The organism is Algoriphagus aquaeductus (assembly GCF_003253485.1).
GTDB lineage: Bacteria > Bacteroidota > Bacteroidia > Cytophagales > Cyclobacteriaceae > Algoriphagus > Algoriphagus aquaeductus.
On record NZ_QKTX01000003.1, the window covers coordinates 1 to 57,671 of the forward strand.

Annotated in this window: 47 protein-coding genes and 1 tRNA gene (1 of these 48 running past the window's edge); 26 read left to right on the top strand and 22 right to left on the bottom strand. The window is 46.3% G+C overall.

Annotation, left to right across the window (positions count from 1 at the left end):
* Positions 1-90 precede the first annotated feature (90 nt).
* The 5 genes from CLV31_RS04410 to CLV31_RS04430 form a co-directional block, all read right to left on the bottom strand.
* Complete coding sequence (locus CLV31_RS04410; protein ID WP_181452571.1) at positions 91-510, bottom strand: RNA polymerase sigma factor; 420 nt, start codon at positions 508-510, stop codon at positions 91-93.
* A 506-nt stretch (positions 511-1,016) separates the two neighbouring features.
* A complete protein-coding gene (locus CLV31_RS04415) occupies positions 1,017-3,221 on the bottom strand; it encodes a hypothetical protein (protein WP_181452572.1) in 2,205 nt (734 codons plus the stop codon).
* A 2-nt stretch (positions 3,222-3,223) separates the two neighbouring features.
* On the bottom strand, positions 3,224-4,423 hold the full coding sequence (locus tag CLV31_RS04420) for a sialidase family protein (protein WP_245943320.1): 1,200 nt from the start codon (positions 4,421-4,423) through the stop codon (positions 3,224-3,226).
* Positions 4,420-5,481, bottom strand: a complete 1,062-nt coding sequence (locus CLV31_RS04425) for a polysaccharide deacetylase family protein (RefSeq protein ID WP_111391688.1) — start codon at positions 5,479-5,481, stop codon at positions 4,420-4,422. Before CLV31_RS04425 ends, CLV31_RS04420 begins: the two co-directional genes overlap by 4 nt.
* A 12-nt stretch (positions 5,482-5,493) precedes the next feature.
* The gene (locus CLV31_RS04430; protein ID WP_111391689.1) at positions 5,494-6,588 is read right to left on the bottom strand and encodes a sialidase family protein; all 1,095 of its coding nucleotides are present in this window, start codon (positions 6,586-6,588) and stop codon (positions 5,494-5,496) included.
* Between the two features lie 176 nt (positions 6,589-6,764).
* On the opposite strand from CLV31_RS04430, the gene CLV31_RS04435 reads away from it, so the two are divergent.
* The 3 genes from CLV31_RS04435 to CLV31_RS04445 are packed head-to-tail and all read left to right on the top strand — an operon-like array spanning position 6,765 to position 10,514.
* Positions 6,765-8,021, top strand: coding sequence for an MFS transporter (locus tag CLV31_RS04435; RefSeq protein WP_111391690.1), 1,257 nt, complete (start codon positions 6,765-6,767; stop codon positions 8,019-8,021).
* 3 nt (positions 8,022-8,024) lie between these two features.
* Positions 8,025-9,206: an AraC family transcriptional regulator gene (locus CLV31_RS04440; RefSeq protein WP_111391691.1), complete on the top strand. Its 1,182-nt coding sequence runs from the start codon at positions 8,025-8,027 to the stop codon at positions 9,204-9,206.
* A 39-nt stretch (positions 9,207-9,245) separates the two neighbouring features.
* Entirely contained in the window at positions 9,246-10,514 is a 1,269-nt protein-coding gene (locus CLV31_RS04445) for a DUF3464 family protein (RefSeq protein ID WP_111391692.1), read from the top strand.
* 166 nt (positions 10,515-10,680) lie between these two features.
* Here the strand turns inward: CLV31_RS04445 and CLV31_RS04450 are convergent, their stop codons facing one another.
* Positions 10,681-12,459 (bottom strand): purple acid phosphatase family protein, encoded by a 1,779-nt coding sequence (locus CLV31_RS04450; protein ID WP_111391693.1) that lies wholly within the window; start codon positions 12,457-12,459, stop codon positions 10,681-10,683.
* 75 nt (positions 12,460-12,534) lie between these two features.
* Here CLV31_RS04450 and CLV31_RS04455 point away from each other — a divergent pair, with 75 nt between their 5' ends.
* The 4 genes from CLV31_RS04455 (at position 12,535) to CLV31_RS04470 (ending at position 19,528) form a co-directional block, all read left to right on the top strand.
* Complete coding sequence (locus tag CLV31_RS04455) at positions 12,535-12,801, top strand: hypothetical protein (protein WP_146250860.1); 267 nt, start codon at positions 12,535-12,537, stop codon at positions 12,799-12,801.
* A gap of 21 nt (positions 12,802-12,822) precedes the next feature.
* Positions 12,823-16,206, top strand: coding sequence for a SusC/RagA family TonB-linked outer membrane protein (locus CLV31_RS04460; RefSeq protein WP_245943321.1), 3,384 nt, complete (start codon positions 12,823-12,825; stop codon positions 16,204-16,206).
* Between the two features lie 22 nt (positions 16,207-16,228).
* A complete protein-coding gene (locus tag CLV31_RS04465) occupies positions 16,229-17,920 on the top strand; it encodes a SusD/RagB family nutrient-binding outer membrane lipoprotein (RefSeq protein ID WP_111391695.1) in 1,692 nt (563 codons plus the stop codon).
* Positions 17,921-18,055: 135 nt separating this feature from the next.
* Positions 18,056-19,528: a CotH kinase family protein gene (locus CLV31_RS04470; protein ID WP_111391696.1), complete on the top strand. Its 1,473-nt coding sequence runs from the start codon at positions 18,056-18,058 to the stop codon at positions 19,526-19,528.
* A 66-nt stretch (positions 19,529-19,594) separates the two neighbouring features.
* Here the strand turns inward: CLV31_RS04470 and CLV31_RS04475 are convergent, their stop codons facing one another.
* Complete coding sequence (locus tag CLV31_RS04475; protein ID WP_111391697.1) at positions 19,595-20,470, bottom strand: PIG-L deacetylase family protein; 876 nt, start codon at positions 20,468-20,470, stop codon at positions 19,595-19,597.
* 180 nt (positions 20,471-20,650) lie between these two features.
* Between CLV31_RS04475 and CLV31_RS04485 the strand changes: the two genes are divergently transcribed.
* Positions 20,651-22,219 carry an L-serine ammonia-lyase, iron-sulfur-dependent, subunit alpha gene (locus CLV31_RS04485; RefSeq protein ID WP_111391699.1) on the top strand — a complete coding sequence of 523 codons (1,569 nt, stop codon included), beginning with the start codon at positions 20,651-20,653 and terminating at the stop codon, positions 22,217-22,219.
* Positions 22,220-22,229: 10 nt separating this feature from the next.
* Here the strand turns inward: CLV31_RS04485 and CLV31_RS22235 are convergent, their stop codons facing one another.
* The 5 genes from CLV31_RS22235 to CLV31_RS04510 all read right to left on the bottom strand — a co-directional run bounded on the left by CLV31_RS22235 (position 22,230) and on the right by CLV31_RS04510 (position 27,593).
* On the bottom strand, positions 22,230-22,466 hold the full coding sequence (locus CLV31_RS22235) for a PIN domain-containing protein (RefSeq protein ID WP_394335948.1): 237 nt from the start codon (positions 22,464-22,466) through the stop codon (positions 22,230-22,232).
* Between the two features lie 32 nt (positions 22,467-22,498).
* Complete coding sequence (locus CLV31_RS21795) at positions 22,499-22,660, bottom strand: PIN domain-containing protein (RefSeq protein WP_181452573.1); 162 nt, start codon at positions 22,658-22,660, stop codon at positions 22,499-22,501.
* 5 nt (positions 22,661-22,665) lie between these two features.
* The gene (locus CLV31_RS04495) at positions 22,666-22,878 is read right to left on the bottom strand and encodes a hypothetical protein (protein ID WP_111391701.1); all 213 of its coding nucleotides are present in this window, start codon (positions 22,876-22,878) and stop codon (positions 22,666-22,668) included.
* Between the two features lie 173 nt (positions 22,879-23,051).
* The gene (locus tag CLV31_RS04500; RefSeq protein ID WP_111391702.1) at positions 23,052-25,784 is read right to left on the bottom strand and encodes a DUF6797 domain-containing protein; all 2,733 of its coding nucleotides are present in this window, start codon (positions 25,782-25,784) and stop codon (positions 23,052-23,054) included.
* 711 nt (positions 25,785-26,495) lie between these two features.
* Positions 26,496-27,593, bottom strand: a complete 1,098-nt coding sequence (locus CLV31_RS04510; protein ID WP_111391704.1) for a serine hydrolase domain-containing protein — start codon at positions 27,591-27,593, stop codon at positions 26,496-26,498.
* Positions 27,594-27,902: 309 nt separating this feature from the next.
* Here CLV31_RS04510 and CLV31_RS04520 point away from each other — a divergent pair, with 309 nt between their 5' ends.
* The 5 genes from CLV31_RS04520 to CLV31_RS04540 all read left to right on the top strand — a co-directional run bounded on the left by CLV31_RS04520 (position 27,903) and on the right by CLV31_RS04540 (position 31,581).
* Positions 27,903-28,190, top strand: coding sequence for a hypothetical protein (locus CLV31_RS04520; RefSeq protein WP_146250861.1), 288 nt, complete (start codon positions 27,903-27,905; stop codon positions 28,188-28,190).
* A 63-nt stretch (positions 28,191-28,253) separates the two neighbouring features.
* The gene (locus CLV31_RS04525; protein ID WP_111391707.1) at positions 28,254-29,849 is read left to right on the top strand and encodes a SulP family inorganic anion transporter; all 1,596 of its coding nucleotides are present in this window, start codon (positions 28,254-28,256) and stop codon (positions 29,847-29,849) included.
* A gap of 18 nt (positions 29,850-29,867) precedes the next feature.
* Positions 29,868-30,509 (top strand): carbonate dehydratase, encoded by a 642-nt coding sequence (gene can / locus CLV31_RS04530; protein ID WP_111391708.1) that lies wholly within the window; start codon positions 29,868-29,870, stop codon positions 30,507-30,509.
* 308 nt (positions 30,510-30,817) lie between these two features.
* A tRNA-Asn gene (locus CLV31_RS04535) sits at positions 30,818-30,891 on the top strand.
* A gap of 144 nt (positions 30,892-31,035) precedes the next feature.
* Positions 31,036-31,581, top strand: a complete 546-nt coding sequence (locus CLV31_RS04540; protein WP_111391709.1) for a DUF6933 domain-containing protein — start codon at positions 31,036-31,038, stop codon at positions 31,579-31,581.
* Positions 31,582-31,590: 9 nt separating this feature from the next.
* Here CLV31_RS04540 and CLV31_RS04545 read toward each other — a convergent pair whose 3' ends face one another.
* Complete coding sequence (locus CLV31_RS04545; protein WP_111391710.1) at positions 31,591-35,331, bottom strand: DEAD/DEAH box helicase; 3,741 nt, start codon at positions 35,329-35,331, stop codon at positions 31,591-31,593.
* A gap of 150 nt (positions 35,332-35,481) precedes the next feature.
* Positions 35,482-35,649 carry a hypothetical protein gene (locus CLV31_RS04550; protein ID WP_181452574.1) on the bottom strand — a complete coding sequence of 56 codons (168 nt, stop codon included), beginning with the start codon at positions 35,647-35,649 and terminating at the stop codon, positions 35,482-35,484.
* Positions 35,650-35,821: 172 nt separating this feature from the next.
* Here CLV31_RS04550 and CLV31_RS04555 point away from each other — a divergent pair, with 172 nt between their 5' ends.
* The 8 genes from CLV31_RS04555 to CLV31_RS04590 all read left to right on the top strand — a co-directional run bounded on the left by CLV31_RS04555 (position 35,822) and on the right by CLV31_RS04590 (position 45,070).
* A complete protein-coding gene (locus tag CLV31_RS04555) occupies positions 35,822-36,310 on the top strand; it encodes a DoxX family protein (protein WP_111391712.1) in 489 nt (162 codons plus the stop codon).
* A gap of 12 nt (positions 36,311-36,322) precedes the next feature.
* On the top strand, positions 36,323-37,942 hold the full coding sequence (locus CLV31_RS04560) for a Gfo/Idh/MocA family protein (protein WP_111391713.1): 1,620 nt from the start codon (positions 36,323-36,325) through the stop codon (positions 37,940-37,942).
* 196 nt (positions 37,943-38,138) lie between these two features.
* Positions 38,139-38,978, top strand: a complete 840-nt coding sequence (locus tag CLV31_RS04565; RefSeq protein ID WP_111391714.1) for an N-acetylmuramoyl-L-alanine amidase-like domain-containing protein — start codon at positions 38,139-38,141, stop codon at positions 38,976-38,978.
* Between the two features lie 111 nt (positions 38,979-39,089).
* Positions 39,090-39,545 (top strand): (2Fe-2S)-binding protein, encoded by a 456-nt coding sequence (locus tag CLV31_RS04570; RefSeq protein WP_111391715.1) that lies wholly within the window; start codon positions 39,090-39,092, stop codon positions 39,543-39,545.
* Between the two features lie 18 nt (positions 39,546-39,563).
* Positions 39,564-41,852, top strand: a complete 2,289-nt coding sequence (locus tag CLV31_RS04575; RefSeq protein ID WP_111391716.1) for a xanthine dehydrogenase family protein molybdopterin-binding subunit — start codon at positions 39,564-39,566, stop codon at positions 41,850-41,852.
* Between the two features lie 451 nt (positions 41,853-42,303).
* Complete coding sequence (locus tag CLV31_RS04580; RefSeq protein ID WP_111392021.1) at positions 42,304-43,224, top strand: hypothetical protein; 921 nt, start codon at positions 42,304-42,306, stop codon at positions 43,222-43,224.
* A complete protein-coding gene (gene ctlX, locus CLV31_RS04585) occupies positions 43,221-44,153 on the top strand; it encodes a citrulline utilization hydrolase CtlX (protein ID WP_245943322.1) in 933 nt (310 codons plus the stop codon). The genes CLV31_RS04580 and ctlX overlap by 4 nt, the downstream gene beginning before the upstream one ends.
* Before the next feature lie 395 nt (positions 44,154-44,548).
* The gene (locus CLV31_RS04590; protein WP_111391717.1) at positions 44,549-45,070 is read left to right on the top strand and encodes a transposase; all 522 of its coding nucleotides are present in this window, start codon (positions 44,549-44,551) and stop codon (positions 45,068-45,070) included.
* Between the two features lie 154 nt (positions 45,071-45,224).
* On the opposite strand, the gene purB is transcribed toward CLV31_RS04590, so the two are convergent.
* The gene (purB, locus tag CLV31_RS04595; protein WP_111391718.1) at positions 45,225-46,568 is read right to left on the bottom strand and encodes an adenylosuccinate lyase; all 1,344 of its coding nucleotides are present in this window, start codon (positions 46,566-46,568) and stop codon (positions 45,225-45,227) included.
* A 217-nt stretch (positions 46,569-46,785) separates the two neighbouring features.
* Here purB and CLV31_RS04600 point away from each other — a divergent pair, with 217 nt between their 5' ends.
* Positions 46,786-47,889 carry a ferredoxin--NADP reductase gene (locus CLV31_RS04600; RefSeq protein ID WP_111391719.1) on the top strand — a complete coding sequence of 368 codons (1,104 nt, stop codon included), beginning with the start codon at positions 46,786-46,788 and terminating at the stop codon, positions 47,887-47,889.
* A gap of 11 nt (positions 47,890-47,900) precedes the next feature.
* The gene (locus tag CLV31_RS04605) at positions 47,901-48,389 is read left to right on the top strand and encodes a hypothetical protein (RefSeq protein WP_146250862.1); all 489 of its coding nucleotides are present in this window, start codon (positions 47,901-47,903) and stop codon (positions 48,387-48,389) included.
* A gap of 221 nt (positions 48,390-48,610) precedes the next feature.
* Here CLV31_RS04605 and CLV31_RS04610 read toward each other — a convergent pair whose 3' ends face one another.
* The 7 genes from CLV31_RS04610 to polX form a co-directional block, all read right to left on the bottom strand.
* On the bottom strand, positions 48,611-49,537 hold the full coding sequence (locus tag CLV31_RS04610; RefSeq protein ID WP_111391721.1) for a DUF4097 family beta strand repeat-containing protein: 927 nt from the start codon (positions 49,535-49,537) through the stop codon (positions 48,611-48,613).
* Between the two features lie 15 nt (positions 49,538-49,552).
* Positions 49,553-50,353 (bottom strand): hypothetical protein, encoded by an 801-nt coding sequence (locus CLV31_RS04615; RefSeq protein ID WP_111391722.1) that lies wholly within the window; start codon positions 50,351-50,353, stop codon positions 49,553-49,555.
* 53 nt (positions 50,354-50,406) lie between these two features.
* Entirely contained in the window at positions 50,407-51,453 is a 1,047-nt protein-coding gene (locus CLV31_RS04620) for a hypothetical protein (RefSeq protein WP_111391723.1), read from the bottom strand.
* 41 nt (positions 51,454-51,494) lie between these two features.
* Positions 51,495-52,289, bottom strand: coding sequence for a hypothetical protein (locus tag CLV31_RS04625; RefSeq protein WP_111391724.1), 795 nt, complete (start codon positions 52,287-52,289; stop codon positions 51,495-51,497).
* On the bottom strand, positions 52,282-52,851 hold the full coding sequence (locus tag CLV31_RS04630; protein WP_111391725.1) for an RNA polymerase sigma factor: 570 nt from the start codon (positions 52,849-52,851) through the stop codon (positions 52,282-52,284). Before CLV31_RS04630 ends, CLV31_RS04625 begins: the two co-directional genes overlap by 8 nt.
* A gap of 140 nt (positions 52,852-52,991) precedes the next feature.
* A complete protein-coding gene (locus tag CLV31_RS04635) occupies positions 52,992-53,279 on the bottom strand; it encodes a hypothetical protein (RefSeq protein ID WP_111391726.1) in 288 nt (95 codons plus the stop codon).
* An 85-nt stretch (positions 53,280-53,364) separates the two neighbouring features.
* Positions 53,365-55,068 carry a DNA polymerase/3'-5' exonuclease PolX gene (polX, locus tag CLV31_RS04640; RefSeq protein WP_111391727.1) on the bottom strand — a complete coding sequence of 568 codons (1,704 nt, stop codon included), beginning with the start codon at positions 55,066-55,068 and terminating at the stop codon, positions 53,365-53,367.
* A 181-nt stretch (positions 55,069-55,249) separates the two neighbouring features.
* On the opposite strand from polX, the gene CLV31_RS04645 reads away from it, so the two are divergent.
* The 3 genes from CLV31_RS04645 to pyrR all read left to right on the top strand — a co-directional run.
* A complete protein-coding gene (locus CLV31_RS04645) occupies positions 55,250-55,648 on the top strand; it encodes an EVE domain-containing protein (RefSeq protein ID WP_111392023.1) in 399 nt (132 codons plus the stop codon).
* Positions 55,649-55,951: 303 nt separating this feature from the next.
* A complete protein-coding gene (locus CLV31_RS04650) occupies positions 55,952-57,568 on the top strand; it encodes a hypothetical protein (protein ID WP_111391728.1) in 1,617 nt (538 codons plus the stop codon).
* A 34-nt stretch (positions 57,569-57,602) separates the two neighbouring features.
* Positions 57,603-57,671 carry the 5' portion of a bifunctional pyr operon transcriptional regulator/uracil phosphoribosyltransferase PyrR gene (pyrR, locus tag CLV31_RS04655; RefSeq protein WP_111391729.1) on the top strand. It continues 480 nt past the right edge of the window, so the window shows 69 of its 549 coding nt (coding positions 1-69); the start codon lies at positions 57,603-57,605; the stop codon falls past the right edge of the window.

Genomic DNA, 57,671 nt, shown 5'->3' on the forward strand with positions numbered 1-57,671 from the left:
AAGTCTTAAGAAAAACCATGATCCTGACCGAAGAGCAGAAAATGATTCAGGACCTTTTCGGATTTTAATCCGGGTGTCCCAGCGCGGAAGTCAGGAGAGTTCCAGTACTTTTTTTCGCTGGTAGGGGAGTGTGTCCACCGCCGATTCCAGTCGTTGGAAAATCATCTCTTCGGCGGCCATTTCCTCACCGGTGCTGTCCTCAATCCTGTTTTTATAAAAACTTTCCAAGCGTTCCCGATCCCGCTTCAGTCGCTTGAAGTAATCAATGACCTCATTTTTGGTGATAGTAAAAATGTAAGACTGCACGCGGTCGCTGGATTCGAGTTCACAGCGTTTTCGGAAGATTTTCAAAAATACTTCATGGAAAATCCCTTCGGATTCGAAGGGGTCTTTGACCATCGAAAGGATAAAACGCAATACGGGCTTCTTATAAAGGGAGTAAAACGCATCAACCGCGTGTTTTTCTCCATTTTTGAAGTCCTGGAGGAGGATAGGATCTGACAAATTCATAGTGCTGGGCTGGATTGGCAGTAGAAATTTTGAAAAAATCAGCCCAAGTTTTAACGCTAATTGCGAATAAAAATCCTCGATTTGCGAAAATCTTTTAAGTGGCATGGCAATTCTAGATGGTTCAAAATGAATAGATTACGCCAATATCAATTCTCCATAAAATTTGGGTGAAAATTGACTAAGAACCGTTTACTTTTCTTTAAAAAATTCAACAAATGAGGCTGAAGATTACCAAATTGTAAATAGGAGAGTTTAACTGGGAATCCCCGCTTAAAAACATAGAGGTTTCTGCTATCCTGCTTCTCCAGAAGCAGGATCCTCAACTAGGACTAATTTCTAAAGTGAAATGCACTGCTTCTCCAGAAGCAGGATTGTCGAGTTGGATAGTGTCTACGCGGTAATTTCTTAGCTCACCAAAACCAGAATCAGCCCAAAATCGGGGAAACTTCATCTAATGGCAGAATAGGGTTTAATCAGAATTCCAATTCCTAGATCATGTCCTCCCTCTATTCAATCACTCCCAAATACCTGCCCATCCAGTATGGCAGCAGCCAAATGTCGCCGGCACTGTACACGCTAAGTCCCTGACTTCCTCCGTCTAGGGTAAATCGGTTGGCATTGTGCTTCATGATCCGGGTTTCGGAAGGAGGCAAAACGGTTTCCGTAGACTGTCTGCGGAAATTAGCCGGAAGGGTCTTGATGTCTTTGCGGTGGCTGTTTTGGGTATTCCAGCTGATCAAATCGATGGGGTGACGCTCCAAGAACCAAATGGAGGGCTCCAAGTCAAAGTTTTCTGGTTGTACCAGAGCCGTGAAAATATTCCAAAGGGCTTCTTTTTCCGGTCTTTCTGCCTCCCAGTGGTCTAAAATGGACTTTTTGAACTGCGCTTTCAATTCCGGAGTAAACGCATATCGATACAGTCCCCAATACCCCAAGAAGTACATCTCGTCATCGGAATGATTCCAGGATTCGGAGAGCATTTTGCTCCAGTCATCGCTTCCGTCTCCGGCCTGTCCGATGACTGACATGGGGCGCATCAGGTTTTCCAAGTAGCCGTGCTTTTCCATCAGCTCGAAGGCCTTGTCTTTGTACACTTGCTTACCGGTGAAGTGAAAGGCCGACTGAAGCATGGCAATGATATTGGAGGAATTCAGCTTACGATCCCCCACTTGCTTGGGAAATCCATTGACATAGTCTGGATGCCACTTGCCCCAAAGCGTAGGTTTCCCATCGTAGTCTATCAGATACAGGTCATTTTTGACGATGTGGTTCATGAGTGCGTCGAGAAGCTCAACGGACTTGGCCTTGATCCAGGGATCATCGACGATCTCTGCCAGGACTCCAAATACAAACACATGTCCGATGGCTTCATCGCTGCTGGTAGTGGCTTTCCAGTCCCATTCCGGATCCGAGGCATGTTGCCAGCGATCGGGATCGGATAGTTGGGTGATATAGCCACTTCTCTCGAAAGATCGGGAAGGAAAACCCTCGACCGGATTGATGGTATAGAGCCGCTCCATGGCCAAAAGCGATTCTTTGCAATTGGCCAAAGCTTCAGGATCTTGGGTTACTGCATATCGGAATGCCTGTCCACCCAAATACATGGCTGTCCAAAGTCCGTCGTTGTCGGAATCTTTGAGCCGGCCCGTGCTGATATTTCCCTTTTCAGCGAGTTGGAGGGAGGCGTTGAACCCGTTTCGGATATGCATTTTCCGGACTTGGGCTTCGAGTATTTCTGCTTTTTGTGCCAAAGTCATCTCCTCAAACACCAGGGTGGAAAGCCCTTTTTCAGTCAGGACATGGACCCGATTTTTGTTCAAAGCCAAATCCCGTACTTCCTCTCCCGGCATCCAACGGTCTCCGAAATAGTAGGAAACCGTGCCTTTTTCATCCAATCGGAATACTCCCTTTTTGCTCCCAAACCAATAATCTGACCCATTGACCTCCACTGCTGTGATTTCGGTCCAAGGGAGTTTGGTCTGAAGTCCAGAGGCTTGATTGGTAGATAGATTCAGGGTGAAAAATCCGTTTTCAGTCCCGATTACGGCCAGGTCTTTTTGAGTGTCCAAGGCAAAAGCTTTGAGTTTTTCTCCTTTGGCAATTGGTGAAATTTGGGTTCCTCCTGGTGAATAGGATGAAATTCCCGAAGCTTGCAAGAGCAAAAACCGATTTCTTTTGGAATCAAACCGGAGGTCCAAAATCGGCTCAGAAATGGAGATGGCTGAGGTCTTTTGTCCTTTTTTGAGGTATTGAAGTTGATTTGGACTGACGACTACAAAATCCATCTCTTTTCCTCCAGTCAGTGCATAAGGATTTTTCAGATCGTGCATCAAATACAGATCACCTGCCCAGGCATTGCTGAGGACGGCCTTATCGTCCAAGTAGACCAGTTGATCTTCATGCTGGATGATGGCAAGGATGTTTTTGTCTTTCATCGGGAGGTAGCTTTGATCAGCGACCAAAATGCCATCTTGCTGAAATGCTCCAAATGCAGGACGGAGCAACTTCCCTTTTTCCAAAACCTGAATCGTCCCATTGCGATCAACCGCCAGGCTAAACCGCTCTTTTGCCTCATTGTCGCCCACATATTTCACAGCATAATCCTGTTGAAATACCCGGTCACGATGTACTTGCTTGGCTGTTTGGCCGTGAACAAAAAGCGGTAAAAAGAAGCATCCTAGGAGTAGTCTGACGCAGGTGTTGAATAGCATGATTATCGGATTTTTTGAGGATCGAGTTGAAGGTATTGGATGGTCTTAGCGGAAGGAAAATGCCTGGAATAACTCAGGTGCACTTTGCCCGAACTGTCTTGAATCAGGCTAGGATAGGAGAAGCCCCCCTTTTTCTCCGGATCATCTTCCAAATACCGGGGATTGGACCAGGTTTGTCCTTCGTCTGAAGAAATCCAAAGTGCCAAGCGATAACGCCCATCATGCAGGTCATTGCCGACCATCCACCAGCGACCATCCTGCAATACTGCTAGTTCCACACTGGCAGTGTTGGGAAAAGAAGTCTTTTGAGCAGCGGACCAGGAGATGCCCCTGTCTTTGGAAATGCTTTGCTGAATCCTCGTAGGAGAATCCCCAGAATCCCGCATCATGGCGACGATGTCCCCGTTTTTCCGTTGGGCCAAAGCCGGTTGGATAGGGCCTTTCCCTACCACAGGCTTGCTGGGTTTCCAGGTATTTCCTTCATCTTCGGAGATGGCCATCAGGGAAAAGTTGAACCCGTCGGAGTACAGGGGAAGGATGATTTTTTCTTCAGAAATCAATGGCTTGATCCGGGTCATCCAGCCGATGCTCCTCTTTTTGGAATCGGTGATGGCTTCGAGAATCAGGTTTTCGTAGGAGGGGGCATATTCTGACCAGCCTTGATGGGAGTCGGGAAGTTCTTTCATCCGGATTTTTACTTCTTCGACAAACTCCTCTCCAGGTTGGAGTAAAATATTGTCCTGCCAATGCCAGCGAGGCGCCCCGGGATTTTGGAAGTCGGTACTTCTCCGAACCCGCAATACCGATTGCTCCCATCGGTTGCCCAGGACAGCGATCCAGACGAGGAACAATTCATTTTTTTGATTGAGAAAAAGCACCGGGTTGCAGTCGGGGACATCAGGAGTGTCTGCCATAAGAAAAGGCGCTGACCAAGTGTCGGCATTTTTGCTTTTCCGGGCCCCCATGAGCTTGACGTCATTGGCGGTGCGCTCACCCGATCCTTGAAACCAAACCGCGAGTAAATCTCCGTTTGGCAAGGCCGCCAAACTGCTGCCATGCACATGCTGCGTTTGAGGAGGGAAAATCTCCTGTCGAACCTCAGCGGGAAGGATAGTGGTCTGGGCGAGCACAGGGCCAGCCCAGCACCACATCACCAATCTACCTATCCAGCTACGAATCGGTGTCTTGAATCTATTTTTCATGGTTGAATGAGTCTTTTTCTTCGCTCCATCACTTCCCTCCAAGTGGTCAGGATGATTCCTTCTTTTTCGATATAGGATTTCAACTCCGGATCGGTCATCGCAAGCAGGTCCCCGTATCGGGAGTCTCCGGATCCGGAAAACCTTTTGAAAAAGTCTGAGTACTCGATGCTGTGAATGATGATCATCGCCAAACCGGGCTCCATTTTTTCCAAAATCCGCTTAAACTGGTCGACCTTGTATTGCCCCAGTTCCTCATGGGAGTGGGCGTGGTCCGGCTTCCAATCTCCGCTGATGGTATGAAGGTCATCCAATACGGGTAGGCCCATTTCCCAGATTTGCTTTCCCAGCGCTTGGCTTTTGAGGAGGATTTCCGGTTTGGGGATGGGCATACCGTCGTGGTATTTTCCTTCTGCTTTGAGTTTTCTGATGATAGGGGCTGTCATACTTTCCTCCAAAAGGACATTGTTGCCTCCGGGAAACATCACCGGGATGTCGTACTCCACACCGACTTGGATGTATTTCTCCAAAAATTTATCATGGGCAAAGAGTGTCCCCATGTGCGAATCGAGATGTGTGGGCTTCAGTCCAAGGCGTAATGCCCTTTCGATTTGAGCTTTGAGTTCGATGTAAACTTCCTCTGGGCTTGCATGCTGGACGACTTGCTCTACGGTGTGCCAAAACGCACCGTCCGGGTCATGGAGTCCGGGAACCAATTGCTTTCCAGCCAAAGGCTCCCAACGATAAGTTTTCCATTCGGAAGTCAGGACGAGGTGAAGGCCTAAGTCCCATTCCGGATGCGCTTTGGCCTGATGGATAAAATTTGCAGCCCAAGGACAAGGCATCATGATGCTGCAGGAAGTGGCAATTCCAAAATCCAGTGATTGCATGGTCCCTTGGTTGGACTCATAGGACATGCCTGCATCATCCACATGAAAGATGACCACTTTTTTGCCCTTGGGATACCCTAGCTTTTCGGCATAGGTTTGCCCACGAGCTGGGCTGGAACTTGCCCAGAAAAAAACAATTAAACTTAGACTTAGAAAAATAGACTTTTTCATTCTCGGCTTTGGTTATTTCAGTCCTTCGATTTTCACTTTGCCAAATGCCACCTTTTTACGGTTCCAGGTATAGGTGTACACCAAGTGGTCTCCGTCCAAAATCAGGGAGGGATAGGAAAATTCTCCGTCAGGATCGGGAGTCTCTTCCACCGTGTGACGGACAGGCCAGGTTTTTCCGTTGTCCAAGGAAACGGCCAGTTCAATGATGTTTCGGTCGCCCCAATTGCCTTCGACCGGATTGTAGAGGAGCGCGATTTTTTCTCCGCCGAGATGAGCGACTTCGATCGCACTGTTATTATTAGGTAGGTCAGTGAGGTACACCGGTGCCCAGGTTTTTCCTCCGTCATTGGAGTCGGTACGGGCGATTTTTCCGGCAGAGCTTCGTAGGAGAAGGTGGATTTTTCCCGGAGTAGATTCCCAAGCCGTAGGTTGGATGATTCCTTCCTCAGGAATCAGATTGCGGTCGATATCGAAGTAGGGAGTTCGCTCCCAGGTTTTTCCCTGGTCCTTGCTGAGGTCCACAAAGGCATTCCAAACTTTATTTAACTCATGGGAAGCGGGAGCCAGCCACGTGCCATCCGAAAGAATCGTCAGGTGATTACGCACGGGACCTCGTCCTCCTTTGTCACCGGGAACAAGTTCGGTGGCAGTGGACCAGGTTTCACCTCCATCTTCCGAATATTGAATCCAAGTTTCCCAGTGGTCGATTTCTTTCCCGACTTTGAAGAAAAGCACGATTTTGCCATTCTCATCCCGGTGAAGGACAGGATTCCAATGCGGATCATTTCGGACTTTGGCAACCACCCGAGGTTCGGACCAGGTAGTGCCGTCGCCTTTGGACAACCAGATTCCCACGTCGTCGTGCTTTTCATAAGATCCTCCAAACCACGCGACGAGATAAGTGCCATTTCCCAGGGATTCAACAGTGGAGGCATGTGCCTGGGCAAAGCCCGGATGGGAATCGAAGACCATGCTTCGGCTTACCTCTTGAAGGGTGACAGTAGATGCGTTAGCGTTGGATTCGGATTCTGTCTTGGGGGAGGAGCAAGCGATCAGCAAGCCGGTGAGAATGATCGAAACTGAGGTCAAGTACCTGTTTGTACGCATGTCTAATGGGGAAATAAATGTGGTTTGTCTGGAATATTACCTGATTGTTTCCAAATCAGGCTATTCTTTTGTCGAAATTTTATTTTGTTGCTAAAAATCGAATCTCAAGCCCGAACAGGATTTTTTTCCTTTCGGGCTTTTGTATATTGACGGGGTACACCCTCAATCTCAGCACGATGAAGCAACGAACCCTGATCCTCCTATTGATTTTCCTGATATTTTTCGTCATTTCCCTGATGTCAAATATCCTGGGGCCAATCATTCCGGATCTGATATCGAGTTTCTCGCTGAGTATGGGATTAGCGGGTTTTTTGCCGTTCTCTTTTTTTGTGGCGTATGGCGTCATGTCTTTGCCCTCCGGTCTATTGGTGGAGAAGTATCGGGAAAAGCGGATCCTCCTGCTGGCGTTTTTTCTGGGCGTTTTGGGCGCTTTGGTTTTTGCACTGAATCCTGAATTCCAGTTTGCTTTGATTTCGCTTTTTATCATCGGTGTCGGGATGGCGATGCTGCAGGTGGTGATCAATCCCCTGCTTCGGGTTGCGGGAGGAGAGGAGCATTTTGCGTTCAATTCCGTGTTGGGGCAGTTGGCTTTTGGGGCTGCGTCTTTCATGAGCCCTTGGTTGTATAGCTATCTGGTGCAGAATCTTTTTTCAGGGAATGACTTCTTTATGATCCGAATCCTGGAAAAATGGGTGCCCGAATCTATGCCTTGGGTATCGGTCTATTTCCTTTTTGCGGTGATTGCCCTGTTGATGTTTTTGGTGATTACGCGGGTGAAATTTCCCGAGGTGGAGTTGAAATCCGATGAAAAAGTCAACTTAGGCCGAGACTTGGGCCGATTACTGAGCCAAGGGAAGGTCTGGCTGTTTTTCTTGGGAGTCTTTTGCTATGTGGGGACAGAACAGGGGATCGCCAATTGGGTCAGTCAGTATTTGCAGGACTATCATGGCGTGGATCCTGCTACCACCGGAGCTCAGGTGATTTCCTATTTCTGGGGATTGCTGACGGTGGGATGCCTGTTGGGATTGGTTCTGCTTAAATTGATGGACAGCAAGCGGGTTTTGATGATTTTCACACTAGGAGCCATGGTGTGTTTGGGCATGGGCTTGCTCGGTTCGGGAGCGATGGTTTTAGTGGCATTTGCCTTGAGTGGCTTTTTTCTTTCGGTGATGTGGTCGATTTTGATTTCCCTTGCCCTCAATTCGGTTGATTTTGCACATGGGACTTTGGCCGGGATTCTGTGTTCAGGGATCATGGGAGGTGCGGTCATGCCCTTGATCGTGGGAGGTCTGGCTGATTGGATAGGCTTGCAGTCAGCGATGTTCTTTTTGTTTTTGCCATTGGCTTACATTTTCTCGGTAGGCATCTGGGCCAAACCCTTGGTCAGCAATGCCCGGGTCAGCTCTTTGAAGGATCTCTTTTCTGCCAAGTAAGTCATGTACAAGATCATTTTGCTTCTGGATTTTGCCGAAGAATACAGCAAGTGCCTGCTGAAGGGGATCAGTAAATATTCCGCTGAACACGGACATTGGAGTTTTTGTCGGATGCCTTTGTACTATCGGGAGACACTGGGGGCCAAAGGAATTTTGAACTGGGCCAAGGACTGGAAGGCGCATGGGATCATCGGGCAGCTGTACAATGAGATGGAGAATGATCTGTATCAATCTCCCATTCCGGTGATCGCACAGGATTTCAAGGAGCGGTTCAGATTTATTCCCAATATCACCGGGCAATATCGGGAGACGGGCAAGCTCGGTGCGGAGTATTTTTTGAACAAAGGGTACACCCAATTTGCCTTTTATGGATTCAACAACATCGTTTGGTCCCGTGAACGAGCCGAAGGATTTGAATCCGCAGTGAATCAGGCGGGATTTCATGTGCACTATTTTGAGCATAAAAAAGCCCGCTCCACGGATATCTGGTACTACAAAAGCAACTCACTAAGCAAATGGCTGAAAAGTCTGCCCAAGCCCATCGCGCTGATGGCCTGTGATGATAATCAGGGGGTTCATATCACGGAAGCCTGCAAGCAAAACAATATCCGTGTGCCTCAGGAGGTTGCTGTCTTGGGAGTGGATAATGATGTCATGCTCTGTGAACTTTCCGATCCACCCCTGTCGAGCATCGAATTGGATATCGAGCGGGCGGGCTACGATACGGCTCGGGCGATGGACTTGATGATCACCGGAAGGGCCAAATTTTACCGGGATATTTTGGTGCCTCCCCTGAAGGTAGTCACACGAAACTCCACCGATATCTATGCCTCACAGGATGACTATGTAGCCACCGTGTTGGATTTTATCCATAAAAATATCGACCAAAATCTCCTCGTAGATCATATCGTAAAAGAGGTTCCGATGTCGAGGAGATCCCTGGAAAAACGATTTGTGGAGGTGACGGGGCTGCCCATCTACAAGTACATTTTTAAGCTGCGGATCGAAAAGCTGGCCCAGAGACTGGTCAGCAGTGAGATGTCTGTATTCGAAATTGCCTTGGAAATGGGCCTTTCTGACAGTAAAAATATTGCCCGTCAGTTTAGACAGGTGATGGGATGCACACCGTTGGAGTATCGAAGGAGATTTGTGGAGAAAGCCAAGGCAGATAAAATGTTTAAGTAGTCTCTTTTTGGGCCGGGGAGGTAACTACCAATAAACGCCATGCCTAAGAAAAATTTACTTCCTATTCTTCTTACCGCCATGACTTTGGGTACCACCTGGGCCATTCGCGGGCAATTTGGCCATGAGCAAGGGGCCGCCTGGGCCGGAGCGATAGCCTGTTTGATGCTGGTGATGGTGACCAAAAGGAGTGAATGGGCGGAATCTGGACTGAAAGCCTCTTTTTTTGGAGCGGTAGGTTGGGGATTGGGAGGAATGATGAGTTATGGCGTGCTGGTCGGGTATGGAAAATCATCAGATTTTCTGAATGCTTCCTATGGACTATTGAGCCTCTTGGTGGTGGGGGGATTGTACGGATTTTTAGGCGGGGGATTGTTTGGACTGGGATTGACCGATTCGAAAGAGAGGAAAGTGCCGTGGCATCAGGTCACGGTAGAATTGACTGTCGGCGGATTGATTTTTTACTATTTCATCATCGAGCAACTGGGTTGGCTGATGACTCCGCCACGGTCTGAGGCCTGGGGAGTATGTGCCGGTGCCGCCTTGGCTTTGGCTTATTTTCTTTACCGGAGCGGCTATCGAAATGCCCTCCGTGTAGCTCTGTTTTCCGGGTTGGGGGCCGGTTTTGGTTTTGGCTTTGGTAATTTTCTTCAAACGATGGGTCAATTGTCCGGTTTGACATTCAATTTTTGGAATGTGATGGAGTATTCCTTGGGATTTTTTGGCGGAATCGGGATGGCCTATGGGGCTTTGACCTCCTCTTGGCAGCCTGCTAAAAAAGCAGCTGAGAAGTCCGTTTGGCCGATTTATGGATTAGCTGTACTGATTCCGTTTTTCGTGTGGGAGCAGAGTTTTTGGGAAAAAGAGATCACCCCAATGCTGGAAAAGGTAGCCCCCGGACAATTGGATTTTTGGGCTAAAGCCATACCCGCCATGGCATTTTTGATCTGGTTGGGATTGCTGGGATTAGCCTGGAAAAAAGCAAAAACGCTGAAAAATGATCTGGCAGTCAATACGGTTTCGGTTCTTCAATCGGTCTGTTGGTCCTTGTTTTTGGCTTATTTGGCCTACACGTTTTTGATCACGGGCTCATTCATGAGCGGATATCGACCTGAGCAATTTTTGTATTTGGTCAACTTTGGGCTGATTTGGTTTTTGGTTCCCAAAAGTTCTGCTCAATTCTCATTGGAGGGAATCCAAGGGGCTGGAATCTGGAAATTGTTTTTTCTGATTTTGGGCCTTTTGATCCTGTTGGCGGCGATTTCCTCTTCCCTTCATGAAGGATTGCCTGGGATGCAGACGCGGTTTTGAATGATGGGCTGAAGTTATGGGGATGGTTGATATATAGAAATTGAGGTCATTGAGTGCAGAACCAAATCCAAAGAGATTGCTATCGTTTTGACATGCATTTACCTGCGATCTGAAGGCGTCAGACCGTCTGAAAGATAAACGAGGGAATTTTCTTGGGACAACCTCTTTACTTTTTGATGGTGAATTGATCCAGGAGTTTGCCGTCGGCGAGATAGGAACTCAGTGTAAGGGTATTTCCATGGATGTCGATTTTTTGGTAGAGGTAATCATCGGGGTAGGAAAGAACGGTGAAGGACTGGTCCTGCTTATCGCTTTCGAAACCCTTCCCATGTGCCGAAGCCGAGTGGACAAAAATCAGGTTGGAGTTTGATCCGGGCTTGAATTCCCTCAAAGGTTTGGATCGCATGTAGTAATGAAAATGCCCACTGAAGTACAGGTCCACCTCGTGCTTTTCCAAAATGGGAACCCAGAAGTCCTGGATTTCGGGATAAGGTTCTACAGAATTGTAAGCAGGGAAATGGACGGTCAAGAACTTCCAACGGGCAGGATTTTCGGCGAGTACTTTTTCCAACCAAGGCGCTTGGTCAGGGATAGAAAGCGTGCCATCCATCATCAAGAAAAGAGCCTCACCATATCTGAAAAAATAGGTTCTCTCGGAATATTCTCCTCCGGGCCCATTGACAGGAAGGTCAAATTGCGCCTGAAACATGCCTGCGCCCAACCCATCCTGTGAGTCGTGGTTGCCGGGTACGGGCATAAAGGGGCGATGCGCAAAGCTTTCTCCGGTGAAGGCAAACAGCTTGTCCCAATCATCCCGATGAAGTCCGGTATTGACCAAGTCGCCTGAGGAAATGTAGAATTTGGTTTCAGGAAAACGCGTAGTAGCATCTTTTGCCAGTTGGCCTGTTTTGGGATCGTTGTGCATATCACCAAACCAAATGAAAGAAAAATTGGGTGTGCGGTCAGCTGCTGTCTCAAAGGAATAAACCGGACTGAGCTCGTCATCGGACTGGATTTGGTAGTGGTAAGCAGTTCCCGGATTGAGACCGGAGATTCGCGCGGTATGGCGAAGGGTAAAGCGGTCGTTCTGAAGTAGGCGGTCTTCTATTTCCTGAGGGGAAGATGCCAAGCTGAGCGTGTCTTTTCCTCCTTTTTTCCAATAGAGGACCTTACTTGTCGTAGATTTTGGAGAAGTGCGCCAATTGATGGAAATGGAGGTTTTGGGATCAGCATGCCAGTGCAACACCGGTAGATCCGGAAGTTCCGAAGATGGAAAATCGGTACTTCGGAAGGCTTGGACCAAATGAGCTTCTCTCGCCCGTCCACGGATGGTGGTAAAGAGTATTTCTCCACGGATTTCATCGGGGACTTCGGTGATTTTCAGCCCATCCCAGTCGTGATAGGTAAATGCTCCGGGTTCCAAAGTTTCGAAATGCTGTTGCGCGGGAAAAATCGGTGTGATTTCCAGTTTTTTTCCTTTTTCCAAAGGTTTGAGACTGATAAAATACACCGGTCGGTGTTTGTCAAGTCCATTGATGCCCAAGTTGACTTTTCCCGAGTGCTCTTCTTTTTGCCAGACCTCATATGAAGAGAGTTCGTTTTTGACCAGCAGGTTGGTTTTGACAAAACCCGATTTTTCAAGCCAAAAGGGAACCGTCTTTTGGTCTACATGGCGCATGAGTGATATTCTCACAGGCTGGTTGACTTCAAAAATCCAGTACTGCGTACTCATCACCGCCTTTTCCTCCTCGGTCAAATAGGAGTCGAAAAAAGCTTCATCCAGCAAATTGAGGCTGTCGGAGGGAATTTCTTCATAGAGCCGGGTGACGATCTGATCTACGGTAGTCTTGAGGTCGGGAAGATTTTTGGGAGGTGCTGTGCAAAAGGAAAAGGAAAATAAGGCACTGAAAAGCAGATTTTTTAATGCTGAAGTGGGATGATACATGAAGGTTGGGCCATTAGGTCAATTCTGAAATCAATACCTAGATAAGTCAAAAAGAGACTAATCCACAAAAAATGTATGGAGATAGTCCTTTTTTTCTTGGTCAGGGTATCCCCAATGAATAAGATCCAAATGAAGCGTCCTGATGCATCGGTACTGATCAAAAAGCTGGAATCCGGAGAGATTTCCCGGGAAGAATTTGGGCTTTTTTTGGAAGGACTCGAAGATGCTGGTCAGGCAAAAGAGTACGATCAAGGCTTTCGGGAGCTTTTTGATCGGTTAATCGAAAAAGGTGAGCGAACCAATCAATTTGGGGCTACACCGGAGAATAATCAAACTACTTAAACTAACCTATACCCATTTACTATGAACCAATTGCTTTACTTGCTCAAATCCAAAATAGACCGGGGCTTCAGCCTGGGTTTAGCGATGGGTTTCCTGATCTTGCTGCCCTCCTGGGCAGAAGGGATGTCAGTCGGTGCCTCCATTTTTGAGGAGGAGTTTTTTCAGACCCAAAGTCAAATCCGTGGAAAAGTGACTTCCAAGGTGGATGGAATGCCTTTGCCTGGCGTGACCGTCCTCGAAAAGGGAACTTCAAATGGGACCATCACCGACATCGAAGGCAACTATACGCTAGTCCTCCGAAGTGAGCGCCCGGTGTTGGTCTTTTCCTACATCGGATTTACTTCGGTAGAAGTGCCTGTAGGAGGACAAACTAGTGTGGATTTGGCTATGGAGGAAAACGTGCAGGCGATGAGTGAAGTGGTCGTGACAGCCTTGGGTATCGAGCGGGAAAAACGCTCCTTGGGGTATTCAGTCGGTGAGGTAAAAGGGGAAGATTTGCGGACTGTCGCACAAGAAAACCCCATCAACGCTCTTGCCGGTCGGGTAGCCGGGGTTTCCATCAACCAAATGAGTGGGGTAGGTTCGTCCACAAGTGTGATCATCCGCGGGGCCACGTCCTTAAGCAGTGACAATCAGCCCTTGTTTGTGATCGATGGAGTGCCCGTTTCCAACACTTTAAATAATGTGAGAAATATGGGTGACCGGAATGAGGTGGATTATGGTAATCCCATATCGGACTTGAGCCCGGAAGATATCGAAGACATCACCGTGCTGAAGGGTCCAAGTGCCGCTGCGCTCTATGGCTCTCGGGCAGGGAATGGGGTCATTCTGATCACAACAAAGAAGGGAAAAAAGGGGGAGGCCATGAAGGTCAATTTTACGACCAGCAATGTGTTTGAGCGCCCCTATCGTTATTTGAATTTCCACTACCAATACGCCAATGGAAACCGGACTGATCTTTTGGATGAACGTTCTGCCTATTGGGCGGGTCTTCCCCTGGATCAGGGAATCAAAGCAGTTCAGTGGAACAGTCCCGTTGGTCCGGACGGAAACAAGATCCCAACCGAACTCAAGTCTTATCCCAACAACATGCGGGATTTTCTGGAAACTGGAGTCACCTCAACCAATGCGGTTAGCATTTCCGGATCGACTGACAAGGCGGTTTACCGGCTGGGATTTACCAATATGATTCACGACGGGATGATCCCCAACACGGATCTGCACCGAAATAATCTTACGCTATCAAATTCCTATCAATTCAGTCCCAAGTTTAGCCTGAGTGCAGATATCAATCTTTCCCGATCCAAATCCAATAACCGGGCTGCGACGACCAATCGAGGTGCAAATCCTCTGGAAGCAGTGTACAACTGGTCTCATGTGAATATCAATGATCTCCGGGATTATTGGCTGGAAGGTCAGGAGGATATTCAGCAAAAAACAGTTTCGGTCAACCATGATAATCCCTATTTCATTGCCTACGGGATCAACAATGGATTTGTCCGGGATCGGGTTTTTGGAAATATGAAATTGGACTACAAGTGGACCGATGCACTCTCCTCTTATGTCCGATTGACCTTGGATACCTATACCGAAAACAGGGAAACTAAAATTCCATGGTCATATACCCGTGAGCGGAGAGGAGCCTATCACCTTCAGGATATCGCCAGGACAGAGTCCAACATCGAATTCTTAACGACCTACACCAAGTCTTTCACCAACTTTAATTTTACACTGAATGGTGGAGGGAACATTATGCGGCAGTTTTATCGGGACAACTACATGGGAAGTGCTCCCAATGCAGGCTTGATCGTGCCGGGCTTGTACCGAATCAGCAATATCCCCAATACAGGACTGAGGTATTCCAACTTTGACTCGGAAAAGGCGATTTATTCAGTCTTTGCGGTAGCGTCTTTGGGCTTTATGGATCAGCTTTACTTGGATATTTCAGGTAGAAATGACTGGTCCTCTACACTTCCTGCTAATAACCGATCTTATTTTTATCCTTCTGTATCGCTAAGCTGGTTGGCCAATTATACCTTCAACCTTCCCGAAACCATTTCCTTGCTGAAATTCAGAGCGGGATTTGCCCAGGCAGGTAATGATACCAATCCCTATGCACTGGATCCCATTTTAGGCACCTCCAATTGGGGTACGCTGATCACAACCAATTACCCCGGTACCCTGTTGAACCCAAATCTGAAGCCTGAGATCAACACCTCTCAAGAACTGGGGTTGGACTTCAATCTTTGGGACAATCGGGTGCGATTTGAAGGGACTTATTTTTATCAGAAAAATGAAAACCAAATCCTGAGTGTTCCTTCTCCTGCCTCATCTGGCTATTCGCAAAAGCAGGTCAATGCCGGGTTGATTTCCTCCAAAGGCTGGGAAATTCAGATCGGCGGCACACCCATCAAAAATGCAAAAGGATTTACCTGGGATATCAATGCGAATTTTACCCGAATCCGAACTACCCTAGAGGAATTGGCTGATGGGATGGATTTCATTACTCTTTGGGAAGACAACAACGGGGGAGCTTCCACCTTTGTAGGAGGACAGATCGGAGATTTGTACAGCCGTGGATTTGCCACCGTGACAGATCCGAGTTCACCTTACTATCGCTGGCCGATTCTCAATGCCAACGGCTCCTGGATTCCACTCAATGGCAGAGAGGACAGAAGAAAGGTGGGGAATTTCAATCCGGATGCCTTGATAGGGGTTCAAACCAGACTGAGCTATAAGCGATTCACTTTGGATGCGAGTTTCGACATGAGATTGGGTGGAGACTTTATGTCCTACACTTACCGCTATGGAGAATCGGACTGGAAATCCAAGAGACAGAAAGACCTTTTGATCCCGGGAGGATTGTATACCCAAGAGCAATTGATTGCTTTACTTAAATCAGACCCTGAACGCTACATCATTCCTAAAAACGGCAATTTCCCAAGAGTGGGAGGCTACGATCAGGCTTCGGGTGGATTGGTGGTCAACATGGCTACTCCGGGAAATGACGGAGTTTTTGTACCGGGGGTAATTCGAAATGCCAATGGAGAATATGTAGAGCATCTTGGAGGCCCGGGAACTAAAATTTATCCTGCGTCTTCGGCCTATGCCTGGAATTACAATGAGCAGATCACCTTTGATGCCTCTTTTCTAAAGATGAGAGAGCTTTCGATTGGCTATATGCTTCCCGCATTGAAAGGCTTTCAAAATGCCCATGTCTCAATTTACACCCGAAACCTGATCCTTTGGACCAAGGCGGATATTGGGATCGATCCGGAAAGAGCTTTCCAGATCACCGCGTCTAAGCAGGGCGACTCGGCTAATCTTTTCCGTCAGGGAATTGAGTTGCAAAACGTAAATCCTTGGACCATGCCGTTTGGATTTAAATTCAGCGCCAATTTTTAATCTCAACTGAAAAACAAAAGTCATGAACAACTGGAATATAAAAATCGGAACCTTTGCCTTGTTGTTTTCTCTGTTGATAGGAGGATGCAAGGACTTGGATGAAATCAACGAGAACCCCAATGGGGTGTCTCCATCCAACGCCAATGTGAACATGCTTATGCCGACCGTTCTGGTCGGAGTGGGACAGAATATGGTCAACTTGGGCTATCAGGATTTGGCCGGAGTCGTGCAGCATACCCAGAAAGACGGTTGGAATGGGGGGCATAACCATTACGAGTGGGGACTTCAGGATTGGAGTGGCTGGTATGGCCTGTTACGGACCAATCAATTTATGATTCAAAGAGCGGACGAGGTCAATTCACCTTTTCATAAAGCGGTGGGACTGACCATGAAATCGCTGATTTTTGGGATGATTACGGATTTGTGGGGTGATGCCCCGTACTCCAAAGCGCTACAGGGCGACAAATCAGGTCGGGAGTTTCAGTTTCCCGAGTATGACAATCAGGAAGCAATCTATCGGGGGATCATCGATGATCTCAAGGCTGCTTCAGCGATTTTTGCTTCTGCCAACAATTCCACGGTCATCGCTCAGTATGATGTGTATTTCGGTGGAAATGTGGTGAGATGGCATAAGTTTACCAACTCACTTTTGCTGCGCTATTACATGAGGATCTCTTCCAAGCTGCCTGATGTGGCTAAAGCTGGGATTGAGGAGGTTTCCAGGTCGGGGGTTTTTCTGACCGATGCGGCCGAAGATGTGGTCATGGATTACATCGGTGCCTCGGCCGGAGATTCCTGGCCCACGGCTACCTCTTTTGATGCGGGATCGAATTTCCGAAGATTGAAGCCTTGCAATACCCTGCTGGATTTTATGTTGGAAAACCAAGATCCGAGAATCAAGGTGTGGTTTAGAGAAGTCCACTGTCAGTGGGTGGAGGATAAAACATTAGCTACCGCGGTGGATCCGTTTATCCGGCGAAACGGGGTGCTTCAGCAGGGAGTGGTTTCCCTTACGGATGAGCAGTACCTGACTCAGATTGCCGCCGGCAATAAGTTTACCCGCCACTACAACCCGGATTTGTTGGGTTCCAAGTTGGATACTCGAATCTATGTGGGATTGCCTCCCGGGGCTTTGGCACCTTCCGAGCACAATAGAAACCCTACACCCGGTCAGACCTTGGAAAACCAGCATGCTTCACAGCTTGCAGATGTCTACCGTCAGACCCGACATGCGTTGTTGAAAGCCAGAATTATCTCAGCGGCTGAGGTGCATTTCATCCTGGCAGAGGCAGCTTTGAAGGGATATGCCGTGGGAAATGCCGAGACGCACTACCGAAATGGAGTTCAATCCTCCCTGAAGACATGGGGAGTAACCAATTCCTTTGATGCGTATATCAAGCAGCCTAAAGTAGCCTTCAATGGAACTGTGAAACAGGTCATCGAACAAAAGTGGGTGGCAAGCTGGACCAATGCAGCAGAGGCATGGTTTGATTTCCGAAGGACGGGATTCCCAGAATTGAAGCCGGGTCCTGCTTCTCCAGAACCTGTGGTGCCTGTTAGATTTATCTATGGCGGAAATGAGATCAACTTCAACAATGCAGAAGTGGAAAAGGCGATTTCCCGCCTGGAATTGACACCCTATGAGCGGGGAAGAGGAGCCAACAATCAATGGTCAAAGACCTGGATCATCCAAGGTACGGGTAAACCTTGGTAGGTAAATAGATAGATTGCGTAGAGGAAAAGTTGCCTTTTTGCGAGGGCAACTTTTCTTTTTTTTGAGGTTCTTGTCCAACTTGGAGGTCATCTTCGCAAATTTTATCAACTTGGGAATAAGTAAAGTAAATTTGAGATGAAGCTTTTTAAAGAATATAGGTGGGTAGGTTGTTGGTCTTTGCGATTCCTCCTGGCGGCTGCCCTTTTTTCATGTCAGGAGATAAAAGAAACACCGGTTTCCAAAGGTGATGATGGACAGGTTTTTGCAATCGATACTCAAGAGAGCGAGTTGCCGTATCTGGTGATCGATACCCAAGGGAAAGATATCCCCTACGAACCTGGTGTAATGGCCAAAATGAAGATTTATCAGCGAAAAAAGCTGATCCAGGAGCAGGCCATTGATTTGGAATACCGAGGAAAGACTTCCTTCAGGTTATCCGACAAAAAAGGCTTCAATTTTGAAACGGTAGATGCCTCAGGCGAAGGAATGGATGTGTCTTTTTTTGGTATGCCTGTGGAAGAAGATTGGAGATTGATCGGGCATGTGGTTAATCTCAAGGATAAATATATCTGGGATCGAAGCCTGATCTACAACCATGTGGGCTATGAACTGTCCAATAAGATCGGAAAATATGCCAGTAGGGGACAGTTTGTCGAAATAGAGGTCAATGGAGAGTATTTGGGGGTTTATTATTTCTGCGAAAAACTCAAGCGAGATACCAACCGAATCAACCTGATGTCTCTGAATGCCTCCTCGACCAATCTTACCGGAGGTTATATTCTAAAAATCGATAAGGCTGATCCGGGTTCTGAACATGACAGTAAGCCCCTTTCCTATTTTATGAACAATTGGGATGATGATGCCCGCTACACGGCTTTCAACAGTTTTCGGAGCAATTTTGACATTTTCAAAAATCCCCTTTCCTTTCCGGCTTTTCAGGCACCCTATCATTCCCAACAGTTTTTGGAGACCTATTTTTGGTATGAATATCCCAGTGCAGAAAACATTACCTCTGCTCAAAAAGCCTACATCGCTAAGTACATCGATGACTTTGAACAGGCCTTGATTTCAGATGATTTTTCAGAATCTACAAGGACCTACACGGATTTTATTGATTTGGGATCATTTGTGGATTATTTTATCGTCACCGAGCTGTGCCGCAATGTGGATGCCTATCGGATCAGTACTTTTTTGCAAAAAGACCGAAATGGAAAATTGGCGATGGGACCGGTATGGGATATGAATATCGGGTTTGATGAAGGAGGGAGAATTCCAATTACCGATTGGGTGGCTAATTATAATGATTATGTAAACAACGATCCTTGGATGGTCCCTTTTTGGTGGGATCGATTGTTGGAGGATCCTCGATTTAAACAGGCTGTGAAAATTCGCTGGCAGGCGTTGAGACAAGGAGAACTCAGCCCGTCCCAAATCCAAAAAATCGTAGATGATGCGGTGGAATATTTGAAAAAAAATGGTGCTGTGGAGCGTAATTATGCCAAATGGGATCAGGGGATAGGTGTCAATTATGATCAGGCAGTCCAGAATCTAAAGATTTTTCTGACCGAGCGTGCAACTTGGATCGATGGTCAGATAGGGGCATGGTAATGGTGTGGATGATCAAATTCAAGGATCAATGTTCAAGTAGGTCAATCCTTGAAAATTGGTCATTGCTTATTTTCCCATCATCGGGAACAACCTGAGAATATCTTCCCGACTCGGTCTGCTGCCGTATTCGCAGATTTCAAATGCCTCGGCAAATTTCACCTGAGCTGCTTTTTCGGTTCCATACCATTCTTCCAGAGCTTTTTTGACGGATGGGTTTGGCTCAGATGCCCGCTTGGATTTCAGCCAGGCGATCCGCTCTTCTTTTCCTTCAGGAATGATATCGGTCTCATTGCCGATCCAAGGAAGCCACTCATAAAACTGTGAAGTGTGAGCGTCCAAGGCATGAATTTTCTGATCAATTACCGAGGTGATGTCGATCACGATGTCAGGTGAAAAAGGATTGGGCTTTTGGAAATTGTCCTGATAGTAGAGAAAGACTGGATTTTTTCGAAGGGGAGGCGTATCAGCAGCGATATTTGGGACGCCTACCATAAATGCCGCATCCTGAACCAATACGCCTGTGTAGCGGTGGTCAGGGTGGTAGTCATTGGGTCGATGGGAAATCACCACGTCTGCGCCCCATTCCCGGATTTTTCGGATTACATCGAGTCTGATTTCCAAAGTTGGGAGTAGCTCTCCGTCATGATTGTCCAAGACGTCATATTGGATTCCCAATCTCTTAGCTACTTCCTGAGTTTCGGCATAGCGACGCTTGGCCAGCATGCCACCGCCCATTTCCATATGTCCCGCATCTCCATTGGTAATGGAGAGAAACTTGACTTCATGCCCCATTTTGGCAAAAAGGGCCGCAGTGCCTCCGCCTTTGATGTCGCAGTCGTCCGGATGAGCTCCGATCATTAGGATTCGGAGCGGTTTTCCTTGAGAAAAAGCCAAGGAATAAGCAAAAAACAGAAGGGCGAAAGAAAGGAATGCTTTTTTCATATCGGGTGATTTGGAATGAAAAAGCTAGTAAAAGCAAGGCTCAATTGCAAAAGGTAAAAGACCTGCGGTTCCTCGAAATGATAAGTGATTCCAATCGCATTTTTGAATAATTCCGAAATTTTTGACTTCGAAAGAATGAATTCTCTAACTTGAAGGGTATCTATTCTAATCCTCAGCACTATGAATTTTCCCAGCATTTTTAACGACGTGATCGGCCCGGTGATGAGAGGTCCTTCCAGTTCTCACTGTGCTGCTTCCCTGAGAATCGGGAGGATCTGCCATGATTTGATGGATGGTCGGATTTCTGACATTGAAATCGACTTTGATCCGGAGGGATCCTTGGCCACTACGCACAAGGACCAAGGATCGGATATGGGTTTGTTTGGAGGGTTTTTGGGTTGGGAAGCCTATGACGAACGATTGGTTGATTCCGAAATGCATTTGGGGGCGGCGGGAATCCGGGCTATTATTTCCATCAAAGAGCTGAAAGAAAAACATCCGAATACCTATCAAATCACCCTTCGTAATCCTTGGGAAACCCACCAGGTCATTGCCATTTCCACCGGAGGGGGGATGATTGAGGTCTTGGAAATTGATGGCGTGAAGGTATCCTTGGCAGGAGACTGCTTTTTGACGCTCGTCTATTCCTCAGATTCTCAAAAGCTTGATGCTTATCTCCGTGAAGCCAGTTTGCCGGAGGACTTGGAAATCCATGCAAATGATCAAGGAATCCTGATTTTGAAATCTCAGGCTTTTCTGAACGAAGCCTACTTGGAAGAACTGAAAGCCATAGATGGCGTCATTTCCATTAAACAAGTGAAGCCTGTTTTACCGGTACTTACGAGGAAAAACACCTCAGTTCCGTTCATCACTTGCGATGAAATGTTTGCCTACAATGAAGGCAAGAATCTCAGCCTTTGGCAACTCGCAGCGAGGTATGAAAGCATGCGTGGCAATATTTCGGAAGAGGAAGTATTGTCAAAAATGAACGACATCCGGCTAATCCTGAAGAATGCGGTGGAGACAGGCTTAAAGGGAACCAAATTCGAGGATCGTATTTTGGGTCCTCAATCCGTAAAATTCAAGTCCTTGATGGAGGAACGGAAGCTGGTCGATGGAGATGTATTGAATCGGATCATCATGTATGTATCAGCCATCATGGAGGTGAAAAGCTCCATGGGAGTGATCGTCGCCGCCCCGACGGCAGGTTCATGTGGGGCTATGCCCGGGGCAGTGTTGGGTGTGGCGGATTCTTTGGGGCTTTCGGATGAAGAAACCAATAAAGCATTACTCATTGCCGGCTTGATCGGAGTGTTCATAGCAGCCCATTCCACTTTTGCTGCGGAGGTTGGAGGCTGCCAAGCAGAATGCGGTTCCGGGGCAACTATGGCCGCAGCGGCGATTGTCCACTTGGCAGGAGGCAACTTAAACCAAAGCATCTCTGCTGCTTCCATGGCGTTGCAGAGTTCTTTGGGAATGATCTGCGATCCGATCGGAAACCGTGTGGAAGCACCATGCCTCAACCGAAACGTAATGGCTGCGTCCAATGCGCTCTCCTGCGCCAATATGGCCTTAGCCGATTATGACCATTTGATTCCCTTGGACCAGGTGATTGAGACGATGTATGAAGTAGGGAAAAGCATTCCCAATACCCTGAGATGTACCAATTTGGGAGGACTTTCGATCACCAAAGCTGCCAAAGAAATCGAGCTGAAATTGGGGCAGAAGCAGTTTTATAAGAGTTGTTGATTTAAACTTGTTATGCCCAGTTTTTCATAAATGACTGGAAATCTTTGGGATGGAGGATCGGAAGTATTGGAAAAGAAAGATCCTTAAAAATCTGATAATGCCTGTCAAAAGTAACTAACCCATCTGCAGATGCAGAAATGGCTAAATCTGCAAATTTGTTGTCATCAGGATCCTCTTGAATTATTCCCCAACGAAAAAAAGGCTCAGTAAAAATTACATTGGTTGCGGTGCACAAAATGTCGAACACCAAATTTGCTGTAGTTGCAGAATAAAAATCTGCTATTTCTCTTCATACTCAGCGTGTACCTCTGTACTGACTATCCAATCAAAAGATTTTTGTTCGAAAGCGGTGTAGATGGCAAACTCAGGATTTTTCCTGTTGAGGGTGGTGATGAGGACATTCGTGTCAAGCACCAATTTTGGTCTTCGTTTCTCGGCCAAATCGCTCACTTTTCTCTTAGCAGGTCATAATTACCTTCTGAAATCTTTTTATCAGAAACTACCTGATCTACTTCAGCTTTTAATTTTTGAGAATAGTGTTTGGTAAGCAGATCCCGAATCTCCAGAGATTCTTCGTTACTCATCTCTCTGCTGAACATCCGAAGAAGGCTCAGCTGCACCTCATTTAGACCTCCAAATTTCTTGTCCACAGTATTCATTTTTATTCGATTGAATATTAACCAAAGTTAGCCTATGCCTGGTAGATCTCAAAATCAAGAATTTGACCGGTTTTTTAATTTATTGGGTAATGAGGCTTCTCTTAAAGTAGCTTTGATTCCCAAGTACTGTTTCTGGAAAAATAAGCACAACGTGTTAGAGCACAATCCATTGATTACCAAGTCGTTCCTTCCCCCAACTGATGGATCGTATTCTGAACCAATCCTTCTCTTAAAACCCCTTGATCATCCTTGATATGGTATTGGATTTCCATCACCCAAGTAGGTTTGATGTTAGGGATGGTCAGTTTGATGGTCTTTTTGTCGGGACTTAATTCGGCTTTGGTGACTTGCAAAATCTGCTCGTTGTGATGTTTGGAACCATACTTTCGGGATCGGACCAAATCCCATGTTTTTATGGTAAAATGGGAGGTGTCCTGAACACTTGCCTCGTCAAGATGATCAGTGAAGGTTAGGGCTAATCCGGTTTTGGTTGCTTCGATCCCTACAGGGATGACCATTGGCTGATCGACTTTTCGGATCCGATATAATCCTCCCAGCTGAGGTTGGGTGGAACCCCAAGCAGACAGGCCGCAAAGGTACAATTGTCCGTCTCCGGGATTGAATCGGCCACGCATGACCCCCGTGGAAAATCTGGGAACCGGTAATTCAAAAATTCCTCCCTGCACTTGAGTGCCTATTTTTTCAAAAGGAACCACAAACACTTTTCCATAGCCATAGGAGAGGTTCAGCAGCTTTCCGTTGAGTGCACCCCACTTTTTGCTGTCCACCCAAAGGAGTTCGGATGGGGACTGGTCCCGGTCTCTTTCCACCCATACCAAGGGTTGCTCCATGCCAGCTTTGGTACTGTCTTTTGGTGGATTAAACCCAAACATGTTTCCATAAAATCCTCCTTTTTTGACCCAATTGATGCGATTCATTGGATTCCAATGCCCTTCTTGGTCGGTCACGATAAAGGTTCCGTCGGGATTGATGCACACCCCATTGGCAGCGCGGAAGCCGGTAGCTACGATTTCTGTTTTTTGTCCGTCTCGGCTGACTTTGATCAAGGTGCCATGCTGAGGGACTAAGGCTTCCCGGGCATGTCGGGCACTTTTGGCATAGTAGAAATTCCCCTCTTTGTCGGTTTGCAGCCCCATGGCAAATTCGTGGAAGTGATCGGTGACTAGGTGGTCACCGTTAAAGGCTTCGTAATAATCGGTTTCCTTGTCCCCGTTGAAGTCATGCAACTTCACCAGTTGGTCCCGGCAAGTGACAAAGATTTCCTCGTTGACCACTTTGATGCCCAAAGGCTGAAATAAGCCCGATGCGATTCGTTGCCAGGTGAGTTTGCCGGAGTTTTTCGTGAATCCCTCCACCAACCAAACATCTCCGTCAGTAGAGCAGATCACCCCTTTGTTGGGATCTTTGAAAAAATCCAATCCGCTCAGTCGGAATTGGTTTTTCCATGGGCTGTCAAAGGGTGGATTCATGATGTCCACCTGAAATGGTCCTTCTTGGGTTCCAGCCAATACCTCTGAAGTTAATTTTTGAGGATATCGCGATGGGCCTCCTTTGATCATGATCTCCAAATCTTCCGGAGGGCTGGAGGTTTTCGCATATTGCGCTAGTCCATTGATGCCGGATTTCCTGATCAGGATTTTGACCTTGATCATTTGCGAAGGGGAAGTCTCCATTACCAAGAATCCACTTTCTTCTTTCAAAACAGCCCCTTCACCAACCAAGGCCACAGCCGTTCCTTTTGGTGCGATCCGCATCTTTAATGGCTTTTCCGAGGGAGAAATATTCAGGGTTCGAGTAAAAATGTGCTGGTTTTCCAGCATTTCGAGCCCAAAGGTTTCCAGCACCTTGGCACTTCCCACTGTGTAGGAAAGGATCACTCTATCCCTAAATTGATAAAGCCCTTTATACTGCGCCCATTCCCTCGGGAGTGGCCCAAATTTTCTTCCATCCCGAGCTTGGAAACGGGGATCGTCAAATTTCCCAGTCTCCGGGTTGGCCCAAGCTGGCGCCACGGGGTTGGAGAAGTGGAGGTCCCCGACCGTTCTGGGGGAAATATTATGCTTTCCATTGAACAGAATCGCTTCCCAATCGATAAAGCCCTTCCCCGTCCATGCTCCGGCTACCCGCATCAGGTCGTGGTCAAACATTATCCAGGCTTTGCCTGCGGCCACTCCTCCTGAACCTTGATCCAATCGCACCGCGATTCCTTTGTAAGCAAAATTTGCCTTGACCAAATTTTCATCGGGAAGGGGTGAGGGGCCAGAGGATCGCTCTCGCTCCGGAGCATTCAATCCAACCAGTTCACAGGTGTTGATCAGGAAGTTGCCATAGTCCATTTCTGCCCAAGGCTTAAATTCTTTAGGTGCGGGGCCTTTATTCGTTCCGATGGGAAGACTGGCCAGATAGGTTGAGTCGATTTCTATGAACTGGCCCGGATTTTTCTCTTTGATGAAGGTTTCCCTCAGGTAATTGATGAGGTCATACTTTTCGGTAGGAGTCAGGTTGATTTGTGGAGGCATAGATCCATAGCCCCGGGTGAGGGTTTGGTAGATGGAATAGGGGTCTTTTCCAACTTTAAATTCACCTTCCCAAAATTTGAAGGCATTGGGCATGGAACCTTCCTGATCGGGATTTCCATGGCAGTTAAAGCAGGTATTGTTATAAATGTGCTCGCCGGTTCGGATGGATTCATCGTATCGGTCGTCCAATGCAGTAAGCAGCCCCCGATGGTCAATGTCTTTTTCATAATCGGGCAAGTCAGATTCCTGAAGAATATATCCTGTTGGGGAATCGGATTCTTGGGTGGATGAATTGGGTTTACATCCGATGAGTAAGAGGATGGTATAAAAGAAAACAGCACTAAGGTGATTTGTTTTGATTTTCAAGTGCTTGGAGGCTTGGTTTAAAAGGGAAATTAAGAAAAATGATGGGATTGTCAGTTAGGTACCGATTAGTCCTCAGACTGCTTTTTGAAACTCATCGCAATGGTCAAAGAGAAGAGGAAAAGCTAAAGTTTTTTCTAGTTGCGGCCAGTGTCTTTTTTTTTATATGTGGAAAAAAAACTTACTGACTATTCTGTTCCATTGCGCTGGTATCAGGCTGGATTTTCCAAATCATGATCCTACACCAGCGCTGGAATTCACGTACAAATTCAAAATCCCAGGGTTGAAACCCTGGGCTATTCACGATTTGACCCTGCCTTTGCCGGCCTTTCAGGGTCTAGAATTGCGTCAGTAGCCATGCCCCGTAGGAGTAAAACCTTTGTAAAAAAAAAACACAAAATCACCCAAGCGCTGGATACGAAAAGGGGCTCTGGAACCGTCATCATTTTCCAGGGCAAGGAAAAAGAACCGCTCGATTGAGAAAGATTTTCAATAAGGTTTCTCGAAAAGAGGGAAAGCCGCAAAGCGCATTTCCATTTAGGTGTCTCAAGCACCTAGGCAGGAAAAAAAGAAAAGAGTTTTTTGGAGAGGCTACCAGGACTTCATCACCATGACGCTCGAGCAGAAAGTTTGTGGATGAGAAAGTAAAGGATTACAATTTTACCCCCTAGGCCTCTTGCTATCCCCTTACCTGGCAATGAAATAGGGAATTCTTTATTTCCTGCTTAAAACATCCAAAGCTTCACCAAACACGGGAGGCACTCTTCCTTTCCAGATTTGGCTGTAGTTGGTCGCCATGGCTAGATCCAAGGATGGGAAATAAGCCACCTGGGTTCCCCAAAATCCCGCATGCGAAAAGGCTTCCACACCGTTGACTTCAATCCGGTAGATCCCGATCCGATAGTCCATCATGGGAGTCTCGGAGTAAGCAGGGGCCTCGAGCATTTTTTTCAAAGTCCTGGGGTTTTTGAATACTTTTCCATGAAACAAGGCAAGAAAAAACCGGCTTAAATCCTCCGTAGTTGACAATAGGCCCCCACCTCCGAAATAATCCATGCTGGGGTGAAAAGAATAAGTGTCCTGCCCTTGAAAATATTGATGCATCCGGGCCTGATCGATTTGGGGATTTAGGCCTTCGAAGGCGGTGTTTGCAAGTCCCAACTTTTCAAATTCAAGAATTTCCGGAATGGCAAGTCCCAGCGTCTTTCCCTGAATACGTTCAATGATTTCTCCTAGAATAATATATCCCGTGTCCGAGTAGCTGAACTTTTCTCCGGGCTTTCCAATCGGCTCTCCGGCTTCTACGCAGAGTTTTAGCTGTTCGGTCCGGGTCCATTCGTGTCCACCGGGTTGGAGGACTTTTTCGAAGAAAACAGGCGCATGGGTGTGGTCAAAAAATCCGGCATTGTGCTGCAAAACCTGAAGAATACTGATTTTATCCAAGTCGTAGTCCTGACTCAGGATTTGGGCGTGCTCGGTGGAAATGTAGCTTGCCACAGGGTCTTCGAGTTGCAGTTTGCCCCCTTCCCAAAGTCTTAAAATCGAAGCGGCAACAAAAGTCTTGGTCACGCTGGCGATCCGAAAGGTCTGATTGGGAAGCAGCTTTTTTCCAGTTTCCTTTTCAGAAACTCCCGCGGTGCCTGACCATCGGATCTTCCCATCTTCAGATTGGATATGGAAAAGGATGCCGGGCATTTCCTCTTTCAATTGTTTTTCGAGTACTTCCTGGAGCTTAAGTGTTTCAGAAGCTTGCTGTGCATGCAGCTGGGTGAGGAGGAATAGAAGTCCAAGAAGAATAGGGGCTTTTTTCATACCGGAAAATAATGAGAATTCTGCGCATTGGTGAAAAAGATGCACCCTCAGTTGGAAAAAAGGAAAATGCAGGTTCAGGACTTCAATCTATTTTCAAATGCAAGAAATGCTGGCTTCTCCGAATGGAAAAAATGGATTTTTTTTCAACACTATTTTGAATTCTGTGTGGGGTCCCTCGCGCTTAAATTGGGTTTTCGATCTTTTTTAAAAAAATATTTTATAAAAACCATTTGAAATATTTATTTCGCCGTAGGGATTACTGACCGTTCTCCTCGCTCACCTATCCCAATAAGAGCTAACCTCTACTCCATGTTTCGAAATTTGGTTGTGATATTCAGTCTATTGATGGCGCTCCATTTGGTTGCGGGCTCTTTCTATGGCTTTATTCAACCGGCTGCCGAAGAGTTGGTGGAGAAGAATCCCCTGCAAGAGCAATTGGAAAAGGACCTTGAGAAAAAGGTGGATTACTATATTCATCTCTATTCCTTTAGAGCTTTGGATAAAAAAGAAGCACAATTGGTTCATCAGGCTCACTGGGATGAAGAATTTTTTGGATTTGTAAGAGAAGTGCCTCCTCCGCCTCCAGACTTGGTTTAGAATTTTTCGCAATTGGCAGGCTTGGGTTGACCCAAGTCCTATTCTCTTATTTAAACCTTATGTATGACATCCTTATTTAAGTATGCCGGCAAAGATCTGTCGGCCAGTATAGTTGTGTTCTTTGTGGCCTTGCCCCTTTGTTTGGGAATCGCATTGGCAAGTGGAGCCCCCTTGTTTTCCGGGTTGATTGCCGGAATTGTGGGCGGTATAGTAGTGGGCTCGCTTAGTGGTTCTTCCGTTGGAGTGAGTGGGCCTGCTGCCGGTTTGGCAGTCATTGTATTGACCGCAATCGGAACTTTAGGAACTTTTGAAAATTTCCTTTTGGCAGTATTGATCGCAGGAGTGATCCAAATTCTATTCGGCGTGATGAAAGCAGGCGTGATTGGGTATTATTTTCCCAGTGCAGTGATCAAAGGAATGCTGGCAGCGATTGGGATTATTATCGTGCTGAAGCAGATACCTCATGCCTTGGGGTATGATGCCGATTATGAAGGGGATTTGAGTTTTGTCCAGCCCGATGGGGAAAATACGTTTTCGGCTTTGATTTCGATGTTTCAATCCCTTACTCCTGGAGCCATAGTGCTTTCGCTGAGTGCGTTGGCTATTTTGATTCTCTGGGAAAAGGTGTTGAGTAAAAAGCATCAGATTTTCAAAGTGTTTCCCGGACCCTTGGCTGCGGTAATTTTGGGTTTGGTATTTACCAGTTTGGTTCCAGAAGGATCTGTGTTCTTTATTGAATCAAGCCACTTGGTGAATGTTCCCATTCCTGAAAATGTCGAGATGTTTTTAGGTCAATTTACACTTCCCAACTTCGGAGCGATCGGCATGATTGAAGTTTGGACGGTGGCCTTTACGCTGGCGGTAGTAGCCAGTTTGGAAACCCTGCTCTCCGTAGAGGCTGCGGATAAGATTGATCCTGAAAAGCGGGTGACCCCAACCAATCGGGAGCTCTTTGCGCAAGGGGCAGGCAATATCATCTCCGGCTTGATTGGAGGTTTGCCATTGACTCAGGTGATTGTCAGGTCTTCGGCCAATGTGCAATCAGGCGGGAAATCCAAGCTTTCGACCATCGTCCATGGCCTTTTGCTCTTGCTTTCGATCATTTTGATTCCAAGATTCCTGAATAAGATTCCTTTGGCTGTTTTGGCAGCGGTCCTGTTGATGGTGGGATACAAATTGGCCAATCCTGCCTTGTTCAAATCCATGTTTCGTTTGGGTAAGTCCCAGTTTATCCCCTTTATGGTGACAGTTCTGGGTGTGGTTTTTACAGATATTTTGGTGGGAATAGGCCTCGGAATGTCAGTGGCTATTATCCATATCCTGATTGAGAACTATAGAAACTCTCATTTTCTCCATATCGAGAAAGAGAGTGGTCGTGAAAATCACATCACCATGACCCTTGCAGAGGAACTCTCTTTCCTCAACAAAGGTGCGATTTTGAAAGAACTGAGCAGATTGCCCGAGGGGACTCTTCTTGACCTTGATGTAAGGAAAACCATCCGGATGAATTACGATGTCTTGGAAATTCTTGAAGACTTTTCAGCCAAAGCCAAAGAAAGAAACATACGGATCAAGCTGATTTCTCCTACCGGTGTGGTGGAAAACCCGGAGAAATACAGCCTTTTCTTTGGATTACCCGCACCAGTACCAGCACATTAATCTCAACCCAACACTGAAATGAATACCAAATTTTATAAGCAACTTCTTGAAAACAATAAAAAATGGGTGTCTACCAAATTGGATTTGGATCCTCAGTTTTTTGAAAGATTAGCGAATGGGCAGCAGCCTCCTTTGCTTTGGATCGGATGCGCAGACAGCCGTGTGCCTGCCAACGAAATTATCGGTGCCCAACCGGGAGAGGTTTTTGTCCATCGAAATATTGCCAACATGGTGGTGCATTCGGATATGAATATGCTCAGTGTGCTGGATTATGCGGTCAATGTATTAAATGTGAAACATATCATCGTGTGTGGTCATTATGGTTGCGGGGGAGTGAAAGCCGCCATGGGCTCTGAAACTTACGGCCTGATTGACAATTGGATCCGGCATATCAAGGATGTGTACCGTTTTCACCGAGAAGAATTGGATCTGATTTTTGATGAAACGGAGCGGTTCAACCGCTTCGTCGAGCTCAATGTCATCGAGCAGGTGCACGATTTGGCCAAAACTTCGATTGTTCAAAATGCTTGGAGGGGAGGAAAGCAACTTTCCCTTCACGGCTGGGTGTATGGAGTCGGATCGGGTATTATTAAGGACCTCGAGGTAAATATCGACTCAGAAGAGCAGTTGGATGAAGTGTATCAATTGAATTTCAAATAGCCTTGATTTTGATAGCCAAAGAAACCTCCGGTGATCTGTCATCGGAGGTTTTTTATTTGGGATAAAAAATGGTGAGATGGTTAGGTAAAGCAATCATTCAAGACGGATTGGTTTGATATTCCTTGCTTTTAGAAATAGGGCCGCAGTATTTAGGGAGAAAGAAAGAAAAATAAGTCCCTGAAATAGAATTAGAAAAAGGGGATTGAGGGATGATTTGAATAATTTTTCAAAAATGGGTTTGGAAAAAATGGATCATGCCTCTACATTTGCAACACGATTTCCGAAAGGGAGATCAAAAAAAGTAAAATTCCTCCTTAGCTCAGTTGGTTAGAGCACATGACTGTTAATCATGGGGTCCTAGGTTCAAGCCCTAGAGGGGGAGCATCAAAAAAAGGCCTTCAGAATCAATTCTGAGGGCTTTTTTGTTTTTGTAGCTAAATCTACAACTCTGAGATTCTAAGAACTAATAGAGGTTGTGCTTTATTTCCATATTTGGAATAATATTGTCTCAAGCTTTCATAGACCGATGACACTCTCCCTCTATTCCTCTAAGAAACTGCTACCCCATCTTGGTAAAAAATTCGTTTCCGAAAATCCGGAAGTAGATCCGAATTCGGTTCATCCGATTTATTGCTGGTATGCAGATGTCTATTTTCTGAATCGGGCCAAATACCTGATCATCTGCAATGAGGTTTCCAGATTCAGCCTTTGTCTTGGACCGTATAAGGTAGATCCCAAGGCCAACTTTATGAATCATTTCAAAAAAGTCCTCGAGGAAAAATTGAAAGAAATACTTCCCGACTACATGGATTACTTCAAATCCATTAATGGTTATGGGCGACTTACGCAAACTCACCGAGGCGCCATGGCAAATCTCAGTCGACTTAAAATCGACCTTGATTATTCCAAGTCCTATTACCTTGCATTTGAGAACAGACAGCTCGATTTACCCCTTGACTTTGAGGATCAAGCCGAGACTTTTACCACCCGTAATGGTGAGAAGGGGTATTTTCGCCCGGCTGAGAATTTTGTTAGACGCTGGAACGACTTCAAGTCTGAGCAAATGGGTTAACTCAATTTCTCAGGAAAACAACTCCAACATCCCTTCCCGATCCAAGCCGGCGAGGATTCCCTCGCCTTCGCCGATGATGTCTTTGGCCAGTTGGCTTTTGGCGGATTGGAGCTCCATGATTTTTTCTTCGATGGTGTTTTGGCAGATCATCCGATAGGCGACCACGTGCTTTTCCTGTCCCATGCGATAGCATCGGTCGATGGCCTGATTTTCCACGGCGGGATTCCACCAAGGATCCACAATATAGACATAGTCGGCTGCGGTCAAGTTGAGCCCCGTACCTCCAGCCTTGAGACTGATGAGGAATACACGAACAGAATCATTTTCCTGAAACCGCTGCACCTGCCGCTCCCGTTCGCTCAGGCTGGTCTGCCCATCGAGGTAGGAGAAAGGAATCTGATGCTGCTGGAGTTGATCTCGGATCAAATCCAGCATCTTCACAAATTGACTGAACACCAAAATCTTGTGATTCCCGGTCTTTTCCAGAATATGCTCTTTGAGAAGATCGATTTTGGCACTGGCAATCGCCTCGGTATCGCCGGTCAGCTTGGGAGAATCGCAGATTTGCCTCAGGCGGGTAAGACCTTCCAATACAAACATCTTGGATTGGTCTGCCCCGCTTTCGTCAAACTTTTTCATCAGTGAATCTTTGTATTCTTTTCGCTTGGCCTCATAGATTCCCCGCTGTACGGCTCCCATTTCGCAGTAGAGAAACTCCTCAATTTTGTCCGGCAGCTCGGTCAATACCTCCTTTTTGGTCCGGCGTAGAACAAATGGGGTGATCTGTTTTCGGAGCGTTTGGGAAATATCCGGGTCTCCTTTTTTGATCGGGGAAAGAAAGTTTTCGGTGAAGTGGTTGAAAGTCTTGAAAAAGCCCGGGTTGGTAAAGTTCATCTGGGCATAAAGTTCCTGGATGCCATTTTCGATAGGGGTGCCGGTGAGCGCGATTTTTTGCTTTCCACGCAGCCTGACCATGGCTTTGTAGCGGAGCGAGCTCGTGTTTTTGATGGCTTGGGATTCATCGGCGATGATCAGATCCCACTCGATTTGCCGAAGTAGTTCGAGGTCGTTGATTACCAGACCGTAGCTGGTCATGACTAACTGATGTCGGTTGAGTTCCTCCGCGTTTTCGTAGCGTTGACCGTGATGGATGAAGTAATCCAGATGCGGGGAAAACTTCTCCAATTCCTTTTTCCAGTTGAACAGCAGGGTTGTCGGTGCCACGATCAGGATTTTGACGCTTGGGTTTTTCTCCTCGAGCTGGCAGATCAACGTGATCATTTGAAGGGTTTTGCCCAATCCCATGTCATCAGCCAAAATCCCTCCCCAATTAAAATCCCTCAGGAAATTGAGCCAGTTGAGACCGGTTTTTTGGTAAGGTCTGAGTTCGGCTTGGAGCTTGTTGGGAAGTGCTACATCCTGAATCCCCTCAAACTGCTGCATTTTTTGTTTTTTCTGATTTACCTCAGCTTGGATTTTGGCAAATTCCGCGGTGTCCTCCCAGTCCTCCAGAAGCATAAAATGAACTTTGGAAAGCCGGATTTCCTCTCCCGCCAACTCGCCAGATCGGAGGATCCGGACCATTTTTCGCATCCACTCTTCCGGTATTTTCCCCAGACTGCCATCCCCTAGTTGGATAAATTTTTCTCCGCTTTCCCACGTGCGCTTGAGCCGGGAGAGTGGGATGATTTCATCTCCGAAGCTCACATCACTGTGAACACCAAACCAGTCCGGAGAGGAAGAAAACTGGGTGTTGACTCTTGCAGGAAAAGGAGAATACCGTTTCACCTTGATATTTTCCAGTCCGTAGGTTTTGACTCCTCGCTCTTTCAGTTTTTCGAAAGCTTCCAAAAACCATACCCCCTCGGCAAACTGGGCCGCCGTGAGCGAAAACAAAAACTTGGGGGCATTCTTTTCAAAATCCGGATGTAGCTCCTTGATAAAGAGTAAAAATTGCTGCTCGGCCTCCTGGTTTCGCTCCAGAAAATCACCTGTCTCCGGATGCACGATAAGCGATGGATCTAAAGGATTGACGCTGAGCTGATCCCCATAAATCATCTTGGGTACAAAAGCCACCAAGCCTCCCAGTTCGGTAATGTAGATTTCTTCGGTGATTTGTCCTTCTTGGGTGGTCCAAGCGAGAAAATTCAGCTCATCTTCATAGGGCAAAAAAGCACTTAAAGGCCGAATGACCTCGGTCACGATTTCCCGAATGCGCTCTTTCGGAAATTTGAATGGCAAAATCTGCTGGAGGCTATTCACGCCCTCTGCCTGCCGGAAGTTTTCTAAATAGAGTACCTGGTTGTCTCTCAGCAAAAAGCCGTTATGGAAAACCGATTGTCCCGGCTTCCACTGATAAACTTCCTCCTGTCCATTGTAGGTAAGGACTAATTGAAGATCGTAGAAATAGCCTGTTTCTATGAGTTTCATTTTGGCTTGAGCCCCATAAATCTTGACCTGATTGATTAAGTCTTTGGCCGAAACTTTTGTAGGATGCAGGTTATAACCCAAATTGAAACAGGGGAATTGTTTTGCCAGAATAAAGAATCTGACTCCTGCTTTCCAGGCTTCCTCTGGACTTTTTCTCAACTGAGACCAATAGAAGGATCTCAAGGCTTGAGTCATTTCAGCAACTCCTTTGTACTCTGCAATCCGGTAATCCAATGAATCAGTCAAGATCTCGATTTTGGTGTCGAGTCCTTTTGGATTGTTTTTCTTTCCCTTGCCGATGATAGGGTGAAATTCAAAACTGCCCTGGTGAGAAGATAAGGCGATGACGATGCCCACATTGTATTTACCCGCTTCCTTGGACCGGTCTGATTCTTTGAGGTTTTGGATAAATTCATCCTCCTTGGCTTTGGGAAGCAATTCAGCGATTTTGGCTTGAAGTTCTTCCAGATTTCTCAAACCGGCCAGTTCCCCGCTATACTTATACCCGATTCGGTCTCCATAGAGAACCAGATCCACTGCTTTTTCCGGATCTTTAACTTTATCCAACAGGTTGTTTTGCTCTAAAAACTTCCTTTTGGACTCCAGCCTTATCTTTTGAGTGATAAAATCCTGGTCATAGTAAGGCTCTGAAAATCGGCCCCGAATGTATTGAAAAATATAGGGAACAAAACGTCTGGCGCTTTTAGGGAAGTCGATCTCCAATCTCTGGTTTCGATGAATGTAGGAGACTTTTATCTCTATGGGATAGCCTTGGATGAAAGCGGTGTAAAAGATGCCATCCTCAACCAGTTGTATTTTGGAAAGGACATATCCTTTGGGCAAGCTGGGATTGGGTAAAATATCCAAAATCCGATCCCAGTCTTCGTCGGAAACCTGAAAAGTGCCAGGGTATTCTGGATCCCTATTCTTTTTGGAGGCGATCAGCTCTTTTGTTTTGTTAAATTGATTATTCCACAGATCAATTTGTGGATTAATCACTTCGAATTCAGAAAGCACCAATAAAGCCGCAGCCACGTGCTTGCATACATCCCGGTCCTCGAAATAGGGGCACTCACAATAGGTGTCATTCGCGAATGAAGGCTTTTTCCGTTTGTCTTCTTGGTGCTCAAGTCTGACTCTGACGATATAGGGTCTTTTTCTGGATCCCTGAACCTCGAAAGTAAATTCATCCGAATCTTCATCAAGAAGAAGGACTTGATCAGATTCTACCAGTTCCATTCCTCTTTCTATCAGGATGTCACTGTATTTTTCAATCAGGTAATCAAGTCTTTCCGCTTGTTGAGGGGTGATGGTCTCCATAGGTGATCTTTCAGTGACTCAAAAATGGAATTATTTCTAAAAAATCTGTCTACAGATAAAAAGAAGTATTTGGAATTGACAGTAAATGATGAGGGTCAGGTCATTTCACTTTCATGAAGCTCGACGGCCAATATGCTTCACTTGCAGGTATTACTTTTTCACTTTCATCCCGAATAAATACCTCGTCCAATTCATGGGCCGAATCATTCCAAAATAAATTCCAAGACAGATTCCCAAAGTTCCCAAGGCAATCGTCCAATATTTAAGCCCGATGCTCCATTCCCACTGGCAGAAGTAGTAACCTATCACGATGATCACGGTTTGATGGAGGATGTAGAATGGATACAAGACTGGTAGAAAAGCGTATGATCAGATGGTTTTTAAACTATGGTTTACCTCATTTTAAATCACCTTTTTACCTGACAAACATCAGGCAATTCCAAAGCTAAGGTGCCTAATATCGTGGACGTTAATCAAAACAACCCACGGTATGACCCAAACTTCCCCTCTTACCTCAACGCAAACCGGAGTGCTGGTTTTGCTCCGACTGCTGATCGGATGGCACTTTCTTTACGAGGGTGTCATCAAACTGTACAGCCCGGGATGGACCGCCAAAGGCTACCTGCTCAGCGCGACCTATATGGAGTCTTTTTTCCATTGGTTGGCAAGTGAATCCATGATTTCCACGATCGATACCCTGAATATCGCTGCCCTGCTTTTCGTAGGCGCTGCCTTGATTCTGGGTTTTAAAACCCAATTGGCCAGTCTGATCGGAGTAGGGCTTCTGCTCCTGTATTACTTTGCTCATCCGCCCTTTCCTGGCTATCCCTTGGGACCTGCTGAGGGCAGTTACTGGATCATCAACAAAAACCTGATCGAAGCAGCCGCATTGCTGGTGGTTTTCCTCTTTCCTACCTCGGTATCCTTCGGTCTAGAGCGATTTTTTGCCAAAAGATCCCTTTCCTCTCAAACCCATTAACCCCACGACATCATGGCAACCGACAAAAAACTATTCGCGGCATTTTCCAGAAGAGATTTGCTCAAAAGCCTGGCTGGGGTTCCGATTTTAGGTGCAGTATGGGCGGCAGGAATTGACACCACCAAAAAATCCAAGCTGGAAAAAGACTTTTGGCTGGAGAAACTGAACATCAAAGCCAGTGCTCCTCCTGCCTCAGGTCCAATGAGCGGAAACTCGCTCCGCATTGGATTGATCGGATTTGGAATCAGGGGAGAGCAACTGATGCGTGCCTTGGGATTTGCAACTCAGGAGTGGATGGAATCCATGGCCAAGTCAGCCCAAGAAGATCCCAAAGACAAGCGATTGGAGGATTTTTTGGCGCAGGAAAACCTAAATGTCAAGCTTACTGCGATCTGCGATATTTTTGATGTGAGGGCTGAAAAGGCACTTCGCTCCTTCCATACGGAGGCCAATCCCTGTAAGCGCTACACCTCTTACCTCGATTTGATTCATAGTGGTGAAGTGGATGCGGTCATCATCGCTACGCCCGACCACTGGCATGCACCCATGGCACAGGCGGCGATAGAGGCTGGAGTTCATGCCTACATCGAAAAGCCCATGACGCATACCATCGAGGAGACGTATCGACTCCGCGAAGCGGTAAGAAACCATCCGGGTTCTATTTTGGCCGTAGGACATCAGCACCGGCAGACCCTCAGCTTCCTGACCGCCCAAGATGCCATTGCCAAAAATACACTAGGTCACATCTCTTTGGTTGTCACCAATACCAACCGAAACGATGACAATGGAGCTTGGCAATATGAAATTCATCCCGAAGCCTCTCCTGAAACCATTGATTGGAATGCGTTTTTGGGTGCGGCACCGCAGGTTCCATTTAATGCCGAACATTTCTTCCGTTGGAGAAAATGGTGGGCCTATGGTTCAGGACTTTCAGGAGACCTCTTGACCCACGATTACGATCGCGTCAACTGTGTGTTGAAAATGGGAATTCCTAAGTACGTCACTGCTTCAGGAGGGATTTATACCCATCGGGATGGACGGAACGTCCCCGATGTGATGCAGGTCAATATGGACTTTCCGGATTTCAGCACGGGTTCTAGTCAGGAGGACGGAAAAGAAAAAGGAATGACCTTGGTTTATTCGGCAACTTTGGGCAATCAGTTTGATCGGGGTACTGTCCTGATGGGCCACGATGCGAGTATGGAGTTGGGAAATATCCTGACCATCTACGCCGATCCCCGCTCTACCAAGTACAAAGACCTGATCAAAGAAGGCCGAATCGATCCTCAGGTGCCAATCTATCAATACGATCCCACCGCCGAAGGGGTGGATGCGGTGACTTCCGCTACTGCCAAGTACTTCGCCAACAAAGGTTTACTCTGGACCTACCGGGACGGAAAGCGGGTTGATTCTACCTTCCTGCATATTCGGGAGTGGCTGAGTTGCATCCGAAACGGAGGCAATCCGAGCTGTGGGATCGATGAGGGATTTGAGGAGGCAATTACCGCGCACATGGCAGGATTGTCTTACAAAACCGGTCGAAAAATCGAGTGGGACCCAGTTGCTGAGCGAATCATTTCTCTTCCTGGAGAGGATTTGGATGCGATCCTTTTGGAAAATTTGGTGATTTGAACTTGAATATGGAAATAGTATCTGATGGTAGGCAAATTGGTGGAATTTGATCGGCGTGATTGAATCTACGATTAAGTCAAAACTGATCATGTTTTGGAAAGGGTCGATTGTTGAAGTCGGCCCTTTTTTTTAGGCTTCACAGATTTTTGTTGTGGCTTTTAGCGGGAGTTACTAGTTTTCTGTATCTCTTTAAGTCATGAAAAAACTCCCCATTTTCCTTATCCACTTATTACTTCCTTTTCTAGGATTTTCCCAAACCGTCTGCACTCCAGAAAGCCGTGCCAAGCTGGAATCGTTTTTAACCAAACTCGAGTCTTTGGACAAAAACCAATCGGCGAATGAACTGGCCGCCGAGATCGGTCAATGGTTTTTGAAAACGGAATACGTGGAGAAAACCCTGGAGATCCCCGGTCCCGAGCAACTGGTGATCAACTTGCAGGGCGTGGACTGCACGACCTATTTGGAGTCAGTCGTGGCCTTGACGAGGTTGGCCAAGCAAGGTGAAAACAGCATGGAAGCTTTCGAAAAAGAGTTAGAAACTATTCGTTATCGACATAGCAAAAATGAAGGCTATCCGAGCAGACTTCATTATTTCTCAGATTGGCTGGCACAAAATGAAACAAAAGGAATTCTCACCGATATCACCCAGGAAATCGGCGGGGTAGCGTACCCGAATGCACCTACTTTTATGACGGAGAATCCTCAGTTTTATCCCCAACTGAGCGATCCAAAAAATGTGGAGGAGCTGAAGAAAGTAGAAGCAGAGCTGGCCAAAAAGTCCTTTCACTATATCCCAAAGGACAAAATCCAGTCTTTGGAATCCAAGATCCAATCCGGGGATATGATCGCTATCACCACTTCGATCAAGAATCTCGACATGGTGCATGTAGGTTTTGCTTTTGAGCGAAATGGCCGGATTCACCTCATGCACGCCAGCTCCAAAAACAAGGAAGTGGAAATTTCCAGCATGCCGCTGAGTGATTATTTGGCGGCCAACAAATCCCAATCCGGGATAATGGTGGGAAGGTGGAAGTGATTTTCACTTATCCAAACAGACATTAATCTTCAACGAGAGTGGAAAACCTAATCTAAATCCATTCTTATTTTCTAATTCCCTATCTTAAAGCAACTTATCAAAGTCCAGTCTATGGAAAACTATACACTCACCATCAACGGAAAGAAGCAAGAAGTTTCAGCCGAGCCTGATATGCCGCTTCTTTGGGTTCTCAGGGACCTTTTGAATATGAAAGGAACCAAGTTTGGATGCGGACAGGCGCTTTGCGGAGCTTGTACCGTTCACTTGGATGACGTGGCCATTCGGTCTTGCAGCTTACCGATTTCGGAAGTAGGAGCCGGAAATATTACGACGATCGAAGGACTTTCCGAAAAAGGAGACCATCCGCTTCAAGAAGCTTGGGTGGAGCATGTCGTGCCCCAGTGCGGGTATTGCCAAGGAGGTCAGATTATGACTGCAGCAGCTTTGCTTAAACAGAATCCAACCCCTTCAGAGGCCGAAATCGAAGCTGCCATGCAAGGCAATCTCTGTCGATGCGGAACCTACAACCGAATCAAGTCAGCTATCCAAACCGCAGCTTCCCGCTAATTCCAAAACTGAAACGCTATGAAAAATTTTATTCCAGTTTTCAAGGATAAAAACAAGGCCTCAGAAGATCGCTCCAAGATTTTTGTGGCCTCCAGAAGGGATTTTCTCAAAATCGGTTCGCTGGCTACAGGTGGTTTTTTGCTGGGAGTCAATTTCCAATGTTCCGGTCCCAAAGGGGAAGTGGTGACTTTTGCTCCCAACGTGTACATCTCTTTCGATTCAGACAATCAGGTAACACTGATCGCTCACCGCTCGGAAATGGGTACTGGGATTCGTACTTCCTTGCCGATGATCATGGCGGACGAACTCGGGGCAGATTGGAGCAAAATCAAGATCGTACAAGCCGAAGGCGATGAAGACAAATATGGGAATCAAAATACCGATGGATCCTTCTCGGTGCGGATGTTTTTTGAACCCATGCGAAAGGCAGGAGCCACGGCCCGACACATGCTGATCCAAGCCGCTGCCGCCAAGTGGGGGGTAGATCCCTCCGAATGCTACACCGAAAATTCCGAAGTTCATCTGAAGGAAAGTCGGAAAAAAGTCACCTTTGGAGATCTCGTTCAGGACTTGTTGGTCATGCCACTACCTGATCCGGCTGCGGTGAAATCCAAGGAGCTTAGCGAATACAAATTGGTCGGAACCGATGTGGCCATCTACGATGCCAAGGATATCGCAACCGGAAAAGCGGTTTTTGGTGCAGATGTGGACTTGCCCAACATGCAGATTGCTATGATCGCCCGCAGTCCGGTGGTAGGAGCCAAAATCATTTCTTACAATGATGCCAAAGCCCTCGCTGTACCCGGAGTAAATCAGGTCGTGAAAATAGAAGGAGCAGGCATTCCTCCCGGTTTGGATAAGCCATTGGAAGGGCTTGCCGTTCTCGCTTCCAATACCTGGGCCGCCAAAAAGGGCCGGGAAGCCTTAGAAATCGAATGGGATCTTGGCCCAAACCAAGACTATAACTCCACCGCCCAACTCGAGGCCATGGCCAAGTCCACCCTGCAAAATGGCAAGGTGAGACGTGAGCGAGGCAATTTTAATGCGGCCAAATCAGGCGCTGCCAAGACCTTGGACAAAACGTTCAAAATTCCATTTTATGCCCATGCCACCATGGAGCCTATTGCAGTGATCGCAGATTATAAAGGTGATGGAAGTGTAGAAATATGGGCACCTTCCCAGCATCCGCAGTGGGCACGAGGCGCAGTGGCCGGAGCTTTGGGTATCGAGCTTTCTCAAGTGAAAATCAATGTAACGCTCTTAGGAGGAGGATTCGGGCGAAAATCCAAACCCGATGGAGTGGTGGAAGCAGCGCTTCTTTCCAAAGCAGCCAAAACTCCTGTTCGTGTGCAGTGGACTCGGGAGGATGATTTGCACCATGATTTCTACCATTCCCATAGTGCCCAGCGGATCGTGGCTACCTTGGATGGATCAGGAAAGCTCACCGGTTGGAATCAACATTCTGTTTTTCCGGCCATTGGAGCCACAGGAAATCCGGATGAATTGCATCCTTCTGACGGAGAATTGGGCTTAGGATGTACCGACTTTCCATTTGACGTGCCAAACATCCGAATTGAAACACACGAGTCTAAGGCCCATACCCGGATTGGTTGGCTTCGCTCGGTAAGCAATATCAACCATGCCTTTGCTGCCCAGTGCATGATGGACGAGATCGCCGAAGCAAGAGGCGTGGATCCGGTTCAGCAGGCGATTGAGCTGTTGGGAGAAGATCGGGACTTGAATTTTGCCGAAGAAACAGGCGGAAAGTATGAAAACTATGGGGAGAAGATCGAAGACTTCCCTTGGAATACGGGTCGGATGAAAAAGGTAATCCAAGCCGTTGCCGAAAAATCCAACTGGTCACAAAATCTAGCTGCCGGCAAAGCCATGGGATTTGCAGCGCACAAAAGCTTCCTGACTTATGTCGCCTGTGTGGTGATGGTGGAAAAAGACGCCAATGGAAATCTCAATATTCCTGAGGTTCACTATGCCGTAGACTGTGGAGTCGGAGTCAATACCGACCGGATCAAATCCCAGTTTGAAGGCGGTGCGCAGTTTGCCACCAGCTTGGCGATGACTTCCGCGATTACTTTTGATAAAGGTAGGGTGCAGCAACATAACTTTGATTCCTATCAGATCATCCGCATGCCTCAGTCACCCAAAAAGATCGAAGTTCACATTATCCCAAGCACCGAAAAGCCAACCGGTGTGGGCGAACCTCCGGTGCCACCCTACATTCCGGCCTTGGCCAATGCGGTGTACAAACTCACGGGTAAACGGATTTATGAATTGCCGTTTAAGATTTGATTCTTTGATAAATGCTAATGGTTATGCTGCTTTTCCGAAAGCAGCATTTCCTGTTTTTAGGGAATAGGTCCAGCGTCTGATGACGCAGGACAGCAGAGCAGATCGTATCCTCGCTAAGCCGCTCGGGATATTTTTTTCTTTGAGAAAGAAGATATGTTTTTCCTGTTAAATGAAAAACACCTGCGCTGAAGGCGCTAAATGTGTGAGCCTCAAATTCTATTTGGGGCAAAAATCAGAGTGAAGTCCACGAGCCCTGAAGGGGCGACCGTATTACCTAAAGGAATTTTTGATTAGAGATTGGGTTGGGTTTGTAAGCAATAAGTGCCAAAACAATACAGAACGTGCCTTCAGCACTCTTGATTCTTGAGGATTTCAAAAAACCCAGAATTGAATTCTGGGTTTGGACAGAACGTGCCGTTGGCACTTTTCTATGATTCTGCAGCTTTTCCGAATGCAGCATTTCGCGCGTCAATTCGTACTTTTGGACATGAAGCACATTCGACTCATTTCAGTTTTTACGCTGTTTTTTAGTTTTTGTACCCAGTTTTCTTTTGCTCAAAAGGATCTAAAAATTGATTCCGTTTACCTTGCGGGCATTCCTCAGGGGGTGATCAACAATCCCATTTTGGAAGAAATAAGCGGTTTGGCTTTTTCCCAAAAGCATCCCAATCTGATTTATGTCCATACCGATAGTGGAGGGGAAGCAGCAGTGTACTTGTTGGATTCCCTGGGAAAAGAATTGGGTGTCATGGAGCTGGAAGGAGTAAAAAACCGGGATTGGGAAGATATTGCCGTAGGGCCTGGTCCAGGCGGAAAGCCTTATGTTTTTGTGGCCGAGATAGGCGATAATGCGGCCATTCATAGTGAAATCTGTATTATCCGTTTTCCCGAACCCAATTCCATCACAGCCAATAGCACTGTCAAACCAGAAGTTTTGAGGCTTACCTATCCCGGAGGTGCCAGAGATGCGGAGACCCTCATGGTGGATCCGATTTCGGGGGATTTGTTTATTGTGTCCAAACGGGATGATAAAAATACCCTTTATCGGGTTCCTCAATCAGCTTTTTCCAAGGGGAAGGCCACGCTTGAAAAACTGCATAATCTCGATTTTACCAGTTCAGTCGCGGGTGATATTTCCAGCGATGGAAGCAAAATTCTGATCAAAAATTACTTTACCATTTACTATTGGGAGCGCAAGACAGGGGAGAGTATTCCTCAGGCCCTTCAAAGGGTGCCGAAACGACTGCCTTACGTACCCGAACCCCAAGGGGAAGCTATTGGCTTCAATCCTAGCGGTAATTCATTTTTTACCATCAGCGAAAAGCGATTCAATATCCACCCGACCCTTTACAGATTTCCAAAAAGACTATGAAACATATCAGTTCGGTGATATTGATGGTAAGACCTGCTCATTTTGGATTTAATCCTGAAACGGCAGAAAGCAACTTTTATCAAAAAAGGGACTCGCGTGCAGAAAAGGAAATCCAACAGCTGGCTGTGGCTGAGTTTGACGGTTTTGTTGCGCTTTTGAGAGACCAAGGTGTGGAAGTGTTGGTGGTAGAGGATAGCGAAAGTCCGATGAAAACCGATGCCATTTTCCCCAACAACTGGCTGAGTACCCATCCCGACGGCAAGGTGATTTTGTATCCCATGCTTTCCCCCAACCGTCGCTTGGAAAGGAGAAAGGAGATTTTGGAGCAGTTGCTTCATTTGGGTTTTGGGATATCCGAGATCATTGATTTAAGCTTTTTCGAGGAGCATGGACAGTTTTTGGAGGGAACTGGAAGTATGGTGCTGGACCGGCAGGCAAAGGTGATTTATGCCTGCTTTTCGGAGCGGACTCATCCTGTTCCCCTCGAGTATGTAGGTAAGTTGCTTGGCTATCAAGTGGTAAGTTTTGAGGCCATGCAGGAAGTGGGAGGGAGGCTTTCGCCGATCTATCATACCAATGTAATGATGCATGTGGGTACGGACATTGCCGTGGTGTGTCTGGAGACCATCGTCAAATCTGCCGACCGTCAAAAAGTAAAGGATGGATTGGCCAATTCGGGAAAAAAAGTCATTCCGATCACAGCAAGGCAAAAGTTTCAGTTTGCCGGAAATATGCTGGAAGTGAGCAATGACGGTGGCGAGAAGTTTACCGTGATGTCTCAGGCGGCGTTGGATTCACTCAATGTGGGTCAAATCCAGCAAATTGAAAAGTACACGACGATCATCAGTCCGGCCATTCCCACCATCGAAAAGCTCGGAGGCGGATCCGTGAGGTGCATGATGGCGGAGGTTTTTTTGCCGAAGGCGTAAGGGCGCTGGTAGTGTTCAGAAACTATATAGGCGGAGAAAAACGAAAAACCGTGAGTGGACACTCACGGCGGCATGGGACTTAAGACAGTGAAGTGCTCAGTTAACTGGGAACTGATCACTTATTTTTGCCAACTTAACTTAAAACCCCAGTGTAATTAAACGGATTAATCACTTCGCCCCTGTGAGTGTCCCCACTCACAGATGAAAATCAAATCAATAAGTCCTTTGTACACAAAAGGCAAGTTTTAAGGTTGTAGGAATCTTGGATTTCTCTTCTTGAGAGTCTGATTACCTCACGGCAAGTCTCCACTCACGACTACAAATAAATTATCTGAAGTATTTTTCAAGTTTTTTCAGATATTTAACCTGCTATAAATCAATTTTTTGAATGAAAAATGGAACTTGAAAAACTCTACTTTTTCACCGCCACCATAAAGGACTGGATCCCTCTTTTTGATAAAAGGGAATTCAAACAAATCATCCTGAATAGCCTAGCCTATTTGGTTTCGAAATCCTTAATCCGAGTCTATGCTTTTGTCATCATGCCAAATCATATACATGTCATTTGGGAAATGATGGGATTGAACGGAAAGGAATCCCCTCATGCCAGTTTTTTGAAGTTTACGGGACATGAATTTTTGAAAAAATTGAGAAAAGAGAATTCTGAATTACTTAGAAGTTTTGCGGTGGAAGAGGTCAATAAATCTCATTCTTTTTGGCAAAGGGATTCACTTCCAGTGGAGTTGTTTAATCCGAATGTTATCTATCAAAAGCTTGATTACATCCACCATAATCCGTGTCGGGGGAAATGGATGTTGGTTGATAATCCTCTTGAATACCCGTTTTCTTCCTTTGAATTTTATGAGACAGGTAAAGATCGCTTTGGGTTTTTGACTCATATAGGGGAGAGGATTTAAAAGTTGGGTACTCAGTAAAAGTTATAAAAAGCCGTGAGTGGGGACACTCACGGCGGCAAAGTTAAGTACTCACGGTCGTAAATTTTGACACTCACGGCAGCATAGCCTCAGTTGACCGATTCACTCTGCCAACTGAGACTGCATCACTGCTCTCTTAAATCCCGGTGTAATTAAAAGGCGTAATTGCTCGCAATTCGATTTTCAGTTCGGTGGAAATCGGTAGGTTTTCCACAAATTCCGCGATGGATTCTTCGGTGATTTTGCTGTTGGTACGGGTCAGATCGCGTAGAGCTTCGTAAGGTTTGGGGAAGCCTTCTCTTCGCAGGATGGTCTGAATCGCTTCGGCGACCACGGCCCAGTTTTCCTCCAAATCCGCATCGATCGCTGCCTGATTCAGTTCCAGTTTGCCCAAGCCTTTTTGCAAAGACTCCAGAGAAATCAGCATATGGGCCAGCGGTACTCCAATGACCCGCAATACGGTGCTGTCCGTCAAGTCACGCTGCAATCTGGAAATGGGGAGTTTGGCTGCCAAATGCTCCAAAAGGGCATTGGCGATACCCAGGTTGCCTTCCGCATTTTCAAAATCAATCGGGTTTACCTTGTGAGGCATGGCAGAGGAACCTACCTCTCCCGCTTTGATTTTTTGCTTGAAATAGTTCATCGCCACATACTGCCACACGTCTTTGGACAGATCGAGCAAGATGGTGTTGATACGCTTCAGTCCGTCAAAGACAGCAGCCAGATTGTCGTAATGCTCGATTTGGGTAGTTGGGAACGAACGCTCCAGTCCGAGGTAATTTTCCACAAACGTGAAGGCAAACTCATTCCACTCGAAGTCTGGGTAAGCGACAACGTGGGCGTTCATGTTGCCGGTGGCGCCGCCAAACTTGGCAGAATAAGGCACCTGTTCCAGGAGTTCGAGCTGCTTTCTTAACCTCACCACAAAGACATTGATCTCCTTACCCAGTCGGGTGGGAGAGGCGGGCTGCCCGTGGGTTTTGGCCAGCATGGGGATTTCAGACCATTGATCAGCGAGGTCAGCAAGCTTTTCGATCACTTCCTCCAAGGCAGGCAAGATTACTTCCTGAACTCCACGCTTGAGCATCAGAGGCGTAGCCGTATTGTTGATATCTTGGGAGGTGAGGCCGAAATGGATGAATTCTTTATAGGGCTCCAAGCCTAGTTCATCGAATTTTTCTTTTAAAAAGTATTCCACGGCTTTCACGTCGTGATTGGTAGTGCGCTCGGTGGTTTTGATCCAGTTGGCATCTTCCATGGAAAAGTGCTTCACCCAATCCCGGAGCTGGGGGAAAAGTGCATGGTCAAAGTTAGCCAGCTGAGGCAAGGGCAATTGGCAGAGGGCGATAAAATATTCCACTTCCACATGTACCCGATACTTGATCAGGGCAAATTCTGAAAAAAAAGCACGTAGAGGGGCGGTTTTGCCGGCATAGCGTCCATCTACAGAGGAGACAGCGGTGAGGGCATTTAATTCCATATCAGTTTGATTTGCTGCGCAAAAGATAAATTCAGTCTATAACTCGGAAGTCGCAAAGGTAAGGGCTTGGTGCCAAAAACAGGACTTTGGCTCAATATTTATCCCAGCTGAGCAAACTTACTCTTCCTTTTCGGGGTTATTGACTGAAATTTCCTGAGTATATGGTCATTTTCCCGCTTCGGAGATTAATTTTGCAGCCAATTCACCAAAAGATCAGATGTTCAATTTCTTCAAGAAAAAGGAAAAAGAGGTCAAAGTAAATCCATTTTTACCGCTTAAAGTACGGGAAGTAGTCCGGGAAACTTCAGATACAGTCACACTCTATTTCGAACAACCCGAGCCGTATCTGGAATACAAACCCGGTCAGTTTTTGACTTTGGTCATGGAGTTTGATGGAAAAGAGCAACGCAGATCCTATTCGCTTTGCACCTCTCCCTTTGTCGATCCTTTTCCGGGGATTTCCGTCAAGCGGGTTCCTGAAGGACTTTTTTCCAATTTCTTAAATGAAAAAGTTTTCCCGGGAAAGACCCTGAATGTGGTGAAGCCAATGGGGAACTTTACCACTGAGTTTCATTCCAAAAACCGCCGCCATTTCTTTCTGATTGCAGGAGGAAGCGGAATTACGCCCATTATGGGGATTTTGAAATCTGTCTTGGTCAACGAACCTCAATCGATCATTTCCTTGATCTATTGTAGCCGTAACGAGGAGCAGATCATCTTCAACAAACAACTGGAGCTTCTTCAACTTGCCAATCCGGATCGATTGACTGTCATTCATAACCTAAGCCAGCCTTCTGAAAATTGGAAAGGGCTGAAAGGAAGACTTTCGCCGATAGTTCTGAAAGAGCTCTTTGCAAAAGCAGAATATGAGCCGCGGTATGAGGAAATTTACTTTATGTGTGGGCCGGAAGGGATCATGGAGACTACCCAACAAGTGCTGGATGAATTGGGAGTGGAAAGGGAGCGAATCCATCGCGAGAGTTTCTTTTCTGCGGCAGCCCACCAAGCGCATGAAGATGCCCTGAAAGGAATAAACAATGGGATCTTAACCCGAGATGTGACCATCATTCTGGAAGGTGAGGAACATGTAGTAACTGTGCCACCAAGCAAAACAGTTCTGGAATCAGGATTGGCAGCAGGGCTCAATATGCCTTACAGTTGTCAAAGTGGGCTTTGCACCGCTTGCCGAGGCCGGGTGCTCAGCGGGCAGGTGAAAATGGATGAGGATGCAGGATTGAGTGAAAAGGAATTGGCAGCTGGATATGTGTTGTGCTGCGTGTCCAGACCCTTGACCGACGATATCAAAATCACCATCGAATAATTCAATCCCACTTGGAAACTCAGGAACTACGAAAAATTTACCATCGAACAGAACGCTTGACGCTGATCATTTTATTGATAGCCCTTCCGGCTTTTGGGATGGTTTACCTGTATCACAATTCGGGTAGTATCTCCAAGGATCTCCCGCAGCTCTCAGGTTTCTTTAACGGATTTTTAATAACTTTTTCGGTAACCTTATTGGTAGGGCAGTATTGGGCTTTTCATGTCAATCTTAAAAAGTCCTTTGCTCAGACCGAATTGCTTGAAAAAGTGAAAATCTATACCAAAGCCACTTCCCAGCGGTTTTTGTTTCTGTTTTTGGTGTCTATTTGTAGTACAATCGGATTACTTTTCAGTGGTAATCCCCTTTTCATTATCATTTTTGCCTTGACCTTGGTGTTTTTCTCACTGGCCAAGCCCAGTCCTGACCGGATGACACGACTGATGAAGTTGAAAAAAGAAGACCGGGAAATTCTGAGAGAAATTGCCCGGCCTCAATAAGTAGTTGAAATTGGGGATTTGAGGTTTGAAATTCTAAATCTGATTATACGCTATTCTGCCCGTAGACAAATATTCCTTTGATTTTGGGCTGGGAGACCGTAGACGGAAGACCGAAGAAATCCAAGAATTTTCATTTACTAGTTCATTTGAATTTCTAGCTAGGCTGCTGGCAAAGTTCCGTATATCGAAAATCTAAATCTCAAACTTCAAATCTCCAACCTTTAATTCTGTATGGTGATATTTCCTGAGCTGATATTTCCACGGATGGTAGCCGCGGCACCATTGGACAATTCCAGCGTTTTTCCGGTGGAAACAGTCCCAACTTTAAGGTTACCTGAAGATGCTTTTAGCGAATAGTTGAAGCTTTTGAGGTCACTTGTTGTCTGAATGTTGAAGTTGCCGGAGGTTCCGTTGAACTGGGTCTGATCACTCAGTCCCGCCATGGTGGCCCGGATATTTCCGGAAGTAAACTGTAGCTTTCCCAGAGAGCCAATATTGTTCAGTTTGGCATTTCCGGAGGTCAGGGAGACGGACAACAATCCTTTCACACCGTCTGCGTCCAATGATCCGCTGGTGGATTGGTAGGTCACATTTCCTTCTACCTGATTGATGGAAGCATTTCCGGAAGTGACTTTTGCCTGAACATCTCCTTTTACTCCATTTACCTGCAGATTGCCTGAGCTGGCACCGATTTGCAAATCTCCTGAGATATTGGAAGCGGATACTTTTCCCGAACTTACCTGAAGGGAGGTTTCAGGGGCGCTTACCCGATCTACAGAAAGGCTTCCTGAACTGTTTCTGAATTTCACATTCATAGTCTCAGGACCTGTGATTTTGATGAAGCCTTTATTCCGGCTGTTCCAGGAATAGTTGCTCTGCTTGCGTTCAAGGCTGATTTTGAGTACATCTCCGACCGTTACAAAGATGATGTCCTGATCGTTGTCATTGGAGGCCAAGTAGGCTGTGACATCCACAGTGCTTGAACTTCCTCCTTGATAACTTACATCCAGCCACCCGCCGTTTACCTCGATGGTCTTGATGTTGGGGTAGGATTTTTGGGTGTCCACCAAGACATTTTGAGCTAGTGCATTATGGCCTCCTACTAGCAGGAGACAAACGCAAATGAAGACTGAGAATGATTTTTTCATAGATTTTTGGGAGGTTTATTTGAATGAAATACCAAAGCTGATGGCTTGAACTTCAGGGCCTTTGTCTGCCATAAAGAAATTGTTGAGATCGTAATCGAGGAATACATTGACATCTCCTACACCGATCTCTGTTCGCAACCCATAGCGCACATTGGATGCGAACATATTTACTTTATCGAATTGTTTTCGGGAATTGCCGTTGTCATCCTCATATACAAACTTTCCTCGGCCTCCGAGTCTCAATCCCGCATAGCCACCAAATCCAATGCGCAACTTTTGGTTGTTGCTCAGCAGGGTGGGCACAAAAGTTAGGTTGGCATAGGAAGCGGAGATTTTGCTTTTGGTACCTTCTCCTTCGGTAAATTCTTCCCAAATTATTCCGTTCGGCGTTCTTGCCGCGATCAGATTTCGATCTTCCAATTTGTAGTTGAACCAGTTGACTCCCAGGGAAGTGTTGAGGTGAAAGTTTTTGGAAGCCTTATATCGGCCTAAATATTTCACTTCAACATTCCAGGATCCCCAAGGCTTGACGGCAGGCGTTTGGTCGCTGGGATTCCAAAGGTTAATACCCAAATCAGTGGCGATATCTCCGGAGTATTTGGACGATTTTTTGATCGTGCCATTCGTATCATTCCAGTTTTTTTCCTCAATATCTGCTTCCCAGGATTTAGTGCCATCACTGAATTTTTGATAAGTCCAGTCTTCTCCCAGAAAGTGAAAAGTTTTAGACTTCACAACGGTTTTGCTTTCTTGAGAAAAACCCAAAATGGGTAAACTCATGGCCAGGACGAGAAGAATAGGGTAGGCTTTTTTCATAAAATAGTTGGTTTAAAGAAGTAGAAGTGAGGGGAGGTTTGGCTCCCCGTTTTTTAGAAAATTACACCAAAAGAAATCGGGGTTACAGCAGGACCTTTGCCTTCTTGGAAGAGGTTGTTGAGGTCGTAAGTAGTGTAGAATTTCACCCGGCCGATGCCCAGTTCGCCACGTACACCGTATCGGAGATTTTCCAGATAAAGTCCGGTCGCTTCTTTGTCTTTGCGGCGTCCTGAACCTCCGATCTCTTCATAGACAAATTTGGATCTGCCACCCAGACGATATCCCACATAAGGACCTGCAGCCAGCTGAAGTCCTCTTTTGCCGTCACCGTCCATCTTTCCAAAGTCCAATTTAAAAAGTGTCATGGCAGTCAGGTAAGAAGCGGAGATTTTGCTTTTCATGCCGTCTACATCATTCCGCTCCAGGAATTCAATGGACCCGTTTCCTCGGACTGCCTGAAAGTCCCGGTTTTCCAACTTGAAGTTGTACCATTGGAAACCCAGCCCAAAATCCCAATAAAAGCCGTTGCTGATCTTCTGTGAGGCCATCCAGTTCATGCCCACATTCCAGCTGCCCCAACCTTTGACGGAGTAGGGATTGTCGGAAGTCGGGAATTTTCCATCTTCCAGCAGATTGTTGATCCCCAGGTCAAAGTTGAAATAGGTGCGGAAAGGCTTGTCATGCTTGGGTTTGCCTCCACCGGTTTCCACCTTGACTTTGGTATTTGCTCCGGATTCATCTACATAGACACGCATCCCACCTACACGGACTTCGGTTTCGGCTCCGTCTTCTCGTACTTTGACCACTTCTTTGACCGATCCGTCTCTTTTTCGGATCTCGACGATGGTCAACTCACCGGTCTCTTTGTTTTCGACCAGATCGAGTTCGCTGATGATCTGATTGATGTTCATCAGTTTGAGTTTTTCGAAATCTTCTTTAGAATCAACGATGATGACGACTTTGCCTGATTTTCCGAACTCGACTACAACACTGTCTTTTTGGATCGCGTGCTCGTTTAGTTTGGAAAATGGATTTTCGGAATTGGCAAAGGCCACTTGAACCAAAGCCATCAGGCAAAATAAAAGCAGGTACTTTTTCATTTTTTCAGATTTTAAAAGGTGGTAGTTGGTTTAGTTTTTTGTTATTCGTCAGCTTGCTTTCTGGAGGTAAGCGAAGCGAACAGATTGTTTTTTTTGTCTTGAAGTTCTGCAAAACCCTCATCTACTTTTCCGAGGAGGCCTTCCACTTTGCTCACCGTCTTACCCACTTCCGTGATCAGGTTTTTCTCCGGTTCGACTCCCTTTTTCAATCCATCCGAATAAATGTTGATTCGGTAAAGGGGAGCCTCTTCTTCAGATGCTTTAGCCTCTGCTACTGCTTGCTGAATAGTGTTTGGTTGGATTTCAGGTAATTTTACTTCGTTGATTTCCAATCCAATTTGTGGAGTTCCGATTTGGATTTCTTTTTGTGGAATTTCTGCTTCAGCGATCAGGTTTTGAGGTTTTTGTTCTGTGGAAGAATTCGGAAGGGATTTGATATGCTGTTTTGGAGTGGATTGGGTTTGATTTGATTTCGCAGGTGTCGCTGTCGTTTTCGTGATTTGAGGTTCGACAGCAGGCAATTCTGGAAGGATTTCCGGATTTGCTTCAGCATTTTCCACTGATTGAGTTTCGGTGGGGACTTCTTTGGTTGCTGATCCATCTTCTGCCAGCAGCTGATCGGGTTCTAGTTCCCCGGTGTTTTTCCAGAAGAACCAACCGGCTACCAGCAGTACAGAAGCCGAAGCTGCGACTGCCCACCAAATTCCCCGATTGGAGGATCGGGAGGAAGGAAGCTGAGATTCCAGGCGTTCCCAAGCGAGCATGCTGGGCTTTTCTTGATGACCTTCCAGCTTTTCTCTGAAAAACCGGTCGAGTTGTTCGTTTTGCTTAGCCATGGTTTGTCTTGGTTTTGGGTTGCAGACTGGCGATTTTTTCTTTGAGCGCGGTTCGGGCGCGATTGAGCTGAGATTTGGAGGTGCTTTCGGTGATACCCAGGAGATCGGCGATTTCCTGGTGGGAATATCCTTCGATCGCATAGAGGTTGAACACCGTCCGGTAACCTACCGGGAGGCTTTTGACCAGATCCATCAGTTCGGCTGCCTCGAGGTGAGTCAGTTCGTACTGATGATCTTGGTAATCGGCCTCAAACTCCAAGTTGACTTCCATCATCAGATGACGGTTGCTTCTCAGTTTCATGAGCGCCTGCGTGACGACGATTCGCTTCATCCAGCCTTCAAAACTCCCTTTGGACTGGTATTGGGGGAGTTTGTCGAATATTTTCATGAAGCTTTCGATCATCACGTCCTCGGCATGTTCGCGATCTTTGAGGTATCGCATACAGATGGCCAGAAATTTCCCAGAATAGGATTCGTACAAGTGGCGCTGTGCTGCGCGGTCGCCGCGTAGGCAACCCTTGAGGAGTCCGTCTTCAGTAGAAAAGTTGGTTCTGTTAAACATTCCGGTTGGCTTTCAAATGGGTAGATGCAAGCCCCGAAAAAAGGGTTGCGCTGGAAATTAAAAAAAGTTAAATCTTTTTTTGAAAGTGTTCTAAATCGACTGTAAATCAGATGGTTTGGAAATAAAAAAAAATCAGGCGCTTAAAGGGAAAAAATAAAAAACAACAAGGCTACACTCATGATCAGGATCATCATTTGTGACTTTTCCTTGTACTCTTGCGCGACTTTTCTTCGGCGGAGAACAATGATTGACATGCCAATCCCCGCAAACTGGAGGAAAAAGCTAACTCCATTCAATGGGCCCATGGGAGCATCCAGCCATTGAAGATTGGTATTCAGAATAGAAAGTGCCCCGAGAATGATTCCGGTAAGTCCAAAAAGAAAAGAGCGCTGAAGGAGGATGGGTTCTGGAAGGTCGGTTAGTTTCATTTTATAGAGGCAAGAGTTTAGAAGCGAGAAGCTAGAGGATAAAAATTTATGGGCGGAGTTCTTTATGAGATTTAGTTTTTAGGGTTTATTTGATTTTAGCTTTTCGCGTTGCAAAGTAAGCAGCAATTTCTTCTCTGCTTAGGGCATTGAACGTCATTTCTTTGGAAAGTCCTCCTTTTCTGCCGACCAGGACACCATATTTCATATCGGCGTAGCCGTCCATTTCGTGAGCATCCGGATTGATGGAGAGTTTGACTCCCTGCTCCATCGCATACCTTACCCATCTCCAATCCAGATCGAGTCTCCAGGGATTTGCATTGATTTCGATGACCACGTCATGTGCCGCACAGGCATCGATCACGGCCCGGTGATCGATCGGATAGCCTTCTCTTCGAAGCAAAAGTCGTCCAGTCGGGTGACCCAAAATGGTGGTGTATGGATTGGAAATGGCGGTAATCAGGCGATCTGTGGCCCGTCGCACATCCATATTGAGAATGGAATGAACCGAAGAAACAATGAAGTCAAAACTGGCCAACACTTCCGTGGGATAGTCCAGGCTTCCATCACCCAAAATATCCGACTCTATGCCTTTGAAAATTTTGAAAGGAGCTAGTTCCGCGTTGAGTTGATCAATTTCCTGATGTTGTTTCAGAACTTTTTCTATATCAAGTCCTCCGGCATAGCTCGCGGTACGGCTGTGGTCTGAGATACCTAGGTATTCGTAGCCGAGAGCTTTGCAGTGCTCGGCCATTTGCCGAAGACTGTGCTTGCCATCGGAATAGGTAGAGTGATTGTGCAGAATTCCTTTCAGATCGGAATCTTCCAACAGGATAGGGATTTTATTTTCCTTTGCCTGCTCAACTTCTCCAAAGCCTTCACGCATTTCCAAGGGGATAGGCTGAAGCTTGTTTTTTTGAAAAAACTCCTCTTCGGAAGAAAAGTCTTTTTTTAGAATTTTTTCCGAAATGGATTCTCCTTGTTCCACCGGAGAATTCAGATGAGCTTTAGAACCTTCGAGGAGAAGTTTTTTCCAAAGGAAGTCTTCAGGATGGCAAAAATGAATTTTGATCTTTACCTGCGGATCCCGAGTGGTCCCTCTCCAGGTCATGGGACCGGATTGAGTCCAGTTCCATTCGATGGGCTCAAAGGTGCTTAAATGGGATTTTAGACTGGTAAGAGTAGCTGAGGAAATCAAAAATTCGACTTCGGAAATGATTTCCAATTTTCTGGCAAATTCGCCCACTGGGGTCACTTGCGCATGTTCAAACAAGGTATTGAAGGTGGTATTCAGTTCCTGGATGAAGGGTTCAATGTCCGCATAGAGCCACTTTCCGGCATTGGAGGCTTTGAATTCCAGATTTTGGATGATGGTTTCCTGAGTTTTTTCTCCAAATCCTTTGGTTTTGGCAACTATTCCACTTTGGCAGGCTTCCATCAATTCATGGATGGAAGTAATGCCGATTTCTTCCCATAGAATTTTTACTTTTTTTGGACCCAAGCCTTTGATTTGAAGGATTTCAAGAATTCCTTCCGGAGTTTTGGCAAGAAGTTCCTCCAAGGCTGGAAAAGTTTCTGTTTCTTTTAGTGACCGAATAGCTTCCAAAATACTTTTTCCCACCCCATTGATCTTTCCAAGTTCCTCCTCGCTCAGGTCCATGATATCTTGATCTCCCCGTTCGAGTGAAATGAGGGCACTTTGATAGCTTCTGATTTTGAAAGGGTTTTCATCGTGCAACTCCATCAGCTGAATAGCCAGCTTGAGTTTTTTCAAAATGGTCTTGTGATCCAAAATTCTTGGGTTTTAGGGTCAGTAGTCAGACAAATGTCTTTAATTATTGTTTCAAATTAAAGGGCAAAGGGGTAACTTGAAAAAGATCATCAATGATCAAACTCAAGAATCAATTATCAATGAACAAGCTCAATGATCAAAGCCAATGGATCAAAGGGTCAATAAACCTAATAACCAATTTATGAACTACTGGATGGTCAAAACAGAACCAAGCTCATATTCCTGGGAGGATTTACTGTCTAAAAAGGAAGAGATTTGGGATGGGGTCAGAAATTATCAAGCAAGGAACTTCCTGAAAGAAATGAAGTTGGGAGATCCCGTATTAGTTTACCATAGCGGAAAAGACAGGGCAGTAGTCGGATTGGCGGAGGTTTCTGAGGAGGCGTTTCCGGATCCCAAGGATGCGGATTGGGTAGCGGTACGATTGAAGGCCAAAAGTAGCTTGCCAAAATCCGTTAGCCTTCAAGCCATCAAAGAGGAGGATCGATTATCAGAGATGTTGATGCTTCGACAGAGCCGACTTTCGGTCATGTCAGTCACCCAAGCGGAATTTGAACTCCTGATGAGACTAAGCAAATGACTACTCGATTCCTTTGCTGTACCTGCCTTGATGAAAAGGCACTTGTGGATTCTGCAATCTTCTATCTGTAGGCAGGATTTAGGTTCTCTTATAAATAAAAAAGGTATATCCGCTTTCTTAACAGTAGGTTTAGCTACTTTATTAAATTTCTCGTAAATGTTGAAATCAGGAATCCTTCGGTCGCTTGGACTGAGCTTGTCGAAATATCGGTCCTGTCTTCCGGTGGGTAGGCTTTCGGCCCATCAATCAAAGAGGATTTGACTTGAGGTGCTATTGCGGGCAATCATATAAATTAAATATCTGATGAAGAAGTGTTTATTCGTGCTGGTCTTTTGGTTTTCGGCTCTTTCGGGTTTTGCCCAGATCAAATTTTTTCAGCGACATGAAATTCCCTCCACCTTATCAGAGCCCATCTATGAGATCATGAGGATACCCGGAGGATTGGTTTCATTCCGAACCTTCCAAGCGAAAAGTTTCAGTGCCGAACGTGTTTTTCAATTCTACAAAACGGATTTTAATCTCAAGTCCGGAGGATTGAATGAAGTGGCTATCAAAAGTGGCTACGATATGATAGGCTATGACACCGATCAGGAAAATCTCTACATCCTACTTTCCAGAGGGTTCAATTCGGGGGCGGACAAATACATTCTTCAGATAGATTTACAATCCAATCAAGGGATAGAGTTTCCCGCTGACAATTTATTACCCCTGGATTTAATAGAATTCTTGGTTTTGGACAGCAAAGCAGTCTTTATGGGAAATGCCGAAGGGCGGCCTGTTTTGCAAATATTGAATCTGGAGAATAAAAGCCTGCATACCGTACAGGGAATCTATGGCAACAATACTCAGGTGCTACAGATCCGAAAAATGGCGGAACTTCAAGCGTTGGAAGTAGTCGTCAATCGTCGCGGTCAGTATAAATCACGGGAAACTTCCATCCTCACCTTTGACATGATGGGGAATCTTCTCAGGGAGGTCAAAGTGGATCAGTTTGGAGAGCAGGGGCAGGAGATCATGGATGGGGTATTGCTGGCTGACCAAAATTTCCAGCAGGTGATGATCGGGTCGTTTGGCTTGATGGCGCGCAATTCCTACCAAGGAATGTATGTTCTGGAGATCAATGAGTTTGGAGAATATGAATTCAAGCTGTACACCCTGGAGGATTTCCCGAACTTTTACAACTACATGTCGGAAAAGCGAAAAGCCAAGCAGGATGCAGCAGTATTAAATGACTTGGAAAAAGGCAAAATCCCCAATATCCGATATACCTATGTGGTCCGCGATGTCTGGGAGACCGAGGATTCATTTGTGGTCTATTTTGATCAACTCAATATTCTTACCTCGAGGGGAGGGGGAAGAGGGGCTATTTCGGCGAATAATGCCTACCGGTATGATCGGATCAATCGGCTCGGGTATGTACCCTATTACATGGACCCTTTTGTGTCTCCCAATATGCCCTTGCAGTCCTTCTCACTATACACCGAATACCAATACCAGTCTGCTCACTTTGTAAAAGTAGCCAAGACAGGTCAGGTACTATGGGATAACGCGGCGTCTTATCGTGATTTTTCCACTAACTATCCGGAACCTTTCGGCGAAATGGCGGTGGTTGGGGAGGACTTGTTTCACCTCTATACAGTCAATGATCAAATCAGGGCCAGTTTTTTCCGTAATGGCGAAAAAGTGTTTGAAAATATGACCTTTGATCTGGTCTTGCCGGATGAAAACGGAAGGGTGAAATCCACCGATTCCGGATCGCTGCGGCTGGTCCATTGGTATGATCGGTATTTTCTGTTGTCAGGAAAACAGACCGTTCGCTATCTGAACGCCCAAAATATGGAAGAAATCAAAGAGGTTTTCTTTATGGATAAAATTTTGGTGGATGGGGATTTGTACCAGCCGGAGGAGTCCCGAGACTAGTTTTATTTTCTATATTTACGCCCAAATCTCCTCCATGCAAAAACGGCTTGTACTCGATCAGCAGCAGATCGCCATCACTTTAAAACGCTTCTGCTACCAACTT

Bases quoted from the DNA above. Each gene is read 5' to 3' on its own strand.
- CLV31_RS04410 (WP_181452571.1), bottom strand. From the start codon at position 510: ATGAATTTGTCAGATCCTATCCTCCTCCAGGACTTCAAAAATGGAGAA.
- CLV31_RS04415 (WP_181452572.1), bottom strand. From the start codon at position 3,221: ATGCTATTCAACACCTGCGTCAGACTACTCCTAGGATGCTTCTTTTTA.
- CLV31_RS04420 (WP_245943320.1), bottom strand. From the start codon at position 4,423: ATGAAAAATAGATTCAAGACACCGATTCGTAGCTGGATAGGTAGATTG.
- CLV31_RS04425 (WP_111391688.1), bottom strand. From the start codon at position 5,481: ATGAAAAAGTCTATTTTTCTAAGTCTAAGTTTAATTGTTTTTTTCTGG.
- CLV31_RS04430 (WP_111391689.1), bottom strand. From the start codon at position 6,588: ATGCGTACAAACAGGTACTTGACCTCAGTTTCGATCATTCTCACCGGC.
- CLV31_RS04435 (WP_111391690.1), top strand. From the start codon at position 6,765: ATGAAGCAACGAACCCTGATCCTCCTATTGATTTTCCTGATATTTTTC.
- CLV31_RS04440 (WP_111391691.1), top strand. From the start codon at position 8,025: ATGTACAAGATCATTTTGCTTCTGGATTTTGCCGAAGAATACAGCAAG.
- CLV31_RS04445 (WP_111391692.1), top strand. From the start codon at position 9,246: ATGCCTAAGAAAAATTTACTTCCTATTCTTCTTACCGCCATGACTTTG.
- CLV31_RS04450 (WP_111391693.1), bottom strand. From the start codon at position 12,459: ATGTATCATCCCACTTCAGCATTAAAAAATCTGCTTTTCAGTGCCTTA.
- CLV31_RS04455 (WP_146250860.1), top strand. From the start codon at position 12,535: ATGGAGATAGTCCTTTTTTTCTTGGTCAGGGTATCCCCAATGAATAAG.
- CLV31_RS04460 (WP_245943321.1), top strand. From the start codon at position 12,823: ATGAACCAATTGCTTTACTTGCTCAAATCCAAAATAGACCGGGGCTTC.
- CLV31_RS04465 (WP_111391695.1), top strand. From the start codon at position 16,229: ATGAACAACTGGAATATAAAAATCGGAACCTTTGCCTTGTTGTTTTCT.
- CLV31_RS04470 (WP_111391696.1), top strand. From the start codon at position 18,056: ATGAAGCTTTTTAAAGAATATAGGTGGGTAGGTTGTTGGTCTTTGCGA.
- CLV31_RS04475 (WP_111391697.1), bottom strand. From the start codon at position 20,470: ATGAAAAAAGCATTCCTTTCTTTCGCCCTTCTGTTTTTTGCTTATTCC.
- CLV31_RS04485 (WP_111391699.1), top strand. From the start codon at position 20,651: ATGAATTTTCCCAGCATTTTTAACGACGTGATCGGCCCGGTGATGAGA.
- CLV31_RS04495 (WP_111391701.1), bottom strand. From the start codon at position 22,878: ATGAATACTGTGGACAAGAAATTTGGAGGTCTAAATGAGGTGCAGCTG.
- CLV31_RS04510 (WP_111391704.1), bottom strand. From the start codon at position 27,593: ATGAAAAAAGCCCCTATTCTTCTTGGACTTCTATTCCTCCTCACCCAG.
- CLV31_RS04520 (WP_146250861.1), top strand. From the start codon at position 27,903: ATGTTTCGAAATTTGGTTGTGATATTCAGTCTATTGATGGCGCTCCAT.
- CLV31_RS04525 (WP_111391707.1), top strand. From the start codon at position 28,254: ATGACATCCTTATTTAAGTATGCCGGCAAAGATCTGTCGGCCAGTATA.
- can (WP_111391708.1), top strand. From the start codon at position 29,868: ATGAATACCAAATTTTATAAGCAACTTCTTGAAAACAATAAAAAATGG.
- CLV31_RS04540 (WP_111391709.1), top strand. From the start codon at position 31,036: ATGACACTCTCCCTCTATTCCTCTAAGAAACTGCTACCCCATCTTGGT.
- CLV31_RS04545 (WP_111391710.1), bottom strand. From the start codon at position 35,331: ATGGAGACCATCACCCCTCAACAAGCGGAAAGACTTGATTACCTGATT.
- CLV31_RS04555 (WP_111391712.1), top strand. From the start codon at position 35,822: ATGACCCAAACTTCCCCTCTTACCTCAACGCAAACCGGAGTGCTGGTT.
- CLV31_RS04560 (WP_111391713.1), top strand. From the start codon at position 36,323: ATGGCAACCGACAAAAAACTATTCGCGGCATTTTCCAGAAGAGATTTG.
- CLV31_RS04565 (WP_111391714.1), top strand. From the start codon at position 38,139: ATGAAAAAACTCCCCATTTTCCTTATCCACTTATTACTTCCTTTTCTA.
- CLV31_RS04570 (WP_111391715.1), top strand. From the start codon at position 39,090: ATGGAAAACTATACACTCACCATCAACGGAAAGAAGCAAGAAGTTTCA.
- CLV31_RS04575 (WP_111391716.1), top strand. From the start codon at position 39,564: ATGAAAAATTTTATTCCAGTTTTCAAGGATAAAAACAAGGCCTCAGAA.
- CLV31_RS04580 (WP_111392021.1), top strand. From the start codon at position 42,304: ATGCAGCATTTCGCGCGTCAATTCGTACTTTTGGACATGAAGCACATT.
- ctlX (WP_245943322.1), top strand. From the start codon at position 43,221: ATGAAACATATCAGTTCGGTGATATTGATGGTAAGACCTGCTCATTTT.
- CLV31_RS04590 (WP_111391717.1), top strand. From the start codon at position 44,549: ATGGAACTTGAAAAACTCTACTTTTTCACCGCCACCATAAAGGACTGG.
- purB (WP_111391718.1), bottom strand. From the start codon at position 46,568: ATGGAATTAAATGCCCTCACCGCTGTCTCCTCTGTAGATGGACGCTAT.
- CLV31_RS04600 (WP_111391719.1), top strand. From the start codon at position 46,786: ATGTTCAATTTCTTCAAGAAAAAGGAAAAAGAGGTCAAAGTAAATCCA.
- CLV31_RS04610 (WP_111391721.1), bottom strand. From the start codon at position 49,537: ATGAAAAAATCATTCTCAGTCTTCATTTGCGTTTGTCTCCTGCTAGTA.
- CLV31_RS04615 (WP_111391722.1), bottom strand. From the start codon at position 50,353: ATGAAAAAAGCCTACCCTATTCTTCTCGTCCTGGCCATGAGTTTACCC.
- CLV31_RS04620 (WP_111391723.1), bottom strand. From the start codon at position 51,453: ATGAAAAAGTACCTGCTTTTATTTTGCCTGATGGCTTTGGTTCAAGTG.
- CLV31_RS04625 (WP_111391724.1), bottom strand. From the start codon at position 52,289: ATGGCTAAGCAAAACGAACAACTCGACCGGTTTTTCAGAGAAAAGCTG.
- CLV31_RS04630 (WP_111391725.1), bottom strand. From the start codon at position 52,851: ATGTTTAACAGAACCAACTTTTCTACTGAAGACGGACTCCTCAAGGGT.
- CLV31_RS04635 (WP_111391726.1), bottom strand. From the start codon at position 53,279: ATGAAACTAACCGACCTTCCAGAACCCATCCTCCTTCAGCGCTCTTTT.
- CLV31_RS04645 (WP_111392023.1), top strand. From the start codon at position 55,250: ATGAACTACTGGATGGTCAAAACAGAACCAAGCTCATATTCCTGGGAG.
- CLV31_RS04650 (WP_111391728.1), top strand. From the start codon at position 55,952: ATGAAGAAGTGTTTATTCGTGCTGGTCTTTTGGTTTTCGGCTCTTTCG.